The following is a 54781-nucleotide window of genomic DNA, read 5'->3' as shown; positions in this document are numbered from 1 at the left end:
GGCGCCACCGACCTCAAGTCGTACAGCGCCTCGGACTTCATGCGCCAGCCGGGTACGCACTGGATCGCGTTCTCGCCCGACCCCGACTGCGGCGGCTCCGAAGTCGCGATCGAGAACGAGGCCACCGCCGCCCTGTACAACTACACGCCGTACCAACCCAACCCCGCGGCTCTCGCCGCAACGTGGGGGACGGGCGACGCGTGCTCGGCGTACGGCAATCGCAACTTCGCGCTCTACTGGTCTCTCTGGTTCGGCTGACGGCCCGCGCCCGGATCATGCACGGGCGAATCACAGTGTTGTGATTTCGTTATGAACGGGCGATAATGACCGAGACAACCGAACATCGCCGTGAACTCCATCACAGGTCGTAGGGGAAGACGTACCTGACGAAGGAGAGACCATGGCGACCACGTCTTCGCGCGGAGTGATCCTGATCCACTCCGCGCCCCGCGCGTTGTGCCCCCACCTCGAGTGGGCGGTGGGACGCGCTCTCGGCCGTGCCGTGAACTTCGACTGGACCGACCAGCCGGTCCTCGCGGGTAGTCGACGAGCCGAGTTCTACTGGGAGGGTCCCGTCGGCTCCGGCGCAGCTCTCGCGAGCGCAATCCGCGGGTGGGAGCACCTTCGCTTCGAGGTCAGCGAAGATCCGACCCCGCGCAGCGACGGTGGTCGCTGGATGCACACGCCGGGTCTCGGCATCCACTACGCGCAGACCGACGCCGCCGGGAACGTCGTCATCGGCGAGGACCGCGTGCGCTACGCCATGGAGGTCGCGGCGGGCGACGCGTTTGAATTGAAGCGTGAGCTCGACGTCGCGCTGGGTTCCGCGTGGGACGAAGAACTCGAGCCGTTCCGTCATGCCGGAGACGATCAGCAGATCGTCTGGCTGCACAAGGTCGGCTGAAACCGTCGGGCGGGGAGGCGCCATTACCGGACGTCGGTGATCATTCCCGGCACCGAGACCGCGTATCCCCTCCCGATCGAAAGACGAACGCCCCCGCCATCCCCGAAGCAGTCGGGGGATGCCGGGGGCGTTCGGCTGTGATCAGACCGACGCGATCGCGACGACGGCGTTGTGACCGCCGAAGCCGAACGAGTTGCTGATCGCGAGCTGGTCGCCCGCCCCCAGCTCGACCGGCGAACCGGAGAGGGCGAAGGGGACCTCGGGGTCCTGCTCGGTGAGGTTGATCGTGGGAGGAGCCACGCGGTTCTGCAGGGCGAGGACGGTGAAGATCGCCTCGAGGGCGCCCGTTCCTCCGAGCAGGTGGCCCGTGGAGGCTTTGGTGGCCGAGACGGGAATCTCGTCGACGCGCTCTCCGAACACCGCGCGCAGCGCCTGGTACTCGTTGGGGTCGCCGACGGGCGTCGAGGTGGCGTGGGCATTGATGTGGGTGACGTCGTCGACAGACGCGCCCGCCATGTCGAGGGCCATGCGCACGGCACGAGCGGCACCGCGTCCCTCGGGGTCGTTCGCGGTGATGTGGTACGAGTCAGCGGTCACGCCGCCGCCCACGATCGAGGCGTAGATCTTCGCCCCGCGGGCTTTCGCGTGCTCCTCGGTCTCGAGGATCAGCACGCCGGCGCCCTCGCCCATGACGAAGCCGTCGCGGTCGATGCTCGCCGGGCGGGACGCGGTCTCGGGGGAGTCGTTGCGCTTCGACAGCGCCTGCATCGACGCGAACGACGCGATCGTGATCGGGTGGATCGCCGATTCGGTGCCGCCGGCGATCACGACGTCGGCGAGGCCGTCGCGGATGTGCTGCACAGCGTTGACGATCGACTCGGTGCTCGACGCGCAAGCAGACGCCACCGTCCGGGCGAAGGCGCGTGCGTTGAAGTGGAGCGACAGGTTTCCGGCTGCCGCGTTGGGCATGAGCATCGGCACCGTCATCGGCATGACGCGGCGCGGGCCCTTCTCGCGCAGGACGTCCCACGCGTCGAGGAGCGTCCAGACACCACCGATGCCGGTGGCGAAGTCGACGCCGAGACGGTCGGGGTCGATGTCGGGTGCGCCCGCGTCTTCCCACGCTTCCTTCGCCGCGACCATCGCGAGCTGCGACGACGGGTCGAGTCGCTTGGCGATGGGGCGCTCGAGAACGGTCTCGGGGCGGACGAGCGCCTCGGCGGCGAAGGTGACGGGAAGCTGATACTTCTCGACCCACTCGTGCTCGAGTGTGCGCGCGCCGGAAGTGCCGGCCAGCAGGGCGGACCAGCTCTCGGGGGCCGTCGCGCCGATGGGCGAGGTGGCTCCGATGCCGGTGACGACGATGCGGGGTGTGCTCATGGGGTGCGAATCCTTGCTCGGGACCGATGGGACCTGACCGGTGGGGGCCGAAGCCCCCACCGGGAGAATCAGGCCTGGTTCGAGGTGATGAAGGTGACGGCGTCGCCGACGGTCTTGAGGTTCTTGACCTCGTCGTCGGGGATCGTGACGCCGAACTTCTCCTCGGCGTTGACGACGATCGTCATCATCGAGATGGAGTCGATGTCGAGGTCGTCGGTGAACGACTTCTCGAGGGCGACCTCGTCGGCCGAGATGCCCGTCTCGTCGGTGATGAGCTCGGCAAGGCCGGCGAGAACCTCGTCGTTGGTGAATGCCATGATGTCTCCTGTTTTCTTGGGGGTTGGGCCCGACGGGCCCCGATCAGTCTAGGGTTCGGTGCCGTCGCGTCAGGGGAGCACGACGACCTGCGCGCCGAAGACCAGACCGGCGCCGAAGCCGATCTGGAGTGCCAGTCCGCCGCTCAGCTCCGGGTGCTCCTCGAGCAGCCGGTGAGTGGCGAGAGGGATGGATGCCGCGGACGTGTTGCCCGTGGTCTCGATATCACGACCGATGACCACCGTTTCGGGCAGCCCGAGCTGCTTGGCGAACTCGTCGATGATGCGCATGTTCGCCTGGTGCGGAACGAAGGCCGCGAGATCGCCCGGCTCGATGCCGGCGGCCTCGATGGCCTGACGAGCGACCTTCACCATCTCCCAGACGGCCCAACGGAACACCGTCGGTCCCTCTTGGCGCAGGGTCGGCCACGGCGCCGCCCCGTCGCGGAACTCGGTCAGCGTGGCGTTCATTCCCACGGCATCCGCCTTCGAACCGTCGGATCCCCAGATGGTGGGGCCGATGCCGGGGGTCTCGCTCGGTCCGACGACGACCGCCCCTGCTCCGTCACCGAGCAGGAACGAGATGCTCCGGTCGGTCGGGTCGACGATGTCGCTCAGCTTCTCGGCGCCGACGACGACCACGTGCTTCGCGAGGCCGCCGCGGATCAGCGCGTCCGCCTGGCCCACGCCGTAGGCGAACCCGGCGCATGCCGCGTTGACGTCGTACGCGGCCGCGGGGTTCGCGCCGATCCGGTCGGCGACGATCGCGGAGGCGGACGGGGTCTGCTTCGGATTGCTGATGGTCGCGACGATCACGGCGTCGATGTCGGAGGGGTTCACTCCCGACTTCTCGACGGCCTCGCGCGCGGCCTCGGAGGCCAGGTCGATGGCATCCGTCTCTTTGTTCGCGCGGACGCGCGTGACGATGCCCGTGCGCTGACGGATCCACTCGTCGCTCGAGTCGATCGGCCCGACGAGGTCGTCGTTGGGCACGAAGTTCTCGCCGCGGGCGGCGCCGTACGCGTAGATCCGCGTGTGCGCCGGCCCCTGCAGCTGACGGAGGGTGGGGGTGCTCATGCCTGGATGTCTTCTTTCAGGAGTGAGACGGCCGCGTCGAGGTCGTCGGGGGTCTTGACCGCCACGGTGGGCGTGCCGCGCAGAGCGCGCTTGGCGAGTCCCGTCAGCGCTCCGGCGGGGGAGAGTTCGATGATGCCGGTCACGCCCTGCTCGGCGAACGACGCCATGCAGCGGTCCCAGCGCACGGGCGACGCCACCTGCGCGACGACGAGGTCGAGAGCGCGGCGCCCCTCGGCGACGACGGAACCGTCGGAGTTGGTCCAGAGGGTGAGACCCGGGTCGGACACCGCGACATCGGCAGCTGCCGCACGCAGCGTCTCGACGGCGGGCTCCATGAAACGCGTGTGGAAGGCACCGGCGACCTGCAGCGGGATGACCCGCGCGCCGCGCGGCGCCTCGGCCGCCAGCTCGGCGAGAGCGGGCAGCTCGCCCGCCGCGACGATCTGGCCACCGCCGTTGTAGTTGGCCGGGGTGAGGCCCAGGGCCTCGAGGCGCTCGAGGACGACCGCCTCGTCGCCCCCGACGACCGCGCTCATGCCCGTCTCGGTGACGGCCGCGGCTTCGGCCATGGCGCGTCCGCGCAGACCGACGAGGCGCAGTGCATCGTTCTCGGTCAGGACACCGGATGCCGCCAGCGCGGCGATCTCGCCGACCGAATGCCCCGCGACCCCGGCGACGGCGCTTCCGGAGCGCTGCGTCAGAGCGGACCACGACAGCAGGCTCGCCGCGACGATGAGCGGCTGGGCGACACTCGTGTCGCGGATGCGGTCGGCATCCCACTCGGTGCCGGCGGCGACGAGGTCGACACCCGCCTGCTCGGAGTACGCGGCGAGACGCTCGCGCGCCCCGTCGAGTTCGAGCCACGGCGTGAGGAACCCAGGGGTCTGCGACCCCTGCCCGGGGAAGACGGCGATGATCACGGTCCCATCCTGCCAAGGATCGAGCGCCGTCTTATGGAGGTATCGACACAGATATGCGGCGTGCCTTTGTGCGAGCCGTGCATCACCGGGGTGCGACGGGGCGGCGCCCCGCGGCTCCACGTCGCCGTGTGGCGTCGGTTCCGATCGACCCGAGAATGAGCGCGGTCTGCAGGATGAGCGCCTCGCGAGGGCCGGTGGCATCCCATCCGATCACCTCGGAGACGCGCTTGAGGCGGTACCGGACCGTGTTCGGGTGCACGTACAGCTCACGAGCGGTCGCCTCGAGGGAGCGGCCGTTGTCGAGGTAGCTCCAGAGCGTCGCGACCAGATCGGTGCTGTGCGCTTGGAGGGGCCGGTAGACGCGATCCACCAGCGTCTGCTTCGCCACCGCGTCTCCGGCGAGAGCGCGCTCGGGCAGCAGGTCGTCGGCCTCCACCGGACGCGGCGCGTTGCGCCACGCGCGCGCGACGGCGAAGCCCGCGAGCGCCGCGCGGGCGCTCTGACCGGCGTCGACGAGAGCCGCGACCGGGGGGCCGAGCACCAGGTGGCCCGACCCGAACCCGGGTTCGAGCCGCTTGGCGATCTCGGTGAACGGGAGCTCGGTCGTGTCGTCGCCACCCCGCGCGGGCAGTTCGGCTCGGCCGAGCACGAGGACGAGACGAGACCCCTGGACGCCGATGAGCACGTCGACTCCGAGCTTGCGCGCCGTGCGGCGCACCTGATCGACGTCGAACTGCGGGGGAGTCGTCCCGACGAGGACGGCGACCTCTCCGTGCCCGTGCCATCCGAGGGCGGCGATGCGGCTGGGCAGTTCTTCATCGGCCTCGCCCGTGAGGATCGAGTCGACCACGAGCGCCTCGAGACGCGCGTCCCAGAGGCCGCGTGCCTCCGCGGCACGCGCATAGACGTCGGCGGCGGCGAACGCGACCTCGCGCGAGTACAGGAGCATCGCCTCGCGCACACTCTTGCTCCGCCCGGCGACGCGCTCCTCCATCACCTCGACGGTGACGCGGACGAGTTGCAGCGTCTGCGTCAGGCTCACGCTGCGCAAGAGCTCGCGCGGAGCCGCCGCGAAGATGTCCGACGCGATCGCCGGGGTCTGCGCGGGATCCTCGACCCACTGCGTGAACGACGTGATGCCCGCCTGGGCCACGAGGCCGACGGCCGAGCGCCGGGCCGGCGGCATCCCGGCGTACCAGGGGAGGGTCTCTTCGAGGCGCTGGATCGTGGCCGTCGCGAGGTCGCCGGAGATCCGGCGCAACCACACGAGGGTCTCTTCCTTGTCGCGTGCGACGCGGTCGAGGCCGTCGCGCGAAATGCGGTCGGGACCGGTCCCGCCCGAGAGGGGGGAGTCGGTCCCGACCGTGGGTTCACTCACGTGATCAGGCCTCGCCGCCCGCGTTGCCGCTGGTGCCGGCGTTGACGTCGTGCAGACGGTACTTCTCGATCGCCTGTCCGACGACCGCGCGGTCGACCTTGCCCTCTTCCGCCAGCGCCTGCAGGGCGCGCACGGCGAGCGAGGGGCCGTCGATCTTGAAGAAGCGACGAGCCGCGGCGCGGGTGTCGGAGAAGCCGAAGCCGTCAGCACCGAGCGTCCAGTAGTTCTGCGGGACCCACTGACGGATCTGATCCTGGACGGCGTGCATCCAGTCGCTGACCGCGACGACGGGGCCCTCGGCCTCCTTGAGCTTGTCGGTGAGGTAGGCCGTGCGGGGCTCGGCGTCCGGGTGGAGGAAGTTGTGCTCGTCGGCAGCGAGACCGTCGCGACGCAGCTCCGACCACGAGGTGACCGACCACACGTCGGCCACGACACCCCAGTCGTCCTTCAGCAGACGCTGGGCCTCGAACGCCCACGGCACACCGACGCCCGAGGCGAGCAGCTGCGTGCGGGGACCGTCGCCCTCGCCCGACGAGATGTGGTGGATGCCACGGACGATGCCGTCGACGTCCACGTTCTCGGGCTCGGCCGGCTGCACGTACGGCTCGTTGTAGACGGTCATGTAGTACATGACGTTGGGGTCGGGGTGGTTCCCGCCGTACATGCGCTCGATACCGGAGCGGACGATGTGCGAGATCTCGTACCCGTAGGCCGGGTCGTACGACACGGTGGCGGGGTTGGTGGACGCCAGGAGCTGCGAGTGCCCGTCGGCGTGCTGCAAACCCTCACCGGTCAGCGTCGTGCGACCGGCGGTCGCGCCGATGATGAAGCCGCGCGCCATCTGGTCACCCGCCGCCCACTGCGCGTCACCCGTGCGCTGGAACCCGAACATCGAGTAGAAGACGTAGACCGGGATCAGCGGTTCGCCGTGCGTCGCGTACGACGTGCCGGCCGCGGTGAACGCCGCGAGGGCGCCCGCCTCGTTGATGCCGACGTGGATGATCTGGCCCTGCGGGCTCTCCTTGTACGCGAGCAGGAGCTCGCGGTCGACCGAGGTGTAGTGCTGGCCCTTGGGGTTGTAGATCTTCGCCGTGGGGAAGTACGCGTCCATACCGAACGTGCGCGCCTCGTCGGGGATGATCGGGACGATACGGTGACCGAAGTCCTTGACCCGCAGCAGGTCCTTGAGCAGGCGGACGAACGCCATGGTCGTGGCGATCTCCTGCGTGCCCGAGCCCTTCTTGGGCAGCGCGTACGCCGCGTCTCCCGGGAGTTCCAGGCCCACGTGCGTGCTGCGACGCTCGGGCAGGAAGCCACCGAGCGAACGACGACGCTCGAGCATGTATTTGATGGTCTCGTCGTTCTCGCCGGGGTTGTAGTACGGCGGCTGGTACGGGTTCTCGTCGAGCTGCGCGTCGGTGACCGGGATGTCCATCGCGTCGCGGAAGGCCTTGAGGTCGTCCAGCGTCAGCTTCTTCATCTGGTGGGTCGCGTTCCGGCCCTCGAAGTGCGGGCCGAGGCCGTAGCCCTTGATCGTCTTCGCGAGGATGACGGTCGGCTGGCCCTTGTGCTCCTTGGCCGCCTTGAACGCCGCGAACACCTTGCGGTAGTCGTGGCCACCGCGCTTCAGGCCCCAGATCTGCTCGTCGGTGTAGTCCTTGACGAGCTCGAGGGCCCGGGGGTCGCGACCGAAGAAGTTCTCGCGCACGTAGGCGCCGTTCTCGGCCTTGTAGGTCTGGTAGTCGCCGTCGGGCGTCGTGTTCATGAGGTTGAGCAGCGCGCCCTCGGTGTCGCGGGCGAGCAGGTCGTCCCACTCGCGGCCCCAGACGACCTTGATGACGTTCCAGCCGGCACCGCGGAAGAAGCTCTCGAGCTCCTGGATGATCTTGCCGTTACCGCGGACGGGGCCGTCGAGACGCTGCAGGTTGCAGTTGACGATGAATGTGAGGTTGTCGAGACCTTCGTTCGCCGCGACCTGCAGCTGTCCGCGGCTCTCGACCTCGTCCATCTCGCCGTCGCCCAGGTAGGCCCAGACGTGCGAGTCCGAGACATCCTTGATGCCGCGGTTCGAGAGGTACTTGTTCGACATCGCCTGGTAGATGGCGTTGATCGGACCGAGACCCATCGACACGGTCGGGAACTGCCAGAACTCCGGCATGAGACGCGGGTGCGGGTACGAGGGGATGCCGTTCGGTGCCTGCGACTTCTCCTGGCGGAAGCCGTCGAGCTGCGCCTCGGTGAGACGACCCTCGAGGTAGGCGCGGGCGTAGGCGCCGGGCGAGGCGTGGCCCTGGATGAAGATCTGGTCGCCGCCCGACGGGTCGTCGAGCCCGCGGAAGAAGTGGTTGAAGCCGACCTCGTAAAGAGCCGCCGACGACGCGTAGGTCGAGATGTGACCGCCGACGCCGATACCGGGACGCTGCGCACGGTGCACGGTGACGGCGGCGTTCCAGCGGATCCACTTGCGGTAGCGGCGCTCGAGCTCCTCGTCGCCGGGGAACTCCGGCTCGTTCTGCTGCGAGATGGTGTTGATGTAGTCGGTGGTGGGAACCATCGGCACGTTGAGGTGCAGTTCCTTGGAGCCCTTCAACAGGCTCAGCATGATCTCGCGAGCGCGAGCCGGTCCCTTCGCCTGAACGAGCTGTCGCAGGGATTCCTGCCACTCCCCGGTCTCTTCGGGGTCGCTGTCCTGCGGCCCTTGCGAATACGGATCCTGGTCGTGAACAGTCACGGAAGACCTTTCGTCGTCTGGCAGGTCATGCCAGAGAATCGCCATACAAGTGCGGCAACCCTTGTTCGCTCCGCACAATCAACCATCGTCCAGCCTAGCGAGAAAGACCGACGCCGGAGGCGCGTGCGGCCGACACGTCGTTCGCAGCCACATGACGCTTCGACGTCGAACGATTCAGGGCCGCCCGGAGAGGGTCCCACCGGATGCCAGACCTCACCGTTCCACCGCTCGCACATCGGCGGCGGGTCTAGCCTGAGCGCGTGACCTCCAGCGCATCCGCGGGCTTCCGCACCCGCCCCGAGCATCGCTGGCCGGTGCTCATCGCTCTCGCCGTCGGAACCGGCCTGTACGCGGTCCTCCCGAGCGATGCTTCGGGCGCGCTGCGCTATGTCGTCGTGATCGCCGGTGTCCTCTGCGCGATCCCGATGGTCGTGACCAATCCGGCGCGCCTGACGCGCGAGACCCGCGTCGGCCGCGGCTTCGCCCTGGGCTTCACCGTGCTGCTGCTGAGCGCCAACCAGGTCGCCTTCTTCCTCCTCGTCCACCAGCTGCTCCAGGGCGAGGGGAGCGGCGCGACGACTCTCCTGGGGGCGGCGCAGGTCTGGGCGATCAACGTCATCGGCTACGCGGTCGTCTACTGGGAGATGGACCGGGGCGGTCCGATCGCTCGCCGACGAGATGCCCGCGACGAGCTACCGCCCGCCGACTTCCAGTTCCCGCAGGACTCCGACCGCGACGCCGTCCGCGAGGTGGCGCGGCGCTCGTCCGACGTCGAGGACTGGGCACCGGGGTACGTCGACTACCTCTACTTCTCGGCATCCAACGCGATGGCCTTCAGCCCGACCGACGTCATGCCGCTGAGCACGCGCGCCAAGATGTTCATGATGGTGCAGGCGATCTCGGGGTTCGTGCTTCTCGCACTCGTGATCGCGCGGAGCGTGAACATCCTGAGTTGACGGTGGTTCTTATGACCCTTTAGACAATTCTCGGCAACCCGGTTGGGTGATCGCAGACAGAGCGAAAGAGGCTCATCGCGTCGAGTGGAAGATGCCGCCTCGAAAAAGACCAAATCATCAACTCGAATGTCGTCCGGTCGAGATCGTACATAAGCTTGAGGTTCTTTTCTGCTTCCGCCACATCAAAGACTGCGTTAGATCGATTGCGCGTGTTGTATGACGACCACGGAAGTTCTTCGGCGATCCCCTGAAGTGTGGCCTCATCACTCACCCCTTAGCTCGCTCGAGGAAAACGTCGGCTATCGGAGAGCCAACGGAATGTGCCGCACAATTACGAGCGTCGCCAGCCGATTTCAGAATTTGAAGGAAGGGCCGAGGATCTGTCCAATTGTCGGGCCATAGCAGTTCTAATAGTTCGAGCTTCACCGCCCAGGCTTTTCGCGTGAGCTTCTGACTCCGCTCCCACACGGAGGCTCCCCTCACGCCGTGGTTTCCACCATCAGCGGACGGGTGTTCCGAACTCGCAAGTGCGGCGACGACTCGCGTCATATTGTCGTCGAGGCTCGCGCCTGCGCCGGTAATTCGACCGACATAGAGATGTAGCTGAAGGCCAGGGGGGAACGAGGATAGGTCGTCCCTGAACGATGGGCGCATAGCTGTACGGTATCGACCCTAATGGTCGTTCTCGTGGTGGGCCCTGCCGGGATCGAACCGACGACATCCACGGTGTAAACGTGGCGCTCTACCAGCTGAGCTAAAGGCCCGGGATGCCACGAGTCTAGCGGGCGGGCGAGACCGGGACTTCCTCGAGCGAACGGGCGCAGAGATCGACGAGGAACGTGTACACCGCGCGACTGGGATCGGCGACGAGTTCGTGCACGCCGTCGACCGGCGGGGTCACGCGCTTCCATCCGTGACCCGGAATGACGGCGTCGAAGCGCTCGCGGCCCGCTCCCTGGATGAGCACGTCGGCCCATCCGTCCGTCGGCGAGTCGACAGCCGCCTCGAGTTGCCGCGTCGACACCGTCATCGGTTCGGCGTCGTCGATCGGCCAGAAGGGCTCGAGTCCGATCCACGCGGCGACGAACGAGGGCACGTGCTCCGGGACGACCAGAGCGATGTGGCGACGTTCCGGATCGGCGATCGCGGCACCCGCGTTCAGCTCGCCGATCGAGGGGTCGTGCGCGATCACAACGCCGCGCGGCCCGGCGAAGGCCACGAGAACGGCGGCTCGACCTCCGCGCCGAACCCGGGCGACGAGGAGAGGCTGACGCGCGCCGAGAGCCGAGGCGACCGCCGTGCCCGTCGGGGTGAGCGCCGCGCCCTCGTCGATGAAACCGGCCGCGAGCAGCTCGGCCGCGGCATCCGTCGCTCTGACACGGCGGGGAAGAATCGCGGATGCCGAGCCCCGGCGTGAGCGTGACGCACCCGCGCGCAGCGCGCTCAGAGCCGCCGCCGAGACCACCGGCGCGGTCGTGGCGAAAGGCGTGGGAGCGAACGCGCTGAGAGCCTCGAGCGGGAAGCCGACACGCGTTGAGGCGTCGGCGTCGGCGGGAGCGGCACCCACCGATCGCGCCGCCGCCTCGACCTCGCCGGCATCGGCGGTGAGACGCAGCTGCGCGGCGATCCACGAGAAGACCGGGCCCACTGCTCCGAGCTGAGCGGGGGTGGCGCTGGCGGACAGGTGCACGTGGTGCGTCCCCGTCGCCCACACCGTCTTCGTCACGACGACGTCGGTCGCGCCCGCCGGGTAGACGAAGGTGATGCATCGCGCGCGGGCGAGGGTGGCATCCGGATTCTCGTCCCACAGGTCGACACCCACCACCCGGGCTCCGGGATGCTGCTGGCTCGCGGCGAGGATCGCGGCCGCAGACGCGTCGGTGAGCGGCGCGGTGCTGTCCACCACCGTGAGGACGAGGTTGGGCTGGAAGACGTCCTGCCGCTCGCGGAGGGCGAGCACGAGTTCGGCGCCGCGGTACTCCGAAGCGACGAAGCTGTCGGGATAGGTCACGATCGCGTGCGGGGTCCGTACCTCAAGGACGTCGGGAACGCGTCGGTCGGCGGTCGAGAACTTCACGCGCGGCCGCCTTTCATCGTCGGGTCGCCGCGCAGGGTGAGGTACCACACGGGGAGAAGGAAGCGGGGGAGCCAGAACGCCCCGACGATCGCCACGACGAGCAGGACCGCCGCGACCCCGAGCAGGACGAAGAAAACCTCTCGCGAGTACGACTCCACGAGCAGGGCCACGGATGCCATGGCGAACGCCGCACCCAACCACAGCCAGGCGAAACCGATCGTGCTGCCGAATCCGCGTCGCGCGCGGATCCACCCCTTCCATCGACCGGTGTAGGCGACGACGCCGAGCACGAGGAAGACGGCCCCGAGGAGAAGCCCGACGGTCATAGGACGTTCCCCGGCTGCGCCCCGATCGGCCCGGGTGCCATGATCTCGACGTTCTCCTGACGGACGTCGTCCATCACGTCCTGCGCGACCGCTTGACCGCCCATGCCGCCCAGGACGCCGCCGATCACACCGCCGATGATCCCGCCGATGATGGTTCCCGGGCCGGGGAAGATCGATCCGATGCTCGCACCGAGGAGAGCGCCGCCCCAGCCGCCGCCGGCTCCACCCGCGACGGACGCGCTGCCGATCACGACGGTGTCGACGACGGCCTCTTCCTGCCGCTCGTCTTCGGACCAGTCCGGGTGCCGCGTGAGGGTGTCGTTGTAGCTCTCGCCGTAGACACCCCAGTACGTGAGTCCGGCGCCGAGCAGGCCGAGCGCCTTACCGGCACGGCCGGCCCACTCCGGCGGCGTGCCCACTTTGTCGGGAGCGAACTGCGGCTGGCCCTGCCAGCCCGGCAGACCCGAGACGCGGGGAGGGGTGTCGGGCAGCAGATTGCTTTCGAGCATCAGGATGCCGGAGGGGCTGCGCACCCACACCTGTCCATCGATCATGGTGCGCGGCCACGTCGGGTTGATCTGGCCCGCGGTGAGCGTGATCTCGTCCGGCAGGAGGGCTCCGGGACCGGGGACCATGAGCGTGCCGCGGTACCGCTGCAGGAGCTCAGCGGCGAGACCCTGCGTGCCCGAGCCGATGTTGCCGTTGACGATCTCGAGGCCGTCGTTCATCGACCACGAGGCTGACGTCCGAAGAGCGCGCAGCGCTCGCGCGCACTCCTGGTCGGCCGCGACCACGTCGCCCTCGAACACCGATCGCCTCTGCGCGACGTCCCACACCGTGGGGGCGCTCGGGTCACGGTCGTCCATCGGCAGGTCGAGCTGCTCGTCGACGGTGGCGAGGTCGGCCACCAGGGCGGCGCGCCGCGCCTCGAGCGACGTCAGGGTGTCGGCGTAGGTCCGCAGGGCCGAGACGGCAGCCGCGAGAGCGGTCTTGAGGTCGTCGACGGTCGCCGGCACAGGCGCCATCGCGCCGTACGCCGTCTGCGCTTCGGGAGCGTGATAGACCGCGCTCAGACCACCCCAGGTGGTCGTGATGTCGGTCGAGGCGTCGTCGAGTCCGTCCAATGCCGCGGCGAGGGTGTCGGCGGCCGCCGATACCGCTTCCGAGCTGGGCACCGCGACGAGCGGTCCGGTTCCGGTGAAGGGCGTGCTCACGGCTGCACACCGCTCATCGTCGACTGCGTCTGCGCCGCCATGTCGTCGTCGCCCTGCTCGTAGAACGAAATCACGCTCTCGGTCGTCTCGGTGACCGTGCTGACGTGCCGTCGGAGAGCGGCGAGGCGGATCAGGAACGGGTCGGCGGCAACCTCGCTGAGCGCGGTCGAGGTCTCACCGTCGCCGACGGCCGTCTGGGCCGCGTCGAAGGCGTTCGCGGTCGCGGTCACGACATCGTCGATGGCCTGGGCGTGTTCGTCGGTTGCACGGCAGACGGCGCGCGCCTGTGCGGGATCGATGCTCCATGTCACGGTGATGGCATCCCTTCATCCGGGGGTCCGTACGTTCCAGGCTACCCAGGGCGCTCGCGTGTCCGACCCTCGCGGTAGCGTGGACACCGTGAACGCCGACCCCGCCGACCAGCGCAAACTGCTCGATCTCGCCGACCTCGATGCCCGTATCCGGCACGATGAGCGTGTCGCGGGCAACCCGCCGCAAGCGGCGGAGGTGCACGACCTGCTCGCCCAGCGCGCCACGCTGACCCAGGAACTGTCGAGTCGAGCCAACGCCCGCGACGACCTGACGGCTGAGATCGCGCGTCTCGAGTCCGACGTCAAGGTGGTCGACGCCCGCATCGCACGCGACACCGAGCGACTGGCCGCCTCGTCGAACCCGAAGCAGGCGCAGGGGTTCGAGAGCGAGCTCGCCGCTCTCGCGCGTCGCAAGAGCGATCTCGAGGACCTCGAGATCGAACTCATGGAGCGGCTCGAGAACGCGGATGCCGCCGTTGCCGAGCAAGAGGCTCTGATCGCCGAGACCAACGCCCGCGGTGCAGAGCTGAGCGCCGAAGCCAAGCGCGTGGTCGCCGAGGCCACCGAGCGGCTCGAGGGAGCCCGTCGCGACCGCGAGGCCGTGGCCGGCTCCGTGCCGGCGGATCTGGTCGCGCTCTACGAGCGCCTGGCCGCGCGCGGAAACGGTGCCGGTCTCCTCCGAGCGGGTGCGTGCGAAGCGTGTCGCATGGTTCTGCCCCCGAGCGATCTGGCGTCGGTCCGCCGCGCGCAGACCGACGAGGTCGTCTTCTGCCCCGAGTGCGGGGCGATCCTCGTGCGCACCGAAGAATCGCGGTGAAGCGCCCTGGCGTCCGCGGCCTCTGACGCGGTCGTCGTCGGACGGACGGCATCCGGTGATGTCACCCTGATCGATCTGGATGCCACGGGCGCCGCGACCTCCGCCGTCACCGTCCGGGCGTCCGACGTCACCCGTGCGATCCACGACCGCGAGACGACCGGGCCGGTCCGCTGGATCTGGAGCGACACGCGTACGTGGTATCCCGGTCTGCTCGCCGCGGGCGTTCGCGTGGGGCGAGCATGGGACCTCCGCCTCGTGCACGCGCTCCTCCGCGATGCCGCAGCCGTCACCGACGACCACGGTCTGCGTGCCGCTCGCGCCTGGGACGCGGTGGCAGCCGACACCGTCGCGGCCGACACACTGTTCGACCTCGCGGACACGGCATCCGGCCCTCCCGACACCGCAGACGCGGCGCTCGAGGAGTATCGCCGTCAGCGCGCCGCCATCGACGGCGCCTCCACGCCGGCTGCGCTGCGCCTTCTGTGCGCGGCCGAGTCGGCGGGCGCACTTCTCGCGGTCGAGCTGCATGAGACCGGCTTGCCATGGAGCGTCGAGGCGCACGGCATCCTACTGGCGCGGGAGCTGGGGGAGCGGCGCGGCCAGGCTCTCCCCACCCGCATCGAGGAGTCCGCGGCACGCGTGCGCGCGGCTCTCGGCGACCCGTCGGCGTCGCTCGACTCGCAGCCACGTCTGCTGCGGTCGCTCCATCGCGCCGGTCTCTTCGTCGAATCGACGAGCAAGTGGGAGCTGTCCGAGCACGACCATCCGGTGGTGGAACCCCTCCTGGCGTACAAGAAGCTGATGCGCCTGTACACCGCGAACGGGTGGGCGTGGATGTCGGAGTGGGTTCACGACGGCCGGTTCCGGCCCGTGTACGTGCCGGCGGGCGTCGTCACCGGCCGCTGGGCGTCATCCGGCGGGGGAGCGCTTCAGATTCCCCGGGCGCTCCGCGTCGCGGTTCGTGCCGACCCGGGGTGGACGCTCGTCACGGCCGACGTCGCGCAGCTGGAACCCCGCGTCCTGGCGGCGATGGCGCGCGACACCGCTCTCGCCGACGCCGCGCGCGGCCGCGATCTCTACGCGGGTGTCGTCGAGGCCGGTGCGGTCGCCACGCGCGCCGAGGCGAAGATCGCGATGCTCGGGGCGATGTACGGCGCGACGACCGGGGAGAGCGGCCGTCTCCTTCCCCGTCTGCGGCGCACCTTTCCCCGGGCCATGGCGCTCGTCGACCACGCGGCGCGCGTCGGCGAAGAGGGCGGTGTCGTGTCGACGTGGCTCGGCCGTACCTCGCCCGGCCCCGGCGAGGCGTGGCGCGCGGTGCAGTCGCGCGCCGGCGACGCCGAGGCGTCCGGGATCGACGAGACCCGCGCCCGCCGCTCCGCGCGCGACCGGGGGCGCTTCACGCGCAACTTCGTGGTGCAGGGAACGGCCGCCGAATGGGCTCTCGCCTGGCTCGCCGATCTGCGCGGGCGCCTCGCGGCTTTCGAACCCGTGGATGCCGCGGATGCCGCGCCCCGCTCCGGCCCGGTGTTCGAGCGCCGCCCGCACCTGGCGTTCTACCTGCACGACGAGATCATCGTGCACACGCCGGTCGTTCACGCCGAAGCCGTCGCCGCGGCCGTCCGCGAGTCGGCGGCGACCGCTCAACGCCTTCTCTTCGGCTCGTTCCCCCTGGACTTCCCGCTCGACCTCCGAATCGGCGAGACGGCGGAGAAGGCGTGATCGGCCCGCGTAGACTCGAGGGTGCGAATGGGTCGGCTGGACGGTCGCGTCACGGGTTCGCCCGTGCCGAGGAACGTCCGGGCTCCACAGGGCAGGACGGTGGGTAACGCCCACCCGGAGCAATCCGCGAGACAGTGCCACAGAGAGCAGACCGCCCCGTCCCTGAGCGCAGGAACTCCGGTCCCTGAGCTTGTCGAAGGGCCGCGGGGTAAGGGTGAAAGGGTGGTGTAAGAGACCACCGGGGTCGTGGTGACACGACCCGCGAGGTAAACCTCGTCCGGAGCAAGGCCAGACAGGGGATGTTGACGCGGCTCGCCGAGTCCCCGGGTAGGCCGCTGGAGCGGCACGGCAACGTGTCGCCGAGAGAGATGACCGTCCACGGGGCTCACGCCCCCGGACAGAACCCGGCGTACAGGCCGGCCCATTCGCTTCACGTCACTCGACCAGGCGAGTTCGCGCCGCGAGGACGGGCCTGCACGCCGGTTCGGCGAATGCGCCGGTCAGTCGCAGAGCGTCGCCTGAGCAGCCTGGGCGACGATGACGCCGTCACCCGGCTGAGCGGAGAGGCCCGCGGGAACGACGAGGATGACCTGGTCGGCGGGCGTTCCGGCCTCGAGCTGCTCGCACGTGCTCTCGCCGAGCGAGACCAACTCATCGTCCGTCGCCGAAGCGAGGTCGCCGAGCTTGCTGCGCACCTCGGTGAGGTAGGCGGCATCCTCCGACGAGGCCGGACTCGCGGTGTCTTCCGGCTCGACGACGACGGTCGTGTCGCCCGACGAGAAGGTCCCGGTCTGTCCGGGCATGACGGTGATGTTCTCCTCGGTCGTTTCGCTGGTGCATCCGGCGAGGAGCACAGCGGCGGTGGCGAGGACGAGGACAGCGGGGAGACGTTTCATGGCTCCACCATAGGAAAGCCGAAACGCGTCCGTCAGAAAGACGGCCTCACTTGACAGCGGGCAGCGCCTCGGGCACAGGCACGGCCAGCGAGGCTGCGCCGATGATCCCCGCGTTGTTGCGATGCTTCGCGGGGACGATGGGGGCACGCAGCTTGAGCAGGGGCAGGAACTGCTCGGAGTGCTTCGAGACCCCGCCGCCCACGACGATCAGGTCGGGGCTGAAGAGGAACTCCACGTAGTCGTAGTACCACTGCAGGCGCTTCGCCCATTTCTCCCACGAGAGTTCCTCGCGCTCCATCACGGAGTAGGCGGCGTAGCCCTCGGCGTCCCGCTTGTGACCGCTGCGCTGCAGATGGCCGAGCTCGCTGTTGGGGACGAGCACGCCGTCGTAGATCAGCGCCGAACCAATCCCGGTGCCGAGCGTCGTCAGGATGACGAGACCGTCGATACCCTTCGCGGCGCCGTATCGCACCTCCGCGACACCGGCGACATCGGCGTCGTTAGCGAAGTGAATGTCGCGAGACAGACCGTGCTCGAAGAACTTCTCCGCCTCGAAGCCGATCCACGACTTCGACACGTTGGCTGCCGAGAGGGTTCGTCCGCCCTTCACGATGGCCGGGAAGGCCACGCCGAGCGGCAGGTCTGCCGGCGCTTCGAGGGTCTCGAGCACCTCCTTGACGGCGGCGAGCACGTCGGCGGGCTCCGCGCCGGCGGGGGTCGCGACCTTGATGCGATCGCTGACCAACTCCCCGGCATCCAGATCGACGATCCCCGCTTTGATTCCGGTTCCGCCGATGTCCACTCCGACCGCGCGCGACGCATTCGTTGCCATGCCCTCCAGCCTATCCAGCCGAGCGGCCTGGATCAGTAGGATCGACAGAGGCCCGGCGGACAGCCGCCGCAGACGCTTGACCCACGCGAGGAGCGATCGTGAGCGACGAGAACACGAAGTACTGGTACAACCTGGAGACCCACGAGGTGGAGCAGGGATACGCCTCGCCGGCGATCGACCGTGCCGGGCCCTTCGACACCGCCGAAGAGGCGGCTCGCGCGCCCGAGATCCTGCGCGAGCGGTCGCGGCAGTGGGCCGAAGACGACGCCCGCGACGACCGCTGACCCGTCGACGGCGTCAACCGCTGACCGCACCGTACTGAGAACGAGGGATGACGACGATGGACAAGCAGCGCGATTTCGTTCTGCGCACGATCGAAGAACGCGGCGTGAAGTTCGTGCGCCTGTGGTTCACGGATGTCGTGGGCACGCTGAAGTCGGTGGCGATCGCGCCGGCCGAGGTCGAGGGGGCCTTCACCGAGGGCCTCGGATTCGACGGCTCGGCCATCGAGGGTCTCACGCGTTCGTACGAGTCGGACCTGCTCGCCCACCCCGACCCGACGACCTTCCAGATCCTGCCGTGGCGCGGCGAGATCGACCCCACGGCGCGCATGTTCTGCGACATCACGACGCCCGACGGCCAGCCCGCCGTGGCCGACCCGCGCCACGTGCTCAAGCGCACGCTCGCCAAGGCCGCCGACGCCGGGTTCACGTTCTACACGCACCCCGAGATCGAGTTCTACCTCCTCAAGTCGTCCCAGCTGGGCGCCGACGGACGCCCCGAGCCCGTCGACTCGGCCGGCTACTTCGACAACGTCCCCGGCGGCACGGCTCACGACTTCCGCCGTCGCTCGGTGCGCATGCTCGAAGACCTCGGCATCTCCGTCGAGTTCAGCCACCACGAGGGCGGCCCCGGCCAGAACGAGATCGACCTGCGCTACGCAGACGCGCTCACGACCGCCGACAACATCATGACCTTCCGCACGGTCGTGAAGGAGGTCGCGATCGAGCAGGGCGTCTACGCCACGTTCATGCCGAAGCCGATCAGCGGCCAGCCCGGCAGCGGCATGCACACGCACCTGTCGCTCTTCGAGGGCGACATGAACGCGTTCTACGAAGAGGGCGCGCAGTACCAGCTGTCGAAGGTCGGCCGTCACTTCATCGCGGGCCTGCTGCGCCACGCGAACGAGATCTCGGCCGTCACCAACCAGTTCGTCAACTCGTACAAGCGCCTGTGGGGCGGCGACGAGGCTCCCAGCTTCATCTGCTGGGGCCACAACAACCGGTCGGCGCTCGTGCGCGTGCCGCTGTACAAGCCGAACAAGGGTCAGTCGACGCGGGTTGAGTACCGCGCGCTCGACTCCGCCGCGAACCCGTACCTGTCGTACGCGCTCATGCTCGCGGCCGGCCTCAAGGGCATCGAAGAGGAGTACGAGCTCCCCGCCGAGGCCGAAGACAACGTCTGGTCGCTCAGCGACGCCGAGCGCCGTGCGCTCGGATACGCGCCGCTGCCCGCGAGCCTCGACCACGCCCTCGAGTACCTCGAGGAGTCGGAGCTCGTCGCCGAGACGCTCGGCGAGACGGTCTTCAAGTACGTGCTGCTCAACAAGCGTCGCGAATGGCAGCAGTACCGCGCTCAGGTGACGCCGTTCGAGCTCGCGAGCAACCTCGAGGCACTCTGACACCGCCCGACAGGACACCGATGATGTCGGGCGATCGATCGACGGCGCTCACGGCCCTGGCGCGCATCGGCTTCTCGCGACTCGCCGAGGCCGATGCGCTCCTCGGCGAGCTCGACGAGCTGGTCGGCGTCGAGCGGACGGATGCCACGGCCCTGGCGCAGCGCGTCGCGGACCCCGATCGCGCCCTGTCGGCGATCGTGCAGATCGCTCGACGGAACACGGATGCGGTGCGCGCCTGCGCCGCAGACGCCGGAGCGTGGCGCGCGCTCTGGGACATCGTGGGCGCCTCGGACGGGTTCGCGGAGTTCTACCTCCGTCATCCGGAGGAGCTCGCGCACCTCGCCGGCGCCGGTCTGACCATCCCCGACGAGCAGGAGATGCGTGCCGACCTCCTGGCATCCGTCGGCGACGAGAACGGCTTCGCGGCGGATTCCTCGGATGCCGCGTGGGTGGCGTTGCGAGTGCGCTATCGGCGCATCCTGGCCCGGATCGCCGCGTACGACCTGGGGCAGGACGACCCGGCCGCCGCGATCGACATGGTCTCGGCATCCCTCGCCGACCTGGCCGGAGCGGCGCTCGAGGCTTCGCTGAGCGTCGCTCGTGCGCGTGTGGCCGGGCCCGGGCCGGCGGCGTTTCCGCGCGCCCAGGTCGAGGCGACGCAGTTCGCGATCATCGCGATGGGCAAGACCGGTGCCCGCGAGCTGAACTATGTCAGCGACGTCGACGTGATCTTCGTCGGCGGGTCGGCTGACGAAGAGGTCGTGTCCGAGGCGCGCGCGATCGACATCGGGACGCGCCTGGCCGTGCAGACGATGCGCGGCATCTCGGGGCCTGAGATCGAGCCGCCTCTGTGGGAGGTCGACCCGAACCTCCGCCCCGAAGGGAAGCAGGGAGCGCTCGTACGCAGCCTCGGCTCGCACCGGCAGTACTACGACCGGTGGGCGAAGAGCTGGGAGTTTCAGGCGCTCTTGAAGGCGCGCGCGATCGCGGGCGACGCGCAGCTCGGCGCCGACTACGTCTCGGCGATGCAGCCTCTCGTGTGGCACAGCGCCGCGCGCGAGAACTTCGTCGAGGGCGTGCAGCGCATGCGCGAGCGCGTGACCGACCACATCCCGGCGAGCGAGATCAACCGTCAGCTGAAGCTCGGTCCCGGCGGCATCCGCGATGTCGAGTTCACGGTGCAGCTGCTTCAGCTCGTGCACGGGCTCACCGACGAGCGGATCCGCCAGCGCGGCACGCTCGAAGCGTTGGACGCGCTCGTCGCCGAGGGCTACATCGGGCGTTCCGAGGCCGAGGCGTTCGCGCGCGACTACCGCCTGCTGCGTCTGCTTGAGCATCGCCTGCAATTGCGGGGTCTGCGCAGGACGGCGCTCCTCCCCGAGAAGCCCGACGATCTTCGCGTCCTCGCGCGGGCGACGCGATTGGCGGATTCCGCCGAGGGGGTTCAGGCCGCGTGGGAGGCCATCAAACGCGAGGTGCGCGACATCCACGTGCGCCTCTTCTACCGTCCGCTGCTCTCCGCCGTGGCGGCCCTGCCCGAGGGGGAGCGCACCCTCTCGACCGAGCAGGCGCGCGACCGCCTCGCCGCGATCGGCTTCCGCGATCCTGCCGGCGCCCTGAGGCACATCGCCGCGCTGACCACCGGGTTGAGCCGCAAGGCCACCATTCAGCGGCACCTCATGCCGGTGATGATCCGCTGGTTCGCCGATGGCGTCGACCCCGACTACGGGCTCCTGGTTTTCCGGCGCATCAGCGAGCGACTGGGGAACACACCCTGGTTCCTCCGTGTGCTTAGAGACTCCGCCGGTGCGGCCGAGAGCCTGACGCGTGTGCTGTCGGGATCGCGCTACATCGGCGAGCTGATGGAGTGGATACCCGAAGCGGTGGCATGGCTCGACGACGATGCTCTGCTCCGCCCACGCTCGGGCAAGGCGCTCGAAGATGAGGCGCGAGCCATCCAGACGCGATGGCAGAACATCGACGACGCCATGCGGTCGGTACGCGCGCTCCGTCGTCGCGAGATGCTCCGTGTCGCGATGGCGGCTGTGCTCGAGGTGGTGTCGCTGGAGGAGCTCTCCGACGCTCTGACCACCATCACCGAGACGACGATCCAGGCGACGCTCCGCGCCGTCCGCCGCGCCGTCGTCCCGCCGGAGGACGATGACCTCGACTTCTCGGTCATCGCGATGGGACGCTTCGGCGGTCGAGAGCTCGGTTTCGGGTCGGATGCCGACGTGATGTACGTCTATCGCGCGAACGGCCTCGATCCTCAGCGCGCGAACAACCTGGCGCTGAAGATCGTCGCCGGCCTGCGCGAGCATTCCGAGGACCACCGCCTCCCGCTCGATCTCGACGCCGAGTTGCGCCCCGAGGGTCGCAGTGGCCCTCTGGCCCGCTCCCTCGACGCGTACGCCGAGTACTACCGCCGCTGGTCGTTGTCGTGGGAGGCGCAGGCCCTCCTGCGCGCCCGCGGCGTCGCCGGCAGCGTCAAGCTCATCAACGACTTCATGGCTCTCGCCGACGAGGTGCGCTACCCCGAGAAGGCCGACCCGAACGGTTTGCGCGAGATCCGTCGCATCAAGGCACGCGTCGAGAACGAGCGGCTTCCGCAGGGTGCCGACCCCGCACGTCACCTCAAGCTCGGTCCGGGGTCGCTCAGCGACGTCGAGTGGCTCGTCCAGATCCTCCAGCTGCAGCACGCCCGCGCCGTGCCGGGTCTTCGGACAACGTCGACCCTCGGAGCGCTCCGCGCGGCCGTCGATGCCGGCCTCGTCCCGGCCGACGCGGCCGAGAAGCTCGCGGCATCCTGGCACCTGGCGAGCCGCCTCCGTTCGGCCAACACCCTGCTCTCGGGCCAGACGAGCGACGTGCTCCCCGCCGACCGCGCCCGTCTCGACGGCATCGGACGCATCCTCGAGTATCCGCCGCGCTCAGCGACCCGTGTCGAGGAGGACTACCTCGCCGCGACCCGCCGTGCCCGACGCGTCTTCGAGAAGCTCTTCTACGGGTGATCTCCGTTCGGTGGCGGGCCCGCGGTCCGAGATCGCGCGCCGGTCACGACATCAGGCGCTCGCGCACCTCTCGACGCAGGACCTTGCCCACGAGCGAGCGCGGGAGGTCGTCGACGATGATCACGCGCCGCGGGACCTTGTAGGCAGCCAGGCGGGTCTTGCAGAAGTCGCGCACCGCGTCCGGCTCGAGGTCGACCCCGTCGCGGACGACGATCGCGGCAGCGACGTCTTCGCCGCCCCGCGGCTTGGGCAGCGCGACGACGGCGGCAGCCTCGATATCGGGATGAGCGACGAGCGCGTCCTCGACCTCGCTGGGCGAGACGTTGAACCCGCCCGTGATGATGATCTCTTTCAACCGGTCGACGATCGTGACGAAACCGTCGGGGGAGACGGAGGCGATGTCGCCCGTGCGCAACCACCCTCCGTCGAGCAGCGTCTCGGCGGTGTCGGTCGGGCGGTTCCAGTAGCCCTGGAACACCTGTGGACCGCGCAGGAGCAGTTCGCCCGTATCGCCGAGGGGTACATCGCTCTCGGGGTCGGCGGGATCGACCACGCGGATCTCGGTGCTGGGGAACGGCACGCCCACCGTGCCCGGCCTGCGAGACGGACCGATCGGGTTGCCGAGCGCGACGGGCGAGGACTCGGTCATGCCGTACCCCTCGACGAGCAGACCGCCGGTGGCGGCCTCCCAGCGATCCACGGTCGCGACGGGCAGGCTCATCGCCCCCGAGATCGCGAAACGCACGGTCGACAGATCGATCGTGCCGCGAGCGGCCGCGCGGGCGAGCTGGTCGTAGATGGGCGGAACCGCGGGCAGGAAGGTCGGTGGGCTCTTCCGGATCGCGGATGCCACGAGCTCGAGATCGTACTTCGGGAACAGCACGAGCTTCGCGCCGATGCTCATCGCGAACGTCAGGCACAGAGTGAGCCCGTACGCGTGGAACAGAGGAAGGACGCCGTAGAACGTCTCTTCCCCGTCATGCAGACCCGGCACCCAGGCGCGGCCCTGCATCGCGTTGGCGCGCAGGTTCGCGTGCGTCAGTACTGCCCCCTTGGGACTGCCCGTCGTGCCGCTCGTGTACTGGAGGAGCGCGATGTCGTCGAGTCGCGGTCCGGCCTGCTTTCGCGACAGCGTGCCGTGGCCGAGCAGCGTCTCCCACCGGCGGACCCGCTTCGACGTAGGGGCGGCGGTGAGCTGCGCGCGGGCCTCCCGGGCTTTGCGTACGGGCAGGCGCAGCGCGAGGCGCTGGAAGCGCGGCATGGCGGATGTGATGTCGACGCTGACGACGTGCTCGAGCGCCAGGTCGGAGGGGAACTCGGCAACGGTGTCGGCGACCTTGTCCCACACGATCGCGAACCGCGCGCCGTGATCCTCGAACTGGTGTCGCAACTCGCGAGGGGTGTAGATCGGGTTGTGCTCGATGACGATCGCACCGAGCCGGAGGGCCGCGTAGAACGCGACCACGTGCTGCGGACAGTTGGGAAGCACGAGGGCGACCCGATCACCGGCGCGCACACCGAGCCGACGAAGACCCTCGGCGGCCCGGTCGACGAGCTTTCCCAGCTCGCGGTAGGTCGTCGTCGCGCCGAAGAACTCGAGCGCGGGGCTCTTGCCGTACCGCGACACGCTCGCGGCCATCATCTCGGGCAGAGTCTGCGTCGGCTCGTCGATCTCGTGCGGGACTCCTTCTGCGTAGGAGCTCAGCCAGGGACGCGAAGCGTAGGGGAGGGGCATGGCATCCATCCTTCCGCGCCCCTCCGACATCCCGGCAGCACGGCACCTGTGGGGATGCCGGGAGCGTGGAGCCTCTACGCGTGCGACCTGTTGCGCTGCTCCGCTGCTCGCGCTGCGAGATACAGCGGAACGGCGAAGATGAGCAGAACCGCCGCACCGATCCACCCGCTGAGGCCGCGAAGCGCGGGAGCCGCGAACATCGCCGTCGCACCCACGGCCACGAGAACGCCCGCAAGAACGCCGTAAAGCCGCATGCCGTAGAGCGAGATGAACGTGAGGTAGTGAGCGCCGACGATGATCAGCGAAGCGGGAAGGAAGAGCGTCGGCGCCACGCTGCCGAGGGCGATCGCCACGAGCAGTCCGAGCGGAACGGTGAAGGCGCTCTGCATCGCCAAGGCGGCTGACGGGTGCCCCCTCGGAAGGAACGCTGGCCCACCCAGAATCTTCAAGACGAGAGCTGAGAGGGGGAAGATCATCATGCCACCGAGGAACAAGACCGACATCGACAGCCAGATCGACCCCCAGAGAGAGGCGGCCGACGCCGCCGCCCAGATCACGGCCGACACGAGCGGCCCCGAGAATCCGCCCCGATACAGCCGACGCACATCCGCCTGGGCGGTTTCGACATCCATATGGCTCATCCTGGCAGGCCGCGCGCCCCGCGTTGGGGACGCCCTCGCCTCGACGCCGGAATCGTCCTACCCTGGCGCCATGTGCCGGAACATCGTCCCCCTCCACAACTTCACCCCGCCCGCGACGGATGCCGAGTGCCACGACGCCGCTCTCCAGTTCGTCCGCAAGATCGTGGGGACGACGAAACCGTCGAGGGCCAACCAAGAGGTCTTCGATCGCGCGGTGGCCGAGATCGCGGCATCCGTTCGTCATCTTCTCGACGACCTGGTGACGAACGCCCCTCCAAAGGTCCGCGAGGAGGAAGCAGCGAAACGACAGGCGCGCTCCGCCGAACGGTACGAGGCGATCCGCGTGTTCCAGGAGCAGAAGCGGGCGGCGCGGGCGGCGTCCTGACCGGTCTCAGCCTTCGGTGAACCGCTCGAACAGGGGAGTGGCATCCGGTCTTTCGAGGTCCGGGATGCCATCGTCCTCCGGGACCGCGGTGAGCGGTCCACGCAACTGGTCAAGGAGCGCCGTGGGATCGCCGGGCTCGCAGGTGGAGGTCGCGCGAACCTCGAGCACATCGACCACGCCGCCCGATGCACCGGCCGGAATCATGTCGACGTCCAACCGAGACACCTTTGCCTCCGGCTTGCCTGCCACGATCACGGTGTTCTCGATGCCCTCGCCGTAGGTGGGCGACGGAGCGACCTGCCAGCCGTTGTCTGTCATCCACGCTCGGAGATCGGCCATGCGCTGCAGCCCCTGTCCGTCGAAGGAGAAACCCTCCGGCAGGTTCCGGCGCAGGATGAACTCGTATCCGGCTTCGCATCGTGCAGGAATGTCGCCATACTCTCCGACGCGCCACTCTCCGGCGTAGATCTGCTCCTGCACCTCGGCGACGGCGGCCTTGAAGTTGAGGTTCACCGCCTGCGCCCGGGTGAAGCTCTCTTCGCCGGCCGCTGAGCGCGATGGTGCGGCGCCAGAGCCGTCGCACCCGGACAGCAGAATCACGACGGTGATCGCACCGATAGCCAGCGCGAACGGCCTTCGTCGTTCGATCATCGACCCATCCTGCCAAACCCGCGGGCCGCCGTGAGACCGGTCGGACGAACGACGACGCCCGCCCCCACGAAACGGCGGGGACGGGCGTCTTTCAGCGATCAGGCGATCAGACCCCGAAGTACAGTTCGGACGATCGCGGGCTTAATGCTGGGTGTTGGTAGATGCCGCCACCCCCGGGATTCCGCGGATCACGCATCGCCAAGTTATGCCTGTTGTAGCGGACTGTTGGCACTTTCGCGGACTTTTCGCGGACTGGCGGAAGGGCACGCGAGTATCGCGTACCCGGGATGAGATACGGGTGACGTACCCCACCGAGGGGGTCGCGGATCGCTACCCCCTCGGCGAAATGGGTGCAGATTCGGCACCCCCGCACTCCCCGCCCGGTATCGCGGCCACCGGGTGGAGCGATGACGAACGATTGGTTGCGGCTACCGGTGGCCGGAACCATGCGCGTGGTCACCGGTAGCCGGGCGCACCGGGAATAGCTTCCGCTACCGGTAGCGGAAGCTAGGGGTGTCGGTTCAGTCGACACCCCTGAAGGGGCCGAGGTATTTCGTATCCTCTGGGGTGGCGTGATTCACCGTCACGCCATCCCGCATTTCGACTGAGGGATGTCCGATCCTCTTCATCGTCGCTCGCGGCGATGCGCGCCAGCTTCCTCTCGTACAGGATCTGCTCGACGCCGTCCCGCATGATGATCGCGGCCGCCGTGAGTCTCTCGTCAGGAGTCATGTCGCTGACGCGGGGCCAGTCTCGGTAGTGGTTCACGATCGCAACCCTGCAAGATGTGCTGGCTTTGCAGCAATACCCATGTGGAGCACGTGCGCTCTGCTCGGGTCGGACCAGGAACGTCGCCCCTCATCTCGAGCTAGATACCGTGCTGAGAGTGAGCGACGAATCGGCAGATCGGTACAGGTTCAAACGCGGCTTCAGCCGCGAGCAAGCCGCTGACTACTGCGGGGTGAGCATCTACAAAGTGGCCATCGCCGTCCGACAGAACACTCTGCCAGCGCGGCGACACGGCAAAGACACGATCATCTTCCGCGAGGATCTCGACGCGTGGATGGACGGTTGGGAGATCGCCTAGTCGCCGGCACTCTCACGGTCGTTCCTCACTCGCGATAGCTCGGCTTCGTAGTCGTGCTTTTCGATCGAGTCGCGCAGGATGATCGCCGCCGCCGTGAGGCGTTGGTCGAGGGTTAGGCGTTCGCTTCCCATGACCTTCAGAGTTCCACGCCCGGCACCTACTGTGGGGCTTTGCGTCGAGCGTTGCCGGTGAGCTCGCCCCAGTCGGCCACGGCGCCACCCGATGGCGCGAGGGACGCGAGCATGTCGCTGTGAACCTTCCAGCAGGCCAGACGCAGCGACGTCGCCCACCCGAGCACGACACCCGTCCGCTCCGCGCGGTAGGCGATTGCGCGGCCGGCGTCGACACGGCGGATCTCGATGCGACCGTACTCGCGGCCCTGCGGGTCGATCATCCGCCACACTCCGGGCGGGCCCTCGACGGCGGCCATGATCGGGTGCCACTCGGCCACGGAGTCACTCCTGTTCTCCGGCCGAGAAGATGACGCTACAGCCCACCCCGGACACCAGGACACCCGGGAGCCGCAGACACACACCCACGAGGCGCACAGCGCCGCTCGAAGGTGGGCCGAGTTCAACCGAGAACGAAGCGCGCGATTGAGTGGGCGTCCATTCCGGCGATCAGCATTGAGGCGACCTCCCCGCCGTACTTGCGGTGACCGGCCAGCTCCCGCTCCCAGTGGTCGGTCAGGGCTCGGTTCTCCTCGTCCAACAGGTACCTGATCTCCAACCCCTGCAACGGACACCTCCCAGCCACCAGATGCCGGCTGCGTCGACTTGATGCGCATCCCGATACTGGGGACGTCGACGCCCATCACCGAAAGCTGACGGATGTTCGGATCGAGCAGCAGGGCGGGAGACTCGCACGTCAGTAGAAGGTGCCCGTTGTACTTGCCCTCTGGGCGCCAATCAGTCCACTGAGATTGCTTCTCCGCTGGAATGAAGGCTGTGGCTTTGGGTCCCATCACGACCACGCTGCCGGTAGCCCTCGCTCGCGCGACAACTGACACAGCGCGAGGCTGCAGCTCGTACCCGAGATGTTTAGCGGTGACGGCGAGCATGGCTCCCGCCTCGAGGCATGCGGGCTTAGTCCCGTACACGAGCCCGATGGCCGCCATAGCCTCCAGCAGAAGGCCAGCGGGTTGGGGAGCGGCGCGCGGCAACGTCAACCTCTGCGGGCTGTCAATCGACAGCAGGCAACAGAGTGAGAGCGAGAACCCGATCCGTTGGTGTGAGCGGGCCACCGTCCGGATAGGTGCCCTCGATGATGCTCTGACGGACCACTCGCCCGCCCTGGTGGCCGCGGAAAACTCTCACGATGACCTGCACGTCCCCGACGCCGGGGAGTTCGACCGTGGTGGAGTACGTCTCGTCTGCTGGCATGCCCGCACACTACCGCGGCGCTGAGGACGGCGGCAGGGGGCTCACGCGCGCTCACGGGGCGCACAGCACCGGCCCGCGGCCATCTAATCCGCTGTGACGCCGCGGCCGCGTCTCGTATGTTGGGCGTCGTGTCCACACTCGATCCAGACTTCTCGATGGTCTGCTGGTCGTGCGGCGAGACGGTGGGGCGGTGTGCTCAGAAGCTCGGTGGTAGTGACAGGCACTGCTGCCTCGACTGCACGCACGGCGGCAAAGATAGTGCGAGCCGCGGACCTCTTAGGTGTTGGCCCGAACACGGGAGCCCCTGACCCGTCTCCTGGCGAGGTGGCCGGGGGCGCCTTGGTTTCGCGACGCGCGGGGGTGCCCTCGTGTCGCTCGCGTCAAGAATCCTGGTTGGGTGGCCCGACGTACGCAGGAGCCGTCGAGACGTCTTCCAGATCGAAGCCGACCTGACCGCGATCAAGGACAGGAAGCAGGATGGGCTGCCCGAAGACCTTGGCGGTGATCGAGGAGACCGCTTCTCGGTAATACGGGAAGATCGTCCGGCTGATAGTAACCGTTCGTCGCTCTTATCGGGCGCTCGACCACGACGAAACACCCCGGCATCCACTCACCCGTGAAGGTGAGGGACGCCGGGGGTGTTGCAAGCCACGCCGACCGACATGCGCGTTAGCTCGCGAGGTCCTCGCCCAGACTCTTGACGAGCTTCGCGAGAGCGGACGGCTCGTCGGAGACCTCTGGCGTCCACCCGTCGGCCGAGACCTGAATAGGGTCCGCAAGCGCGGGGTAGGTGAGAGAGAGTTCGAGACGACCCGGCCACGTGTGGGGGTGTGCGTCTCCCTTTGTCAGACCTTCGCTCGAACTGAGCGTGAAATTCGTCAGCGAATTACGCGCAACGACCGTCACTACAGGCGGCGTCTTCGCTTCGACGTCATCCGTCGAGTGGATGATGACGCTCTTCTCTGTGAACACGATCAATGTCGCTGTCGTCTCCGGATAGCGGTAGATGGCGTGCGCATACACGACAGTGTCGCCAGCCGCGATGAGAGCGATCGAGGTACCGAGCTTCGCGTACCAACCGCTCCAAGCGTTCACACCCTGCGTTTGAACGTGATCGAAGTCAGCCACGGACTTCACGAACCCGTCTACAGCTCGGATGGTTTCAACATGTGCCGGTTGCTGGGCCATTCTTCCCCCTTGTTCGGGGCGCTTCTTCGGCCCTCTCTGCGCACCCTACCTGCCGGCGCGTGCGGGCTTCCATACCGATTCGAGGATTCGGGACGTCGAACCCTATTACCGGAAGCTGAACCCCGAGCTGCGCGCTTCGTAGACGCCTCGCTCAGCGTCGATTCGCACACTCAGTAGTGATCGACGCTCGTACAGGTCTCTAATGCGGTCTCATGTGCGCCCTCGAGGGGTGCAATCGCGAAATGCTGCATGGAGCGAAATGCTGCATGGAGCGAGCTAAGAGATTAGGTGCCCTGATCTCCCGTGGAGCACCTGACCCCGGTCCCCCGCCCAACCCTGCCAATCGCTGCGCCGTGCGGGGCCAAAGGGGCGCCGAGGATGTCAGCCATGCGCAGGCGTCAGGGTTGCACGTCGGGTACCTCGAACCCCCATCTCGCGGAGCTGGTTGGCAGCTCGCTCAGCGTCGAGCTGTTACCTGCAGGGGCGAGCGAGGCTCGTACAGGTCACGGATCCCGCGCATGAGCGCCGCTAGCGCGTCGTGCGCCATCGGCATATGCCCGGGACGGTCGGGGCTCTCCATCACATCCAGAAGCGCCAACGCGACGCGGCGCACGTCGCAGTCGGGCACCTCGAGTTCGTCGAGTTCGGCGACGATGATGTTGCGGATGGTGTGGTCGGTCATATGTCCTCCGGGTCTAGGGGTTCATCCTCGAGGCCGATGGTCTCTTGGTCTGCGCGGTCCTGCGCGTCGATCGCGGCAATGGATTGGATGATTTCGTCCAGCAGTCGGACGTGGACGGGGTATTCGCGGGCGCTGAGACCCGCATCGATCTTTGTCGCCGTTTTGTCGCGCAGTTGGACGAGCACGTCCCGTCGGGATCCGGTTGCCGCGGTGGTCAGTAACGCTGACGCATCGTTGACCACCTCTGACCCCTCCGACTCGGAGGCGCCTGTGCTCGAGTCGCGGACCCACGCCTTGAGCGTGTTGCGGGCAACGCCGAGTTCGCGCACCACGGCCGCGACGGGTTCTCCCGCGGAAACACGGGCGACCGCAGCTTGTCGGAACTCGTCTGTGTAGGAACGTCGCCCCGCCGCGGCGGGGGCGGTGACGGCCCTGAGGTGCCTGCTGCGGGGTGTCATCGGTGGTCAGTGCTCCTGGTCAGTGGTCAGTGGGTTTCGAGTCGGGGAGGGATAGGCCTAATGCCGAGGGGCGGCCTGGGCGGCGGGGGGGAGGGGTGGGTGCCCACCCTTTCACCGGGTTCGAAGACCATGCGTTCGCCTCGGCTTCGGATCAGACGGTGAATCGGCTGGCGAACTGGTGAGCGTGTGCATCTTGGACAGCGAAGCCGATGTTGGAGAAGACGCAGTTCTCGAAGTAGGAGTTCGAGATGCCGATCACTCCCGAGAGCTGGGTTCGTCCAGGCTCGAGCGGCCAGAAGGCGCCTTCGAAGCCGCCGAGGATCCGGCAGTCGCCTTGGGTTTCGAATGTGCCGTTGAGGATGGCAAGGATGGCCGGGCCCATGAAGACGACGTTGGTCGCGCGGATGCCGTCGATGACTGCTGGGTCGCTGTAGGTGACGAGGTCGGTGATGCGGACGGTGGTGTTGCTGATCTCGAGACCCATGGGGGCCTCCTTTCGTTTGGTGTCGGGACCGTAGCAGTTCGTTCCGACACCGACGGGGGTTCATGGTGTCAGTCCGGCGGCTTCGGGCGAGATCTTCACCACCTCGTTGGTGGTGGTCAGTCCGAGGATCGTGATGCCGTCGAGCGAGTCCACTTCGCGGATGCCGAGCATGCTCACCTCGTCCTGAGACATCTGGACAGCTTTGGAGCCTGCGAGAAGGGTGGCGAGTGCGTCGCCCACTGTGACGGCGCTGCTGCCGTTGCGTAGGCCGATGGCGCTGGGGTTGGAGTAGAGCTTCGAGCCGTTGGAGAAGAGTGCGGCGCCGCCGTCGGTTGATGGGTCGAGCGTCATCGATGTGCCGATGTGTGCGACGCCCGTGGCGCCGTCGATGACGATCTGGTTGGTGCCGACGCCGACGTAGATCTTGTTGCCTTCGAGGCGCACGTTGCCCATGGTGAGGGTTCCGGCTCCGCCGTCGAGGATGATGCCGACGGGGCCTTGGCCGATCATGATGCGGCCGCCGCCGATGGGGCTGATGAGGACGCCCCCGACACGGATGACGCCGCCGCCGAGTACTTCCCAGTCGCCGGCTATCGAACCGGGCCCCGTCCAGTCGAAGGTTCCCTCGCCTTTCAGGAGGGCGCCGCCCTGTAGGAGCAGCACTGCGCGGATAAGCCGGAGTTGTCCGTCAGAGATGGAGGCGTTCTCAAGGAAAGCTCCCGACTTGATACGGGCAAGCTGGCGCTTGATGTCCTCGATCCAGCCGCTGTTGTCGTTCAGATTTGCCATTGCGGTGCTCCTCCGGTCAGGTTCCGTCTGACTGGCGGAGGTATCCGTCAGTCCCGATTAGCAGTGCACCGAGAGGGAGGCCAGTGCCGGCGATCGTCGCCACCGCCCCGGGTGACATGCGGATGCCGTTCCCGTCGATCTGCACGACGTCGCCGCCGTGCTGGATGCGGGCGTAGGCGTCGGACACCTGTACGACACTGTTGCCGAGGAAGACCTGCACGGTGGTCCCGTCCGTGAAGACCTGGGCGCCATTAGGGAAAATCACCGCGCCGCCGTGCTCGGTGGGATCCAGGAGCATGTCGCCGACGAGAACCTTGCCGCCGTCTTGCACGGACATGTTGCCGGTGACGGCGATATCACCTTCAAGGCCAAGGTTGCCGGTGATGCGGGTGTCCCCGTCGATCTGCAACGTTCCGACGATGGTCGTCGGCCCCTCGATGGACCCGGACCCCACGATGCGCCACCCGGAGCCGGTGAGCAGGAACGTCCCATTGATCGTCATGGTCCCGTCGATGCTCGCCGACCCGACGACGACGAACTGGCCACCGGAGTCGATCATCAACGTGCCGCCGATGAACCGCATCCGGCCGTAGGAGATCGACGAGCTCTCGAGGAACGACCCGGACTCGAGCTTGCGGAGCCGGTAGAAGATGTCCTTGATCCACCCGACGACATCGTTGAGGCTGGCTGCCATTGCTTATCCCTTCGGTGTTTGTGCTCACCAGATCGGTGAGGCGGTGACCCGGGCGAGGTCGGCGTAGATGGGTGACTCGGCGCTGTGCAGACGTGCTCGTGCCTCTGCGAGCGTGAGGTTGCCCTTGTACTGGTTGCACTTGCGGTGCATGAGGTGACAGTTCGCTCGGTCGTATGGTGAGCCACCTCGTGAGCGTGGGATGTCCTCGTCCACCTCGCCGCGCATGGGGTGAGGGATGCAACCTGTGCAGTCGCTTGTGGGGCACTTCACGCCGTGCTCACCTGGCGTGCTGGCCAGGGTGCGGTCTACGCCTTTGTCGCACAGTGCGCAGGTTCTCTCCTCTGCGCGCACACGCTTGACCAACGCCCGCCGTCTCGCGCCGTTTGCGTTCGTGGTGGCGTACCGCTGCACTGTCACGCGGCGGGAAGTTTCGATCGTGGGTTCATACTCACGCCCCGGTGTTGGACCTCGAAGTTCAGGTGGCTGAGCTGCGGGTCAGAGGACGACGCCGCCGCCGAACTGGTAGTTCCAGGAACCGGTCAACTGTGCGCCGAGGTTGTTCTTGAAGTTGAGCAGGTCGCGCAGGTCGGTGATGTAGGTCTCGAGAGCGGGGTTCTCTGCTGAGTAGGCAGCGACGACTTCCGCCCAGCCTTGATCGAACGCTCGTCCGAGGAGGGCTCGTGCCATGCCGTCGTCCTTGTTGACCAGTGCTCGCTGCATGGCGGTGAGCGCGGGTCGCTGTTCCTCGATCTTGTCGGCGCGTTCCTGCGCGTCGCGGAACGTGATGACTGCCTCGGGCGAGGTGCCGGCGGTTCCGTAGATTTGCCGCTGCAGGAATCGGACGTGATCGTTGACCATCTGCTGTTCCCGAGCGGCGAGGTCGGCGAGCTGGGGCCTGACTTCGTCTGTGATGTGTGCGGCCTGCTCGCGCTTGGCGAGGTCGGTCAGGCGGGGGTCTTCCTGGACAGCCTTGATGCGTGCACGTCCGGAACTGGAAATGCGCAGCGCGTCGGCACGGTTGGCTTCGATCTTGTCGTCGAGGGCTTTCAAGCTCACGGTGTTTTCCTTCTGCTCGTTATGTACGCGGCGGCGTCTGCCGCGGTGATGATCCACACCCGGGCCGGTTTCGTGGCGGTGAGTTCCCCAGCCGCGATGTCTTTGCGGATGGTGCGCTCCGCCCGCCCCGTTGCCTTCCCGAGTTGTCGGATCGTCCACACCACACGATCCGGGAATGCCGTCGAATGCCGCCGCTCAGGGCCGTTGACGGCATTCGTCTCTTGCGCGAGGCGCACCTGGTGCATGTGCACGAGGAGGCGGTACAGGGTGTCGTCGCCGAGGCGGTGGCGCACACGGAGCTTCTCAAGGCCGGCGGCGCGCCACAGCATGTCGACCTCAGCGGGGGTGAGGGTGATGCTCGGCCCTCGCGAGACAAAGCTCACCGCTCGCTCCGCTCGAGCACCTGCCGCGGGGTCGGGAGACCGAACAGGCCGTGGACGACAGCCCTCGACCGGTATGTGTCGAGAAGACGGGTCAGCCCGTCGCGCAGATCCACGATCGCGTCGGCGCCCATCGCCGCGTTCTTCGCACCGCGGCCGATCCGCGCGGTGAGCTCGCATGTCCGCGATTCTGCGCCGTCGCGGAGCGTCAGCCGCCCGGTCAGCCCCGCTGTGATCGCGTACTCCTCGAAATGGGACGCCTCGTCGGCGGGGTCCGTGTGGTCGTTCTGGCACCACCGGTAGTCGCAGCGCGCCATATCCTCATCCATTCCGTTCCTCCTCTCGGTCTGATCTGGCCTTGGAGGTCGCGTTTCCAGCGCGACCTGACCGGGTCAACAGGGCACCTCCTGTTCGATGAGGTCGCCGTTCTCGTCCACGGGTGTCACCTCCTCGACGTCGCATTCCGGGGTGCGACCGGTATGGCGTTCCCGGAGCGTCCCGGCCCAGAATCCGGCGTGCGGTTTCGCGGTGCGGGCGTAGTCGCCGCACATGTCGAACAAGGGGCACCGGTTGCAGACCATCCGCATGCGCTGCATATCGGTGGGGATGAGTTGAACGCGGTCTGCGATGAACATCTCGTCGCCCTCGCACGCCGGGGGTGTATCTACACCGGCGAGGGTGAGGGCCTCAAGCTTTGCGGCCGCTTCGTCGGATCGGCGGGTCACAGGGCGTGCTCCCTTCGCGCTGCAAGCCACGCCGGCGAGTACTCCGCCACCTGACCGTCGTCACGGGTGCCACAGGGGCACCAGCCCGAGAGCGGGGTAAAGCGGTGACGGTGGCCGACGAGAGGGCTGGACGGTCGCATTTCCGATGCGACCCCTCCGCCGAGATCGGCGTACGTCTCGCTCGCCACGGCGGTCACGCTGCTGTCAATCGACGTCGGAGTACAGCAGCCGGGTTGTTCGCACCCGTGATGGGCGCCTCGGTGGCGTGCTTGATGTTGAGGTACCCGGCCCACGGGTCGCCGTTGCCGAGGCTGTACGCGAAGTCCAGGAGCTCGGTTTCTGAGAGGGGGAGGGAGCGCTCAGCCCGGAGTTTGCCGAGAGCCGATCTCGCGTTCGGCTCGTTCTTGTGGATCGGCCTGCTGCTTCCTACTTGTTCCTTTACTCCTAGGGGGGACGCTGACCGTCCCGCATTCGACCGCTCACCGTCCCCCTTTCTCCCGCTCACCGTCCCCCTTTCTGGGTTATTAACAGGACGGTCAGCGTCCTCCAATTCGGGGTTACTAACAGGACGGTGACCGTCCTCCTTTTCTGGTCTGAGGGGCTTCTCCCCGTCGAGGAGGTAGTGAGATGCTCGACGGCCTCGGGACGCCTTTGTGGAGCGCGTGAGGTTCGCGGCGGTGAGCGGCGCGAGGGCCCGGGTGACGGCCTTGTGACCGGCTTCCCCGTCGTTGCCGAGGGCGCGCGCCATGTCGTCCCGGCCGCCGTAGTAGACGGGGTTCTCGTCGTTGTCCATCGCCACGACGGCCATGTATACGAAGAGGCGGGTTGGCGCATGATCGAGTCCGACGTTCTTGGCGAGCGTGAAGGCTGCTTTGACGAGGCCGGCGCCCATCAGACGGTGCCCCGCGTGGTCGGGCTCGACTTCCCGTATTGCCATGATGTCTCTCTCATCGTTTGGTCCTGTCGAGGGGTTCCCGTGTGGCCCGGCGTGCCCTCCGGGCCACACAGAAGAAGGGCGGGTGAGGTTAAACGTCGCGATCGCGGAGCTGCTCGTCGACGTCGGGGAGGCGGCGCAGGCGAGGGCGCGCCTCGATGCGGTCCCATTCCTCGGCGAGCGTCAGGAGGCGGTGTGCGATGGCTCGCGCGCTTCCGCGGCTCAGGTGGGGATCCTCAAGCGTGTCGACGTAGATGGTGGCGGGTTCGCCGGTTTCGACGTCGCGTGAGAGGTGGATGACTTCCTCGGCGAACTCGGCGTCGAAGCGGTCGGGTTCGGGGATGGTGATGGTGGTCATGCGTTCTCCTTGGCCTCGTGTGTTCGTTCGGTGACTTCGAAGGGATCGACTCGGTAGATGACGCACAGCGCGAAGTACTCGCTCATCGGCAGGTCTGCCGTCGCACGCTCGATCCGGGAGAGGGTCGAGCGGTGCAGAGTCAATCGCTCTGAGGAGAGGCGACGCACCGTCTCCGTCTGCGTGATCCCGCGGCGTATCCGCGCCTCCTGCAAGGTCTTTGCGATCGAGCGAGCGAACGGTCCCGGGTTGGGGGTGGCACGGTGGATGCGGTGAGCCATCACGCCATCGCCTTCTCGGTTCGGTTGCTCTTCGCGATCAGGGCGCCGAAGCGCCCCTTCTCCTCTTGGGTCCAGCCGTAGCCGGGTAGGACATGAGCGAGGTGTCGGCGGCACCGACCGATGGTCCGCCCAACCTCTTTGTATGACGCGCCGTCCTGCAGCATCGCGAGGGCTCGAGCCTTCTCGTCCTCTGTGATCGGTCGGTTGCGGGGACGAAGAACGATTCCTAACTCCGCCCGCCACCGCCCGACCGTACGAGGGGTCACCCCGAGACGAGTCGCGATTTCGGACGCGCTCATCCCTGCTGCGCTCATCTGCCGCAGGGCCGGCGCGACCTCCGGGAGCATGCTCGCCCGCCCGACGTGCGCGGCCATCAGGAGACCACCTTCTGGCCCGCGTCGATCATCATTTCCAGCTCGAGCTGCACGAGAGGATCGTCGATGGAGTTGCCGAACATGCCGTACGTCAGCCATCGTCGACGATCCCCGGGGAAGCGGCGGCGAAACAGTGCCCCCTCGGCGTCGAGACGCTCGAAGAGGTGATCGAGGTCGCCGTAGTGCGCGGCATTCTCCACGGCCCTCTTGCGGTCCGCGTCGGTCGCGTTCGAGAAGTGAGCGAGGGTGTAGCCCGTCTCTCCCGACAGGCGGGCAATGCGGTAGTGCACCCGGATGAGGTCCGACCCTCCGACGCTTTCGGAGAGGTACACCTTGTTCCGGGTGTCTTCCGCGCTGATCGTCAGCAGCCCGGGCATCAGAGGTTCCCGCCAATCGCGGTGTAAACGTCGCCGGTCGAGAGCCCCGCGTCGACCGCCGCGGTTCGGAGCTCGCTCACCGTCGCGTCGGACCCGAGCGCCACGGCCGCAGCCATCAGTCCGACGGCGACGCGCGCCGCCCGCTCCGGGGTGAAGCTCACATCTTCGGAGTCATTCCCGGTGAGGCAGACGCGGGGCTCATCCAGCACCGTCAGGGCGCCCACGGCGTAGATGAACCACTGTTCGATCGTGACTTCTCCGACCTCGCGGACGAACACGACCGACTCGACCTCGCGGTAGCTGTAGTCGAGGTGGATGCGCTCGGCGTCCGCCCACGACGGGCGCGCCGCGGTCACCAGTGCCTCGTGAGTGGCGATCCACTCGCGCGACGCCTCGCTCTGTGCTTTAATGGGGTTACTCAATTCGGTGCCTCCTATGGCATCTGACCGCCGGTAGCTGCTCGAACAGCTCCGGCGGTTTCTTCGTGCACGAGAGCCGCTCGCGCCTCGGAGCGGGATGCGAACCCGCCGAAAGTGATCCCGCACAGCGTCTCGACGCCCTCGACCACGACCGTGCAGCGAGCTGCATAGCCGTCGCCACGCTCGACCGTGACGACCTTGTGCCCGCGCATCAGCTCGCCGCCTCGAAGCCCGACTCAACAAAGGCGTCGAGATCCTCGGGCTTGACGACCACACGGCCGCCGACCTTCCCGGCCTTGAGTTGGCCGTCGTTGATGAGCCACCGAACAGCGGCGACACTTCGCCGCAACTCGGTAGCGACCTCGTCGAGGAACAGGTACCGGACCTGCAGCTTCTCTGGCGACATCTCATCCTCCTTGGGTCTCACCATGAGCCCGTTCGAGAATTACAGCACGATTCCCCTCAGGTTTCAACACAATTCGTTTGCGGGATTTTGAGTCAGGCTCGTATGGTGAAGTCATGCCCGCGAATGACGACGAGTCCTACATCCGCCTAATGCAAGAGCAGATCGACGAACTCCCGTCCAACCGCGAGATGCTCCTGCACACCGAGTACGTGATGGTCGACAAGTTCCGGATGATGCGCGAGGAGCGCGGTTGGTCCCAGAAAGATCTGGCCGACGAGGTCAACCGCTACGGCCTCGACTTCCATCAGTCGACCATCGCGAAGCTTGAGGGCCATAAGCGCCCCCTCCGCGTCGCCGAGATGTTCGCTCTCTCGTACGTGTTCAGAATGCCGCCGGCCGCCGTCTTCCTGATGGCCTACTCGGAATTCGAGTTCAATGGTCTCGACGAGCTCACCAGAATGATCGAGCGCGAAGAGCGCCATCGCGCGGAGACGCGGGATCTGCTCATGAGCCAGCTTGAGAACTTCATCGACTCATTGACCGAGAGCGAGATCCGCATGAAGAACCTCGCTGACATCATGCGACGCGTCTCTACTCGCGGGTCGGATGGTGGCGAACATGGCGTCGATCAAGCAGAGGCCTGACGGCTCCTGGCGCGCACGCTATCGCGGCCCGGACGGTAAAGAGTACGCGAAGCACGCGAAGCTCAAGCGAGAGGCGCAGGCGTGGCTCGACGAGGCGACAGCGGCGATGCAGGCGGGGACGTGGGTCGATCCCCGGACGTCGAAGATGACGATGGGGGAGTGGCTCGACCGCTGGGAGGCCGGGTACGCCGGCAACAAGTCGGGCACGGTGAAGTCTGCCGCTGTGCACCTGAGGCTCATCCGGGCGAAGTTCGGCACGCGCCAGCTCCGCACAATCCGTCCATCCGACGTGAAGACGTGGATGGCGGAGCTGTCCGAGAAGTACGCCCGATCGTACGTGTACGCGATTCACCGGCGCCTCGGCCAGGTGTTCACGGACGCGATGCATGACGGCGTGATCGCCCGTTCGCCGGTCTCTCGCCGCACGAGCCCACCCACGCCGACTCAGCGACCGTACGTCGCCACCACGGCCCAGGTCTGGGCGCTCTACGACACCCTCCCGCGCGCTTACCGCAACCTCGTGCTCCTCGGAGCCTTCGCCGGCCTCCGCGCGGGCGAGATCGCCGCTCTCACCCGCGACGACGTCGACTGGGATGCTCCGGCCATCACCGTGAGCGTGCAGCACGACGGCGCCGAGCTGAAGTCGGAGACATCGAGCGGCACAGTCCCGATCCCCGCCGAACTCGCGACGATGCTCAAGGCCGACGCGGGGGAGTCGAAGATCGTTCCCGGCGTCTTCGGTCGCGGGGTCACCGCCTGGCACCTGAACGACGTGTGGTCCGAGACGAGGGCAAAGGTCGACGGCCTACCGGACGGCTTCCGAATCCAGGATCTCCGGCACTATTTCGCAAGCCTGCTCATCGCCGCCGGCCTCGACATCAAGGTGGTTCAGACGCGGATGCGGCACGCCTCGCCCGTCATCACGCTACGGACCTACGCTCACCTGTGGCCGGACACGGACGACACGTCGCGCGCGGCCGTGGCGGACGTTTTGAGCGCGCGAAAGAGCCCCCCGGGTGCGGACCCGAAGGGCTCTTCGTCAGATTCTGCGGACTAAACGCGGACCGGAGTCCCGTTCTGCCCCGGAATCTCGGTGCTGGCGGCTACACCCCGAAGTACAGTTCGTACTCGAACGGGTGCGGACGCTGAGCGATCGGCTGGATCTCGTTCTCGATCTTGTACTCGATCCAGGTCTCGATGAGCTCCTCGGTGAAGACGCCACCGGCGAGCAGGAACTCGTGGTCGGCGCGGAGGGCCTCGAGCGAGTCGAGCAGCGAGTTCGGAACCTGCGGGATGTTCTTCGCCTCTTCGGCCGGGAGCTCGTAGAGGTCCTTGTCGACGGGCTCGTGCGGCTCGATGCGGTTCTTGATGCCGTCGATGCCGGCCATCAGCTGAGCGGCGAACGCGAGGTACGGGTTACCCGAGGCGTCGGGGGCGCGGAACTCGATGCGCTTGGCCTTCGGGTTCGTGCCCGTGATCGGGATACGGATCGCCGCCGAGCGGTTACCGGCCGAGTACACCAGGTTGACCGGCGCCTCGAAGCCCTTCACCAGGCGGTGGTAGCTGTTGAGGGTCGGGTTGGTGAAGGCGAGCACGGCGGGGGCGTGAGCCAGGATGCCGCCGATGTACCAGCGGGCGATGTCGGAGAGGCCGCCGTAGCCGGTCTCGTCGTAGAACAGCGGCTTGCCGTCGTTCCACAGCGACTGGTGGGTGTGCATGCCCGAACCGTTGTCGCCGAAGAGCGGCTTCGGCATGAAGGTGGCGACCTTGCCCCACTCTTCAGCGGTGTTCTTGACGATGTACTTGAACTTCAGGATGTCGTCGGCCGCGTGCACCATGGTGTCGAAGCGGTAGTTGATCTCGGCCTGGCCGCCGGTGCCGACCTCGTGGTGGGCGCGCTCGAGGATGAGGCCCGCGTCGATCAGCTTGAGGCTGATGTCGTCGCGCAGGTCAGCCTGCTTGTCGACGGGAGAGACCGGGAAGTAGCCACCCTTGTAGGGCGTCTTGTTGGCGAGGTTTCCGCCCTCTTCGACGCGGCCCGTGTTCCAGGCGCCTTCCTCGGAGTCGACCGAGTAGAAGCTCGCGTTCTGCTTCACTTCGTAGCGGACGTCGTCGAAGATGTAGAACTCGGCCTCGGGAGCGAAGAAGGCGGTGTCGGCGATGCCGGTGGAGGCGAGGTACTTCTCAGCCTTCTTGGCGACCTGACGCGGGTCCTTCGAGTAGATCTCGCCGTTGCGCGGGTTGTAGATGTCGAAGACCATGACGAGCGTCTTCGCCTCGCGGAACGGGTCGAGGTACGCCGTCGTCACGTCGGGGATGAGCTGCATGTCCGACTCGTGGATGTTCGCGAACCCGCGGATCGACGAGCCATCGAACAGCTGTCCGACGGTGAAGAACTCCTCGTCGACGGTCGAGGCGGGGATGTTGAAGTGCTGCTGCACACCAGGAAGGTCCGTGAAACGGATGTCGAGGAACTTGACGTCCTCGTCCTGGATGAACTTCAGCACCTCGGACGAATCTTTGAACATGAAGACTCCAGAGGTAGAACATTCGGGATGGGCGGGCCGCGGCTCGCCTCCTCGACCATACCCAGAACCGGTGTCTCGGTCATATCTCGCATGTTTCGGGGATGTTACGCGGACCCGATTACGCTGGGGTCGTGACCGCTGCGACCGACAACGAATATCCGGGCCAGCGGCTCGGCCTTCCCCGCGAGGGCCGCGGCTCCATCGCCCGGCCCGGACGGCGCATCGCCGCCCTGTTGATCGACGTCGCGAGCGCCGGTCTCATCGGCTTCGCCTTCTTCTCGAGCCCCGATCCTGTGACCGGCGTGCCGTTTGCGAATCCCATCGCGACGAACCTCATCTTCTTCGCCGTGCAGATTCTGTTCATCCCGTTGATCGGCGGAAGCCCGGGGCACCGACTCATGGGGATGCGTCTCGAATTGGCATCCGGGGGATGGGTGGGCGTGTGGCGCCCGATCGTCCGCACGATCCTTCTGGCGCTCGTGATCCCCGCGGTGGTGTGGGACTCAGACCAGAGAGGTCTGCACGACAAGGCCGTCGGAACGGTTCTCGTCCGCAGTTGACAGCAGAAAGGCCCCGCCTCGGCGGGGCCTTCCTCGTGGGTCAACGGGGGCGCGGTGCCCGCATCTTGTTCGGGTCGACGCCCTTCGGGATCGGCAGCGAGGCCAGGCCCTGCGAGACGGAGGAAACGCGCTTGATGACGGCCGCCATGGTGGCACGGTCGACCTTCTTCGGCAGCGCCTTGATCCTCGAGGCGAGGTCCTTGATGGCGACCTCGTCCTCGCCGTGACCGACGTAGATGACCGTGATGGGCACGCCGGTGGCGACGCGCTGCACGCGGGCTCGCTCTTCACCCATGAGCCGGGAAAGTCGCGTGCGCGATCCCTCGCCGATGAGGACGACACCGCCGCGGCCAATTGCACGGTAGACCGCTTCCTGCGTGCGGGGGTTCACGCCGATGGGCGTTTCCGACGCCTGCCAGTTGCGGCCGAGCGACGACGACAGGACGTGGCCGGTGGCCCCCGGCATCCCGTCGATCTTCTTGTACATCGCGTGGGTCGACAGGCGCGTCATCGTGATCATTCCGCCCAGGATGCCGGCCAGCAGGCCCGTGAAGCCCCACAGGATCACGCTCCAGACGGCCACCGGCGGGATGAGGAACCCGATCAGCACGCCGAGCGCGGCGCCCACCAGTACGATGCCGGCCAGCGCGAACGGGAGCCAGCGGTACTCCTTCTGCGTGAAGGTGTAGAGCGTGCGAAGCTGCGAGAAGAATCCCGGACGCTTCTCAGGGGTGGTGGTACGAGCGGCCATAGGAACGATTCTATCTTCGCGCGTGACGCCGCCTCTCCTCCCCAGCCGGTCGATGCTCCGCTCTGTCCACGATTGCCCTCGTGAATGCCGCGCGCGGTCGCGGGAAAGCGCACGATCGACGGATGATCGCGTCTGCCGCCCCTCCCGTCGTCGAACGCCTCGACGACTACCTCCACCGCCGCTCACGGAGCGGTCTTCCGCTGTCGCCCGGCGAGGTCGTGACCCTCGCGGTGGGTGTTCTGCGCGGATGCCATCGCGCGGAAGACCGCTCCCATCGAGGCTTCTGGGCGCTGACGGCCCGGGGCTGTCCGACACTGCTGGATGAGGGAGAGGGCGAGGGCGACGACGTCCTGGCCGAGACGGCTCGCGTTCTCGCGCGCCTTGCGGACATGACCGATCGCGACGGACGGCCCCTCGTCGAGCGTGCACGGGACACCGTGTTGACCGACCCTCCCCGCGCCTGGGAGGAGGCGGAACGACGACTCTTCGCGTGGGCCGATCCTGTTCCCCTGGTCCTCGGCCCCCTCGCGCCGATCGTCGCGGCCGACACCGGACCCGTTAGGGCTCCCGCGGCCTCGGCATCCGGCTTCCTCACCACCGTCGATGCGGACGTGGCGACCATGGTCGCCGAAGCCGTGCGCGACGTGCGTGAGAAGCTGCGCCGTGTCCGCCACCTCCGCTGGATCACGTTCGGCGCCGTGGCGGTCGCCACCGCGCTCGTGCTCGGATTGCTCCTTCCGTCCTCCGCACCTGCGTCGATTCCCGCCGGCGATCCCGGCCCGTCCGCCACCACGTGGGCGGACGAAGAGATTCCGGATGCCACGCCTCCGGCGACGCCGACTCCGTCCGGTCATCCGACGGTTCTCGATCTCGGCGGTACGACCCACCTCCTCGACGTACAGACGCGCACACCGGCGCCGTCGGAGACCTCGGCGGACGGGGAGATCGTCGCCTCCGCGCGCGCACTGCTCGAATTGTATGCGGCATGCGCCGGAGAGCCGGGATGCGAGCAGCGGCTCAGAGAGGGTCGAGCAGCCGGCGACGACGAGACACCGATGAACCCGGCCGTCGCGGACATCACCCTGGTCGATGACTTCGGGGGACTCGCTGTCTTCCGTCTGGACGCTGGCGATCGACGACAATACGTGACGCTCGTGCGCGACAAAGACCGATGGCTGGTCCGCGCCGTCAGATCGGGCACGGACCAGCCATCATGAGCCGGTTGCAGCGGGGATCAGATCCCGAGGTCTCCCTCGAACTGAGCCGCCTCGAGGCGTGCCTTCACCGCGCCGAGGAAGCGAGCGGCGTCCGCACCGTCGATGATGCGGTGATCGTAGGAGAGCGCCAGGTACACGTACGAGCGCACGGCGATCGCATCCTTGCCGTCGACCGAGACGACACCCGGCTTCTTCACCACGGCACCGAGGCCGAGGATCGCCGACTGCGGCAGGAAGACGATGGGCGTGTCGAACAGCGCGCCGCGCGAACCGGTGTTGGTCAGCGTGAACGTGCCGCCGGCGAGCTCGTCGGGCTTCAGCTTGTTGTCACGGGTGCGAGCCGCCAGGTCGGCGATCTCGCGCGCGAGCTGAGCGATGTTCTTCTCACCCGCGTCCTTGACGACCGGCGTCAGCAGACCACGCTCGGTGTCGACGGCGATCGCGACGTTCTCCTGGGCGGGGTAGACGATCTCGTCGCCCTCGACCGTCGAGTTGATGATCGGGAAGGCCTTGAGGGCCTCGATCGCCGCGATGGCGAAGAACGGCAGGAACGAGAGCTTGTCGCCCGTCTTCTGCTGGAACTCGCCCTTCACGCGGTCACGGAGCGCCGCGACCTTCGTCACGTCGACCTCGACGACGGTCGTGAGCTGCGCGGTGGCCTGCATCGATGCGACGGCGCGTTCGGCGATGACCTTGCGCAGACGCGACATCTTCTGCGTCGTGCCGCGAAGCGGCGACACCTCGACAGGCGCAGGAGCAGACGGAGCAGCAGCCGCGGGAGCCGCCGCCGGAGCCGACTTCGCGGCCTCGGCCGCCTTCAGGACGTCTTCCTTGCGGATGCGTCCACCGACTCCGCTCCCCTTGACCGTGGTCAAGTCGACGCCCTGCTGCTGGGCGAGACGCCGGACGAGCGGGGTGACGTAGGTGACGTCATCGTTGGACGAGACTGCGGGCGCCTGCTCGGCGGGCTTCTCCGCGGCCGGAGCCGGGGCCTCGGCGGGCTTCTCGGCGGCGGGCTGCGGAGCGGGCTTCTCTTCCACGGCGGGAGCGGGCTGCTCGGCCGGCTTCTCCTCGGCGGCCGGGGCGGGCGCGGGAGCCTCGGCAGGAGCGGGAGCACCGCTGCCGATGCGCGCGAGCGTGGCGCCAACGGCAACCGTCTCGTCTTCCTGGACGACGATCTCCTGGAGGGTTCCGGCGACCGGCGAGGGGATCTCGGTGTCGACCTTGTCGGTCGAGATCTCGAGCAGCGGCTCGTCCACGGCGACATCGTCGCCGACGGCCTTCAGCCAGCGCGTGACGGTGCCCTCGGTGACGCTCTCACCGAGCTCGGGGAGCTTGACGTCCGTCGCGTCGCCGGACGACGCCGGGGAGGGCTGTGCGGCTGCTGCCGGAGCCTCGGCGGGGGCAGCCTCCTCGGCGGGGGCTTCCTCCTGCGCGGCAGCCTCCTCCTGAGCGGCGGGCGCGGCCTCGGGCGCGGCGTCCGACGAACCGGCGCCGGACCCGTCGCCGATCTTCGCCAGCACGGCGCCGACCTCGACGGTCTCGTCTTCTTGCACGAGGATCTCTTCGATCACGCCCGAAACGGGCGAGGGGATCTCGGTGTCGACCTTGTCGGTCGAGATCTCCAGCAGACCCTCGTCCTCCTGGACGGTGTCACCGACCTGCTTCAGCCAGCGGGTGACCGTTCCCTCGGTCACGCTCTCGCCGAGAGCGGGGAGGACGACGGAAGTGCTCATGGATATGTCTCCTTCGTACCGGATGCGGTATCTAGCTTAGTGACCGGTTCGTGGTCAAAGTGCGTGCAGGGGCTTTCCGGCGAGAGCCAAGAAGGCTTCGCCGAGCGCCTCGCTCTGGGTGGGGTGCGCGTGGACGAACGGCGCGATGTCTTCCGGGTGGGCCTCCCAGCCCACCGCGAGCTGGGCCTCGGTGATCAGTTCGCCCACGCGGTCGCCCACGAGATGCGCACCGACGACCGGCCCGTCGACCCGCCGGACGATCTTGACGATCCCCGACGTTCCGATGATCTCACTCCGGCCGTTCCCGGCGAGGTTGTACTCGTAGGCGCGGACGGCCTCGGATCCGTAACGATCCTGTGCCTGGGCCTCGGTGAGACCGACGGACGCGACCTCCGGGTGCGAGTAGGCGACGCGAGGGACGTCGGAGTCGGAGACGAGCACGGGAGACAGGCCCGCAATCTCCTCCGCGACGAAGATGCCCTGCTGGAAGCCCCGGTGCGCCAGTTGCAGTCCGGGCACGATGTCGCCTACCGCCCAGACGTGGGCGGCTGCGGTGCGCAGACGTTCGTCGGTCTGCACGAAACCGCGGTCGAGGACGACACCGGCCTCCTCGTAGCCGAGGCCGGCGGTGGCCGGACCCCGGCCGACCGCCACCAGGACGTAGTCCGCCGACAGCTCCGCCCCGTCATCGAGGACCACGGTGATGCCGTGCTCGTCCTGTCGCGCCGAGTCGAATCGCCGACCGAGCCGGAACTCGATGCCCCGCTTGCGGAACGCGCGCTCGAGGGCCTTGCTGGATGCGACATCCTCCGCGGGCAGGAGGTGGGGGAGTGCCTCGACGATCGTGACGTCGACGCCGAAAGAGCGCCAGACGCTCGCGAACTCGACGCCGATGACGCCGCCGCCCAGAACGACGACGCGCTGCGGGACCACGTCGAGGTCGAGAGCCTGCTCGCTGGTGAGAACGCGCCCCCCGATCTCGAGCCCGGGAAGGCTGCGGCTGTACGACCCCGTCGCCAGAATCACATCGGCGCCCCGGTAGAGGTCGGCGCCGACGCGCACCGCCGGTCCGGTCTCGAGGGATCCCTCCCCGCGGACGACGCGAATGCCGCGCGCCGAGATGAGCCCCTCGAGCCCTTTGAACTTCTTGGCCACGATGCCCTCGCGGTAAGCGCGCACCCCGGCCGGGTCGATGCCGGTCAAACTCGCGTTCACGCCGATGTTCGCCGCATCGCGTGCCGCATCCGCGACCTCGGCCGCGTGCAGAAGGGCCTTGGTCGGGATGCAGCCCCGATGCAGGCACGTGCCCCCGAGCTTGTCCTTCTCGACGAGGACCACGTCCTTGCCCAGCTCGGCGAGACGAAGGGCAGCGGCGTACCCGCCGCTCCCACCCCCGAGGACGACGACGTCGGCGGAGTACTCGGTCATCGCGAGCTCGCCAGCAGCTCGACCAGCGAACGAACCGTCGCCGCCGTGACGCCCTTGTCGGTGTACCCGAACGGAGCACCCTTGTTCATTCCCACACCCGCGATGTCGAGGTGCACCCACGGGATGCGGGGGGCGTCGGCCTCGTCCGAGACCCGGCCGACGAAGTGGCGGAGGAAGAGCCCCGCGAAGAGCGAGCCTCCCGCCGGGTCGCCGATCTTGGCGTTCTGCAGGTCCGCGATGGGCGAGTCGAGGTCGTCGACCATGTGCGCCGGGAGCGGCAGCTGCCAGGCGAGCTCCGAGGCACGCGACGCGGCGGAGAGGTACTCGGCGACAGCGTCGTCTTCGCCCATCACGCCGGTGTGCCGGTTTCCGAGCGCGATCGTGATCGCGCCGGTGAGCGTGGCGACGTCGACGAGCAGATCGGGCCGCTCACGGCTCGCGGCAGCGAGGCCGTCGGCGAGCACGAGACGACCTTCGGCATCCGTGTTCAACACCTCCACGGTCGTCCCGTCGAGCGTGCGGAGCACGTCACCGGGACGCGTGGCCCGACCCGACGGCATGTTGTCGGCGATGCACAGCCACGCGCTCACCCGAACGGGCAGGGACATCTCGGCGGCGGCCTTGAGCACCGCGAGGACCGTCGCCGCACCGCACATGTCGTACTTCATGCCGACCATCGAGGCGGCGGGCTTCAGCGACAGGCCGCCGGTGTCGAACGTGATGCCCTTGCCGACGAGGGCGACGTGACGCTGCGCCCCGGTGGGGGAGTAGTCGAGGCGGACGAGGCGAGGCGGGCGGTCCGAGCCCTGACCGACACCCAGGATGCCGCCGTACCCGCCGTCGCGAAGCGCTTCCTCGTCGAGCACCTCGACGTCGACGGGCAGACCGGCGACCGCCTCGACCGCCGCGTCGGCGAAATCGGCGGGACCGAGCCACTCGGCGGGCGTGGTGACCAGATCCTTCACGAGAGCGACCGCGCCCGAGATGGCTGCCACGGCGACGACGTCCTCGTCGGCTGGGGCGTCGGACGAGAACACCGTGACGCGCTGCGCGCGGGTCTTCGGCGACTCCTTCTTGTATCCCGCGAAACGGTAGCCACCGAGGGCCGCCCCTTCGGCCAGCGGCCGCCATGCGGACGGCACCAGCGCCTGAACCGCGACGTGCTCGAAGCCCGTGAGCTGGCGCAGCCCTGCACCCGCCGCGTCGCGGAGGGCGGCGGCATCCGGATCGCTCCCCGCACCCACGACAGCGAGCGGCGTGGTGACCCCGGGCACATGCACCCGCTGGAACGAGCCGGGAGCTCCGGTGAATCCGACGGCCGTCAGAGCGGCACCGAGTCCGTTCCACTCCGCGGGGTCTGCACCTTCGCCCACAGGCTTGGCGACCACCAGAAGAATCGCATCGGCATCGGACTCGCGCAGGGGGGCGCTTGTGTGCGCCACGGAAGGAAAGGGCATGTCGTCCATCCTAGGTTCGCGTGTGTTCGCTAGCAGCGGGACGCTCCGGACCCCGACGTCCGACCCGGCTCGTAAGCTGGGGGGCATGCCGTATTCCGCACCGCTGTACGATCGCGCACCCTCCGCGCCGCCGGTGCCCTCGGGGCTTCCCCTGGTGATCGCGCTCACGGGGTTCACCGACGCCGGCGGGGCCGTCACCCGGCTCGTCGAGTACTTCCGCAACGACCTGGAGCCCCACGCCGTCGTCGCGTTCGACAACGACACGCTGCTCGACTACCGCGCTCGGCGCCCCTTGATCACATTCGTCGAAGACCACCTCAGCGACTACCGGCCGCCGCGGCTCGAGCTGTCGCTCGCCCACGACTCCCTGGGCAGCCCCTTCCTCCTCTTGGCGGGATACGAACCGGACTTCCTCTGGGAAGCCTTCGCCGAGAGCGTCCTCGAGCTCAGCGCCGGACTCCAGGTGTCGTCCGTGACGTGGGTGCACGCCATCCCGCTCCCCGTTCCGCACACGCGGCCGATCGGCACCACGGTCAGCGGCACGCGCTCCGATCTCGCCGAAGCGCACTCCGTCTGGCGCCCTCACACGCAGGTGCCCTCGACAGTCGGCCACCTGCTCGAGTACCGCTTCGCGGAGGCCGGCGCCAAGGTCGCCGGGTTCGCGCTACTGGTTCCGCACTATCTCGCCGACACCGAGTACCCCGCTGCCACCCTCGCCGCCCTCGACAGCCTCACGGTGGCCACCGGACTCGTCTTCTCCGGAGAAGTGCTGCGCGAGGAGAACCGCGACTTCCTCACGAAGGTGACCGAGCAGGTCACCGCGAGCGACGAGCTCACGCGCATGCTGCAGGGCCTCGAGGAACGCTACGACTCCTACATGGCCGGTTCGACCCAGGCGACGCCGATCATTCACACGGGTGATCTCCCCAGCGCCGACGAGCTGGCGGCCGAACTCGAGCGCTTCCTGGCGTCCGGTCCGAGCGACGACGACCGGCGCGGACCCCTCGGCTGATCCCGCTCCGCGCGGTCCGCGCATCCGAGAGCGCTTCTCGCGGAATGTGGGGACGCTCCTCCGCGTTACTACGCATAGATCCCCGGTGCGCGTCAAGTCCCGCGTCGAGGATGTGAGACAATGAAGAACCTGACCCGTTGTCATCCGGTCCAGGAGCCCCGCTCCTCGGCTCCGGACTTGACAAGGGTCTTACTAGTGTCCGAGAACGACCGGCGGCCGTGCAACGTACGTTCCCGGTGAAAGGCGAAACGTGGCAGGCACGAACACCAAGACCCGCTCCCGGAGTGCGAAGGACACCGACCTCGACACTTCCGAGGAGGCCGTGACGACGTCGACGAAGACGCCGGCGAAGAAGGCCCCCGCCAAGGCCAAGGCCACACCGGCCAAGGCCAAGACGAAGGCGAAGAAGGACGACGACCTCGAAGACGAAGAAGAGGTCGACGAAGAGGTCGATGTCGAACTCGACACCGACGACGACACCGACGACGACGACGAGGCGAAGCCCGCGGCGAAGAAGTCCGACGACGACAGCGACGACGACGACGAGACCCCGGCTGCGCCCGCCGAGGCCCTGCCGACCGGCGCGATCGTCATCTCGTCGAGCGACGAGGACGACGTTCCCGTCTACTCGGCGCAGATCACCGGCGCCACGGCCGACCCGGTCAAGGACTACCTGAAGCAGATCGGCAAGGTCCCGCTCCTGAACGCGGCCGAAGAGGTCGAGCTCGCGATGCGTATCGAGGCGGGCCTGTTCGCCGAAGAGAAGCTGTCGAACATGTCGGCGGCCGAGAAGACGAGCCAGCTGGGCCTCGACCTGCAGTGGGTCGCCCGCGACGGTCAGCGTGCGAAGAGCCACCTGCTCGGCGCCAACCTCCGTCTGGTCGTCTCGCTCGCCAAGCGCTACACCGGTCGCGGCATGCAGTTCCTCGATCTCATCCAGGAGGGCAACCTCGGCCTCATCCGTGCGGTCGAGAAGTTCGACTACACCAAGGGCTTCAAGTTCTCGACCTACGCCACCTGGTGGATCCGTCAGGCGATCACGCGCGCGATGGCCGACCAGGCCCGCACCATCCGCATCCCCGTGCACATGGTCGAGGTCATCAACAAGCTCGCTCGCGTCCAGCGCCAGATGCTGCAGGACCTCGGTCGCGAACCGACGCCCGAAGAGCTGAGCCGCGAACTCGACATGACCCCCGAGAAGGTCATCGAGGTGCAGAAGTACGGCCGCGAACCCATCTCGCTGCACACGCCCCTCGGCGAAGACGGTGACAGCGAGTTCGGTGACCTCATCGAGGACACCGAGGCGGTCGTCCCCGCCGACGCGGTGGGCTTCACGATGCTGCAGCGTCAGCTCGAGTCGCTCCTCGACTCGCTCAGCGAGCGCGAGGCGGGCGTGATCCGCATGCGCTTCGGCCTCGGCGACGGACAGCCCAAGACCCTCGACCAGATCGGCGACACGTTCGGCGTCACGCGCGAGCGCATCCGTCAGATCGAGTCGAAGACGATGGCGAAGCTTCGTCACCCGTCGCGTTCGCAGTCGCTCCGGGACTACCTCGAATGAGCGGCGAGGCCAACGCCGGCAAGGCGCTCACCCGCACCGTCGACGGCACGTCGTACGCGCGCATCCCGATCCGCACGCGGGTCGTCATGCCGGGCGACGATCTCGACGCGTTCATCCTCGAGTATGCGAAGGACGCCGTGCAGCCGGGCGACCTGCTGTTCGTCACCGAGAAGATCGTCGCGATCACGCAGGGGCGCTCCTTCAAGCTCGACTCGATCAAGCCCCGCAAGCTCGCGCTCTTCCTCTCGAAGTACGTCACGCGCACGCCTTACGGCATCGGTCTCGGCATGCCCGAGACGATGGAGATGGCGCTGCGCGAATGCGGCACGCCTCGCATCCTGTTCGCCGCGGCCGTCTCGGCCGTGACGAAGGCGTTCGGACGCAAGGGCGACTTCTACCGCATCGCCGGCGACAAGGCGCGCGCGATCGACGGCCCCACCAAGGGCACGATCCCGCCCTACAACCAGGCCGTGGTTCTCGGACCGGAGCGCCCCCGTGAGGTCGCCGCGCGTCTGAAGTCGCTGCTCGGCATCGACCTCGATGTCGCCGTCGTCGACATCAACGACCTCGGCGGCAACATCCTGGGGTCGACGCTCGACAAGGCCGGCGAGAAGCGTCTCGTCGCGATCCTGAAGGACAACCCGCTCGGGCAGGGACACGAGTCCACGCCGCTCGGCATCGTCCGTCCCAGCTGACTCAGCCCGTCGAAGGCCCGCCCCGTTCTCGGGGCGGGCCTTTCGCGTTTCCGGATGCCACATCCCCACCGTCCACGCCCATCGCGGGAATGGTTTGCCGCAGTTGTGCGGCAACGACCCCTCCGACCGCCCATCTGCGGCGAACGAGCGGCTCGATGTAGTCACGCGCCCGGTGACTTGCCGCACATATGCGGCAACGGCCACCATGGGCGCCCTTCTGCGGCAAATGAGCGGGGGCTCGAGGTAGTCACGCGCGCGGCGACTTGCCGCAGTTGTGCGGCAACGGCCCCGCGAGGCCCACCCCCGTCGCGGGAGCGGGCCCCGCGGCATCCGGTGTCAGAAACCGATCGCGGCCCGATAACGCGGCTTGTGACCCGTGCGGATACCGGTGACGCTCGGCTTGTTCTCGTACACGCCCGCACCCCAGTTGCCCTCGACGAGCACGGGCCCGTCGGGGCCGACGACGATGTCCCACCCGACGTACTGCACCTGCGGCACGACGCGGGCGACCTGGTCGACGAATGCCCTGACCTCGTCGATCATCGGCAGCTGGAAGTCGGCGATGCGCACGCCCGAGTCGGGGTGCAGCTCGTGCACGTGCCCGTGCGAGTCGTAGCCGGCCCCGAGGGCGTGGCCGTTCTCGTCGAGCATCGTGTAGAAGCCGCCGAAGGTCATCTGGTCGCTGACCGCGCCGCGGCCGAACTTCTGCGCCATCGCCAGGATGTGCGTGGTCGACCCGTCGAAGAACGCCGTGACGCGGGTGGTGTTGACGGTGCCGGGGCAGACGGCCGCGAGGTCGTCGTGCTGGCGGATGACCTCTTCGACCAGGATCTCGCCGCGCTCCAGCAGACCGCGGTGGAACGCGTCCCAGTCCTCGACCTCGGCCGCGTGGTACCGGTGCACGCCGGTGCCGGCCTGACCGACCGGCTCCTTCGTCACGATGGTGCCCAGGCGCTCGGTGAAGGCGCGCAGGTCGTCGGCGTTGTCGGCATCCACGACCATCCACTCACGGCGCAGGAAATCGCTGAACCGGCGGTCGAACTCCACCTTGTCCTGGAAGATCCCGCGGTAGTCCGGGTGGTCGTACTTCTGCGAGATCTGATTCGACACCGGGTGCGTCATGTACGTCGCGCGTTCCGCGGGGGTGAGGATCGCGAAGTCGTAGTCGATGTAGTCCTGGAACCCGACGTTCTTCACTCCCGCCTGGTAGAGCATGTCGGCGACCACCAGCGGCAGGGACTTGCCGTGCTGCTCGGACGCTTCCTTCGCTCGCTCGACCACCGACCCGACGTCGATACGGCGGGCGCGTCCGGCGAGGTAGCGCAGACGGGTGACGGGGGAGAAGCCCTGCTTAGGCATGCACGCTCCGGGGTCGGGGATCACGGACCCCGTTAGTCTAGATGTGTGACCTCCACGCTCCCTGCTCGCGCGTCCGCCGCCGGGGGAGTCGCTCCGATCGCGTGGGTCTCCGAGGCTGCGTTGCGCCACAACGCACCCCTGGCCGTGGGTGGCGACGACGACGTTCTCGCCGCCGACGCGTGGGGTCACGGTGCCGAGTGGGTGGCATCCGTTCTCGCCGGACAAGGGATGGATGCCACGGCCCTCGACGCCCCGACCCTGTTCGGCCTGCCCGGAACGCACGCGCGGCCCGTGATGTCGCTCCGCGGCCGGGCGCTGGGCACGAAGCCCCTCCTCCGCGGCGAGGGCGTGTCGTACGGGTATACGCACCGCGCCCCGCGAGACACGACGGTCGCGTTGGTCACCGGGGGATACGCGCAGGGAGTCGTTCGCTCTCTCGGCAACGCCGTGACCGTGTCGATCGACGGACGGCGGCACCGCATCGTCGGTCGCGTGGCCATGGACGTCTCGGTCATCGACATCGGCGAGACGACGATCGCTCGCGGAGCGGAGGTCGTGTTCTTCGGCGACCCCGCGATCGGCCAGCCTTCCCTCGAGGAATGGACGGATGCCACGGGCTGGACCGCGGCCGAGATCGTCGCCGCCGTGGGTGTCCGCGCCGAACGGCGAGTCGCCGCGTGAGCGCCGAGTACCGCGTCGACCTCGACGCCTTCACCCGAAACCTGCGTCGCGTGCGCGAGGCGGTGGCCCCGGCGCAGCACATGTTCGTCGTGAAGGACGACGCGTACGCGCACGGGCTCGACGTGCTCGTCCGTCGCGCCTGGAACGAGGGCGTGCGCTGGTTCGGAGCCTTCGACGTCATCACCGGCGCGGCGGTCCGGGCGGCGACGGGACCGGATGCGCGCATCTTCGTGTGGCTCATCGGCGGGGCCGATGACCTGGCCGCGGGGATCGCGGCCGACCTCGACCTGGGTATCGGAGACCAGGCGCTCCTCGACGACCTGGCCGCTCTCGACACCCGAGGCGTCGCCCGCGTGCACCTCAAGATCGACACGGGGCTCCACCGCAACGGCATCCGTCCGGAGGCGTGGGGCGCGGCTCTCGTCCAGACGTCCGCCCTCGTGGCCGCGGAGCGAGCCCGGTTCGAGGGCATCTGGTCGCATATCTCCGAAGCCTCGGATGCCGATGACGACGATGCCCGCGCGCTGTTCCTCTCCGCGCGGGAGGCGGCCCGCACCGCCGGCTTGGAGCCTCGCTTCTCGCACCTGGCCGCCAGTGCGGCGGGCTTCGCCCGTGGCGAGTTCCGCGAAGACCTGGTGCGCGTCGGCGCGTTCTCGTACGGCATCCGACCGGCGGGCGGGCCGGGGGAGACCGAGCTCGGGATCGAGCCGATCTCCACGCTCGTCGCGACCGTCACCGCGGTGGATCCGGAGCACGTGCGCCTCGATGTCGGGAGCCTGCACGGTCTGCCGAGCGCCCTGTCGGGCCGCTTCGACGTCGCGACGACCGCCGGTCCTCGCCGGGTCGAGGCGATCGGTCTCACCTCCCTCACCGTCGCGCCGTGGGACGCGGTCGTCGGCGAGACGGTCCCCGTCTTCGGCCGCGACGCACTGGCGAGCGCGACCGACCTCGCGGAGCTGATCGACACGATCGGCGAGGAGATCGCGCTCCGCGTTTCGCCCGTCGTCCCTCGCGTCTACGCGGGGCAGGGGCTTATAGGCAAGAACGTGTGGATGGCTCGGGCGTGTCAGCTCCGTCCTGCCCATCCGGTTCGGATCCAGAGGCCTTCCTCGGCGGTGACGG

62 protein-coding genes, 1 tRNA gene and 1 other RNA gene (1 of these 64 cut by a window edge) are annotated in these 54781 nt (G+C 68.1%); 20 read left to right on the top strand and 44 right to left on the bottom strand.

The features are described 5' to 3' along the window. Both AB0O24_RS10570 and AB0O24_RS10565 read left to right on the top strand, forming a co-directional pair. On the top strand, positions 1 to 258 hold the end of the coding sequence (locus AB0O24_RS10570) for a hypothetical protein (RefSeq protein ID WP_363374722.1). The gene continues 708 nt to the left of window position 1, outside the view; 258 of the gene's 966 nt are visible here — the last part of the coding sequence; the start codon falls outside the window, past its left edge; it ends in the stop codon at positions 256 to 258. 142 nt (positions 259 to 400) lie between these two features. Next, a complete protein-coding gene (locus AB0O24_RS10565) occupies positions 401 to 904 on the top strand; it encodes a DUF3145 domain-containing protein (protein ID WP_363374719.1) in 504 nt (167 codons plus the stop codon). A gap of 141 nt (positions 905 to 1045) precedes the next feature. Here the strand turns inward: AB0O24_RS10565 and AB0O24_RS10560 are convergent, their stop codons facing one another. The 6 genes from AB0O24_RS10560 to aceE all read right to left on the bottom strand — a co-directional run bounded on the left by AB0O24_RS10560 (position 1046) and on the right by aceE (position 8704). Beyond that, positions 1046 to 2284: a beta-ketoacyl-[acyl-carrier-protein] synthase II gene (locus AB0O24_RS10560; protein WP_363374716.1), complete on the bottom strand. Its 1239-nt coding sequence runs from the start codon at positions 2282 to 2284 to the stop codon at positions 1046 to 1048. A 68-nt stretch (positions 2285 to 2352) separates the two neighbouring features. Beyond that, positions 2353 to 2601, bottom strand: a complete 249-nt coding sequence (locus AB0O24_RS10555) for an acyl carrier protein (RefSeq protein ID WP_013586517.1) — start codon at positions 2599 to 2601, stop codon at positions 2353 to 2355. A 69-nt stretch (positions 2602 to 2670) separates the two neighbouring features. Further along, the gene (locus tag AB0O24_RS10550; protein ID WP_363374714.1) at positions 2671 to 3675 is read right to left on the bottom strand and encodes a beta-ketoacyl-ACP synthase III; all 1005 of its coding nucleotides are present in this window, start codon (positions 3673 to 3675) and stop codon (positions 2671 to 2673) included. Then, positions 3672 to 4595 carry an ACP S-malonyltransferase gene (locus AB0O24_RS10545; RefSeq protein WP_363374711.1) on the bottom strand — a complete coding sequence of 308 codons (924 nt, stop codon included), beginning with the start codon at positions 4593 to 4595 and terminating at the stop codon, positions 3672 to 3674. Before AB0O24_RS10545 ends, AB0O24_RS10550 begins: the two co-directional genes overlap by 4 nt. An 82-nt stretch (positions 4596 to 4677) precedes the next feature. Next, positions 4678 to 5913: a PucR family transcriptional regulator gene (locus AB0O24_RS10540; protein ID WP_058595720.1), complete on the bottom strand. Its 1236-nt coding sequence runs from the start codon at positions 5911 to 5913 to the stop codon at positions 4678 to 4680. Between the two features lie 64 nt (positions 5914 to 5977). Continuing rightward, the gene (gene aceE, locus AB0O24_RS10535; RefSeq protein WP_275797320.1) at positions 5978 to 8704 is read right to left on the bottom strand and encodes a pyruvate dehydrogenase (acetyl-transferring), homodimeric type; all 2727 of its coding nucleotides are present in this window, start codon (positions 8702 to 8704) and stop codon (positions 5978 to 5980) included. A 260-nt stretch (positions 8705 to 8964) separates the two neighbouring features. On the opposite strand from aceE, the gene AB0O24_RS10530 reads away from it, so the two are divergent. Then, the gene (locus tag AB0O24_RS10530; RefSeq protein ID WP_363333740.1) at positions 8965 to 9660 is read left to right on the top strand and encodes a hypothetical protein; all 696 of its coding nucleotides are present in this window, start codon (positions 8965 to 8967) and stop codon (positions 9658 to 9660) included. 688 nt (positions 9661 to 10348) lie between these two features. Here AB0O24_RS10530 and AB0O24_RS10525 read toward each other — a convergent pair. The 5 genes from AB0O24_RS10525 to AB0O24_RS10505 all read right to left on the bottom strand — a co-directional run bounded on the left by AB0O24_RS10525 (position 10349) and on the right by AB0O24_RS10505 (position 13588). Then, positions 10349 to 10424, bottom strand: a tRNA-Val gene (locus AB0O24_RS10525). A gap of 14 nt (positions 10425 to 10438) precedes the next feature. Beyond that, positions 10439 to 11737 (bottom strand): hypothetical protein, encoded by a 1299-nt coding sequence (locus tag AB0O24_RS10520; RefSeq protein WP_363374709.1) that lies wholly within the window; start codon positions 11735 to 11737, stop codon positions 10439 to 10441. Continuing rightward, a complete protein-coding gene (locus tag AB0O24_RS10515; protein WP_363374706.1) occupies positions 11734 to 12063 on the bottom strand; it encodes a hypothetical protein in 330 nt (109 codons plus the stop codon). The genes AB0O24_RS10520 and AB0O24_RS10515 overlap by 4 nt, the downstream gene beginning before the upstream one ends. After that, positions 12060 to 13277: a hypothetical protein gene (locus AB0O24_RS10510; protein WP_363374703.1), complete on the bottom strand. Its 1218-nt coding sequence runs from the start codon at positions 13275 to 13277 to the stop codon at positions 12060 to 12062. Before AB0O24_RS10510 ends, AB0O24_RS10515 begins: the two co-directional genes overlap by 4 nt. Then, positions 13274 to 13588 (bottom strand): DUF6507 family protein, encoded by a 315-nt coding sequence (locus AB0O24_RS10505; RefSeq protein WP_363374701.1) that lies wholly within the window; start codon positions 13586 to 13588, stop codon positions 13274 to 13276. The genes AB0O24_RS10510 and AB0O24_RS10505 overlap by 4 nt, the downstream gene beginning before the upstream one ends. 88 nt (positions 13589 to 13676) lie before the next feature. Here AB0O24_RS10505 and AB0O24_RS10500 point away from each other — a divergent pair, with 88 nt between their 5' ends. The 3 genes from AB0O24_RS10500 (at position 13677) to rnpB (ending at position 16555) form a co-directional block, all read left to right on the top strand. Then, positions 13677 to 14405 (top strand): C4-type zinc ribbon domain-containing protein, encoded by a 729-nt coding sequence (locus AB0O24_RS10500; RefSeq protein WP_363374699.1) that lies wholly within the window; start codon positions 13677 to 13679, stop codon positions 14403 to 14405. Positions 14406 to 14411: 6 nt separating this feature from the next. Beyond that, positions 14412 to 16127: a bifunctional 3'-5' exonuclease/DNA polymerase gene (locus AB0O24_RS10495; protein WP_363374869.1), complete on the top strand. Its 1716-nt coding sequence runs from the start codon at positions 14412 to 14414 to the stop codon at positions 16125 to 16127. A gap of 28 nt (positions 16128 to 16155) precedes the next feature. Further along, positions 16156 to 16555: RNase P RNA component class A (gene rnpB, locus AB0O24_RS10490), an RNA gene on the top strand. A gap of 72 nt (positions 16556 to 16627) precedes the next feature. On the opposite strand, the gene AB0O24_RS10485 is transcribed toward rnpB, so the two are convergent. Then, on the bottom strand, positions 16628 to 17023 hold the full coding sequence (locus tag AB0O24_RS10485) for a DUF732 domain-containing protein (RefSeq protein WP_275797334.1): 396 nt from the start codon (positions 17021 to 17023) through the stop codon (positions 16628 to 16630). Positions 17024 to 17069: 46 nt separating this feature from the next. Next, positions 17070 to 17855, bottom strand: coding sequence for a polyphosphate--glucose phosphotransferase (gene ppgK / locus AB0O24_RS10480; protein WP_275797336.1), 786 nt, complete (start codon positions 17853 to 17855; stop codon positions 17070 to 17072). 98 nt (positions 17856 to 17953) lie between these two features. Between ppgK and AB0O24_RS10475 the strand changes: the two genes are divergently transcribed. Genes AB0O24_RS10475 through AB0O24_RS10465 form a run of 3 tightly spaced genes read left to right on the top strand, consistent with a single transcriptional unit; the run spans position 17954 to position 22547 of the window. After that, entirely contained in the window at positions 17954 to 18139 is a 186-nt protein-coding gene (locus AB0O24_RS10475) for an SPOR domain-containing protein (protein ID WP_275797338.1), read from the top strand. A gap of 56 nt (positions 18140 to 18195) precedes the next feature. After that, the gene (glnA, locus tag AB0O24_RS10470; protein ID WP_058595722.1) at positions 18196 to 19536 is read left to right on the top strand and encodes a type I glutamate--ammonia ligase; all 1341 of its coding nucleotides are present in this window, start codon (positions 18196 to 18198) and stop codon (positions 19534 to 19536) included. 20 nt (positions 19537 to 19556) lie between these two features. Next, positions 19557 to 22547 carry a bifunctional [glutamine synthetase] adenylyltransferase/[glutamine synthetase]-adenylyl-L-tyrosine phosphorylase gene (locus AB0O24_RS10465; RefSeq protein ID WP_275797340.1) on the top strand — a complete coding sequence of 997 codons (2991 nt, stop codon included), beginning with the start codon at positions 19557 to 19559 and terminating at the stop codon, positions 22545 to 22547. Positions 22548 to 22590: 43 nt separating this feature from the next. Here the strand turns inward: AB0O24_RS10465 and AB0O24_RS10460 are convergent, their stop codons facing one another. Continuing rightward, on the bottom strand, positions 22591 to 24282 hold the full coding sequence (locus AB0O24_RS10460) for a long-chain-fatty-acid--CoA ligase (protein WP_275797342.1): 1692 nt from the start codon (positions 24280 to 24282) through the stop codon (positions 22591 to 22593). 74 nt (positions 24283 to 24356) lie between these two features. Continuing rightward, positions 24357 to 24914 carry a hypothetical protein gene (locus AB0O24_RS10455; RefSeq protein ID WP_275797343.1) on the bottom strand — a complete coding sequence of 186 codons (558 nt, stop codon included), beginning with the start codon at positions 24912 to 24914 and terminating at the stop codon, positions 24357 to 24359. A 79-nt stretch (positions 24915 to 24993) separates the two neighbouring features. Here AB0O24_RS10455 and AB0O24_RS10450 point away from each other — a divergent pair, with 79 nt between their 5' ends. Beyond that, the gene (locus AB0O24_RS10450; RefSeq protein WP_275797345.1) at positions 24994 to 25308 is read left to right on the top strand and encodes a DUF2277 domain-containing protein; all 315 of its coding nucleotides are present in this window, start codon (positions 24994 to 24996) and stop codon (positions 25306 to 25308) included. Positions 25309 to 25314: 6 nt separating this feature from the next. On the opposite strand, the gene AB0O24_RS10445 is transcribed toward AB0O24_RS10450, so the two are convergent. Then, a complete protein-coding gene (locus AB0O24_RS10445; protein WP_363374694.1) occupies positions 25315 to 25959 on the bottom strand; it encodes a hypothetical protein in 645 nt (214 codons plus the stop codon). 886 nt (positions 25960 to 26845) lie between these two features. On the opposite strand from AB0O24_RS10445, the gene AB0O24_RS10440 reads away from it, so the two are divergent. Further along, positions 26846 to 27046 (top strand): helix-turn-helix domain-containing protein, encoded by a 201-nt coding sequence (locus AB0O24_RS10440; protein ID WP_363374691.1) that lies wholly within the window; start codon positions 26846 to 26848, stop codon positions 27044 to 27046. 157 nt (positions 27047 to 27203) lie between these two features. Here AB0O24_RS10440 and AB0O24_RS10435 read toward each other — a convergent pair whose 3' ends face one another. From AB0O24_RS10435 to AB0O24_RS10330, 22 genes are all read right to left on the bottom strand, one after another. After that, the gene (locus AB0O24_RS10435; protein WP_363374689.1) at positions 27204 to 27497 is read right to left on the bottom strand and encodes a hypothetical protein; all 294 of its coding nucleotides are present in this window, start codon (positions 27495 to 27497) and stop codon (positions 27204 to 27206) included. A 122-nt stretch (positions 27498 to 27619) separates the two neighbouring features. Next, on the bottom strand, positions 27620 to 27757 hold the full coding sequence (locus tag AB0O24_RS10430; RefSeq protein ID WP_363374686.1) for a hypothetical protein: 138 nt from the start codon (positions 27755 to 27757) through the stop codon (positions 27620 to 27622). 470 nt (positions 27758 to 28227) lie between these two features. After that, a complete protein-coding gene (locus tag AB0O24_RS10425; protein ID WP_363374683.1) occupies positions 28228 to 28428 on the bottom strand; it encodes a hypothetical protein in 201 nt (66 codons plus the stop codon). Between the two features lie 669 nt (positions 28429 to 29097). Next, positions 29098 to 29616, bottom strand: a complete 519-nt coding sequence (locus AB0O24_RS10420; protein WP_363374680.1) for a hypothetical protein — start codon at positions 29614 to 29616, stop codon at positions 29098 to 29100. A 457-nt stretch (positions 29617 to 30073) separates the two neighbouring features. Beyond that, positions 30074 to 30298: a hypothetical protein gene (locus tag AB0O24_RS10415; protein ID WP_363374677.1), complete on the bottom strand. Its 225-nt coding sequence runs from the start codon at positions 30296 to 30298 to the stop codon at positions 30074 to 30076. Further along, positions 30295 to 30756, bottom strand: a complete 462-nt coding sequence (locus AB0O24_RS10410; RefSeq protein ID WP_363374674.1) for a transposase — start codon at positions 30754 to 30756, stop codon at positions 30295 to 30297. The genes AB0O24_RS10415 and AB0O24_RS10410 overlap by 4 nt, the downstream gene beginning before the upstream one ends. A gap of 151 nt (positions 30757 to 30907) precedes the next feature. After that, on the bottom strand, positions 30908 to 31240 hold the full coding sequence (locus tag AB0O24_RS10405; RefSeq protein ID WP_363374672.1) for a hypothetical protein: 333 nt from the start codon (positions 31238 to 31240) through the stop codon (positions 30908 to 30910). A 60-nt stretch (positions 31241 to 31300) separates the two neighbouring features. After that, positions 31301 to 32029, bottom strand: a complete 729-nt coding sequence (locus tag AB0O24_RS10400) for a hypothetical protein (protein WP_363374670.1) — start codon at positions 32027 to 32029, stop codon at positions 31301 to 31303. 16 nt (positions 32030 to 32045) lie between these two features. Beyond that, complete coding sequence (locus tag AB0O24_RS10395; RefSeq protein ID WP_363374668.1) at positions 32046 to 32723, bottom strand: hypothetical protein; 678 nt, start codon at positions 32721 to 32723, stop codon at positions 32046 to 32048. A gap of 24 nt (positions 32724 to 32747) precedes the next feature. Further along, positions 32748 to 32873: a hypothetical protein gene (locus tag AB0O24_RS10390; RefSeq protein WP_363374665.1), complete on the bottom strand. Its 126-nt coding sequence runs from the start codon at positions 32871 to 32873 to the stop codon at positions 32748 to 32750. A 345-nt stretch (positions 32874 to 33218) separates the two neighbouring features. Continuing rightward, a complete protein-coding gene (locus AB0O24_RS10385) occupies positions 33219 to 33773 on the bottom strand; it encodes a hypothetical protein (protein ID WP_363374662.1) in 555 nt (184 codons plus the stop codon). 2 nt (positions 33774 to 33775) lie between these two features. Then, positions 33776 to 34162: a hypothetical protein gene (locus AB0O24_RS10380; protein ID WP_363374660.1), complete on the bottom strand. Its 387-nt coding sequence runs from the start codon at positions 34160 to 34162 to the stop codon at positions 33776 to 33778. Next, complete coding sequence (locus tag AB0O24_RS10375) at positions 34159 to 34488, bottom strand: hypothetical protein (RefSeq protein WP_363374658.1); 330 nt, start codon at positions 34486 to 34488, stop codon at positions 34159 to 34161. The genes AB0O24_RS10380 and AB0O24_RS10375 overlap by 4 nt, the downstream gene beginning before the upstream one ends. Before the next feature lie 63 nt (positions 34489 to 34551). Continuing rightward, on the bottom strand, positions 34552 to 34884 hold the full coding sequence (locus AB0O24_RS10370; RefSeq protein ID WP_363374656.1) for a WhiB family transcriptional regulator: 333 nt from the start codon (positions 34882 to 34884) through the stop codon (positions 34552 to 34554). A gap of 193 nt (positions 34885 to 35077) precedes the next feature. Further along, complete coding sequence (locus tag AB0O24_RS10365; protein ID WP_363374653.1) at positions 35078 to 35776, bottom strand: hypothetical protein; 699 nt, start codon at positions 35774 to 35776, stop codon at positions 35078 to 35080. A gap of 133 nt (positions 35777 to 35909) precedes the next feature. Beyond that, positions 35910 to 36176, bottom strand: coding sequence for a hypothetical protein (locus tag AB0O24_RS10360; protein WP_363374651.1), 267 nt, complete (start codon positions 36174 to 36176; stop codon positions 35910 to 35912). Next, complete coding sequence (locus tag AB0O24_RS10355; protein ID WP_363374648.1) at positions 36173 to 36454, bottom strand: helix-turn-helix transcriptional regulator; 282 nt, start codon at positions 36452 to 36454, stop codon at positions 36173 to 36175. The genes AB0O24_RS10360 and AB0O24_RS10355 overlap by 4 nt, the downstream gene beginning before the upstream one ends. Beyond that, positions 36454 to 36768 carry a helix-turn-helix domain-containing protein gene (locus AB0O24_RS10350; protein WP_363374867.1) on the bottom strand — a complete coding sequence of 105 codons (315 nt, stop codon included), beginning with the start codon at positions 36766 to 36768 and terminating at the stop codon, positions 36454 to 36456. The genes AB0O24_RS10355 and AB0O24_RS10350 overlap by 1 nt, the downstream gene beginning before the upstream one ends. 59 nt (positions 36769 to 36827) lie before the next feature. Next, positions 36828 to 37205 (bottom strand): hypothetical protein, encoded by a 378-nt coding sequence (locus tag AB0O24_RS10345; protein ID WP_363374645.1) that lies wholly within the window; start codon positions 37203 to 37205, stop codon positions 36828 to 36830. Beyond that, positions 37205 to 37627 carry a hypothetical protein gene (locus AB0O24_RS10340; protein ID WP_363374644.1) on the bottom strand — a complete coding sequence of 141 codons (423 nt, stop codon included), beginning with the start codon at positions 37625 to 37627 and terminating at the stop codon, positions 37205 to 37207. Before AB0O24_RS10340 ends, AB0O24_RS10345 begins: the two co-directional genes overlap by 1 nt. 11 nt (positions 37628 to 37638) lie before the next feature. Continuing rightward, positions 37639 to 37836 (bottom strand): hypothetical protein, encoded by a 198-nt coding sequence (locus AB0O24_RS10335; RefSeq protein ID WP_363374641.1) that lies wholly within the window; start codon positions 37834 to 37836, stop codon positions 37639 to 37641. Continuing rightward, positions 37836 to 38030: a helix-turn-helix domain-containing protein gene (locus AB0O24_RS10330; RefSeq protein WP_363374638.1), complete on the bottom strand. Its 195-nt coding sequence runs from the start codon at positions 38028 to 38030 to the stop codon at positions 37836 to 37838. Before AB0O24_RS10330 ends, AB0O24_RS10335 begins: the two co-directional genes overlap by 1 nt. A 113-nt stretch (positions 38031 to 38143) precedes the next feature. On the opposite strand from AB0O24_RS10330, the gene AB0O24_RS10325 reads away from it, so the two are divergent. Together AB0O24_RS10325 and AB0O24_RS10320 are read left to right on the top strand one after the other, a co-directional pair. Continuing rightward, on the top strand, positions 38144 to 38674 hold the full coding sequence (locus AB0O24_RS10325; protein WP_363374635.1) for a helix-turn-helix transcriptional regulator: 531 nt from the start codon (positions 38144 to 38146) through the stop codon (positions 38672 to 38674). Continuing rightward, positions 38649 to 39731: a site-specific integrase gene (locus tag AB0O24_RS10320; protein WP_363374633.1), complete on the top strand. Its 1083-nt coding sequence runs from the start codon at positions 38649 to 38651 to the stop codon at positions 39729 to 39731. The genes AB0O24_RS10325 and AB0O24_RS10320 overlap by 26 nt, the downstream gene beginning before the upstream one ends. Before the next feature lie 46 nt (positions 39732 to 39777). Here the strand turns inward: AB0O24_RS10320 and glnA (AB0O24_RS10315) are convergent, their stop codons facing one another. Further along, positions 39778 to 41202: a type I glutamate--ammonia ligase gene (gene glnA / locus AB0O24_RS10315; protein WP_058595647.1), complete on the bottom strand. Its 1425-nt coding sequence runs from the start codon at positions 41200 to 41202 to the stop codon at positions 39778 to 39780. A gap of 131 nt (positions 41203 to 41333) precedes the next feature. On the opposite strand from glnA (AB0O24_RS10315), the gene AB0O24_RS10310 reads away from it, so the two are divergent. Beyond that, on the top strand, positions 41334 to 41762 hold the full coding sequence (locus AB0O24_RS10310) for an RDD family protein (protein ID WP_241493728.1): 429 nt from the start codon (positions 41334 to 41336) through the stop codon (positions 41760 to 41762). A gap of 40 nt (positions 41763 to 41802) precedes the next feature. Here AB0O24_RS10310 and AB0O24_RS10305 read toward each other — a convergent pair whose 3' ends face one another. Next, on the bottom strand, positions 41803 to 42513 hold the full coding sequence (locus tag AB0O24_RS10305; RefSeq protein ID WP_275797350.1) for a DUF4191 domain-containing protein: 711 nt from the start codon (positions 42511 to 42513) through the stop codon (positions 41803 to 41805). Between the two features lie 122 nt (positions 42514 to 42635). Between AB0O24_RS10305 and AB0O24_RS10300 the strand changes: the two genes are divergently transcribed. After that, complete coding sequence (locus AB0O24_RS10300) at positions 42636 to 43730, top strand: hypothetical protein (protein WP_363374629.1); 1095 nt, start codon at positions 42636 to 42638, stop codon at positions 43728 to 43730. A 17-nt stretch (positions 43731 to 43747) separates the two neighbouring features. Here the strand turns inward: AB0O24_RS10300 and sucB are convergent, their stop codons facing one another. The 3 genes from sucB to AB0O24_RS10285 are packed head-to-tail and all read right to left on the bottom strand — an operon-like array spanning position 43748 to position 48351. Continuing rightward, entirely contained in the window at positions 43748 to 45466 is a 1719-nt protein-coding gene (gene sucB, locus AB0O24_RS10295) for a 2-oxoglutarate dehydrogenase, E2 component, dihydrolipoamide succinyltransferase (protein ID WP_363374626.1), read from the bottom strand. A gap of 54 nt (positions 45467 to 45520) precedes the next feature. Continuing rightward, on the bottom strand, positions 45521 to 46894 hold the full coding sequence (lpdA, locus tag AB0O24_RS10290) for a dihydrolipoyl dehydrogenase (RefSeq protein ID WP_363374623.1): 1374 nt from the start codon (positions 46892 to 46894) through the stop codon (positions 45521 to 45523). After that, complete coding sequence (locus tag AB0O24_RS10285; protein WP_363374621.1) at positions 46891 to 48351, bottom strand: leucyl aminopeptidase; 1461 nt, start codon at positions 48349 to 48351, stop codon at positions 46891 to 46893. The genes lpdA and AB0O24_RS10285 overlap by 4 nt, the downstream gene beginning before the upstream one ends. An 85-nt stretch (positions 48352 to 48436) precedes the next feature. Here AB0O24_RS10285 and AB0O24_RS10280 point away from each other — a divergent pair, with 85 nt between their 5' ends. The 3 genes from AB0O24_RS10280 to AB0O24_RS10270 all read left to right on the top strand — a co-directional run bounded on the left by AB0O24_RS10280 (position 48437) and on the right by AB0O24_RS10270 (position 51619). Further along, positions 48437 to 49363, top strand: coding sequence for a PAC2 family protein (locus AB0O24_RS10280; RefSeq protein ID WP_058595653.1), 927 nt, complete (start codon positions 48437 to 48439; stop codon positions 49361 to 49363). Positions 49364 to 49613: 250 nt separating this feature from the next. Continuing rightward, positions 49614 to 50924: an RNA polymerase sigma factor gene (locus AB0O24_RS10275; protein ID WP_275797360.1), complete on the top strand. Its 1311-nt coding sequence runs from the start codon at positions 49614 to 49616 to the stop codon at positions 50922 to 50924. Further along, entirely contained in the window at positions 50921 to 51619 is a 699-nt protein-coding gene (locus tag AB0O24_RS10270) for a coenzyme F420-0:L-glutamate ligase (RefSeq protein ID WP_058614644.1), read from the top strand. The genes AB0O24_RS10275 and AB0O24_RS10270 overlap by 4 nt, the downstream gene beginning before the upstream one ends. A gap of 336 nt (positions 51620 to 51955) precedes the next feature. On the opposite strand, the gene AB0O24_RS10265 is transcribed toward AB0O24_RS10270, so the two are convergent. After that, positions 51956 to 52978, bottom strand: coding sequence for a sugar-transfer associated ATP-grasp domain-containing protein (locus AB0O24_RS10265; protein WP_275801178.1), 1023 nt, complete (start codon positions 52976 to 52978; stop codon positions 51956 to 51958). 45 nt (positions 52979 to 53023) lie between these two features. Here AB0O24_RS10265 and AB0O24_RS10260 point away from each other — a divergent pair, with 45 nt between their 5' ends. Continuing rightward, on the top strand, positions 53024 to 53659 hold the full coding sequence (locus AB0O24_RS10260; RefSeq protein ID WP_363374617.1) for an alanine racemase C-terminal domain-containing protein: 636 nt from the start codon (positions 53024 to 53026) through the stop codon (positions 53657 to 53659). Next, a partial coding sequence (locus AB0O24_RS10255) for an alanine racemase (protein WP_363374614.1) occupies positions 53656 to 54781 on the top strand: 1126 nt, incomplete at its 3' end. The genes AB0O24_RS10260 and AB0O24_RS10255, both read left to right, overlap by 4 nt.

It is taken from the genome of Microbacterium sp. NPDC086615 (genome assembly GCF_040686055.1).
GTDB lineage: Bacteria > Actinomycetota > Actinomycetes > Actinomycetales > Microbacteriaceae > Microbacterium.
This window is presented reverse-complemented; position numbering and strand designations above follow the sequence as displayed.

Excerpts from the sequence above, each read along its gene's own strand:
- AB0O24_RS10565 (WP_363374719.1), top strand. The coding sequence starts at position 401 with ATGGCGACCACGTCTTCGCGCGGAGTGATCCTGATCCACTCCGCGCCC.
- AB0O24_RS10560 (WP_363374716.1), bottom strand. The coding sequence starts at position 2,284 with ATGAGCACACCCCGCATCGTCGTCACCGGCATCGGAGCCACCTCGCCC.
- AB0O24_RS10555 (WP_013586517.1), bottom strand. The coding sequence starts at position 2,601 with ATGGCATTCACCAACGACGAGGTTCTCGCCGGCCTTGCCGAGCTCATC.
- AB0O24_RS10550 (WP_363374714.1), bottom strand. The coding sequence starts at position 3,675 with ATGAGCACCCCCACCCTCCGTCAGCTGCAGGGGCCGGCGCACACGCGG.
- AB0O24_RS10515 (WP_363374706.1), bottom strand. The coding sequence starts at position 12,063 with ATGACCGTCGGGCTTCTCCTCGGGGCCGTCTTCCTCGTGCTCGGCGTC.
- AB0O24_RS10485 (WP_275797334.1), bottom strand. The coding sequence starts at position 17,023 with ATGAAACGTCTCCCCGCTGTCCTCGTCCTCGCCACCGCCGCTGTGCTC.
- ppgK (WP_275797336.1), bottom strand. The coding sequence starts at position 17,855 with ATGGCAACGAATGCGTCGCGCGCGGTCGGAGTGGACATCGGCGGAACC.
- glnA (WP_058595722.1), top strand. The coding sequence starts at position 18,196 with ATGGACAAGCAGCGCGATTTCGTTCTGCGCACGATCGAAGAACGCGGC.
- AB0O24_RS10465 (WP_275797340.1), top strand. The coding sequence starts at position 19,557 with ATGATGTCGGGCGATCGATCGACGGCGCTCACGGCCCTGGCGCGCATC.
- AB0O24_RS10460 (WP_275797342.1), bottom strand. The coding sequence starts at position 24,282 with ATGCCCCTCCCCTACGCTTCGCGTCCCTGGCTGAGCTCCTACGCAGAA.
- AB0O24_RS10455 (WP_275797343.1), bottom strand. The coding sequence starts at position 24,914 with ATGGATGTCGAAACCGCCCAGGCGGATGTGCGTCGGCTGTATCGGGGC.
- AB0O24_RS10450 (WP_275797345.1), top strand. The coding sequence starts at position 24,994 with ATGTGCCGGAACATCGTCCCCCTCCACAACTTCACCCCGCCCGCGACG.
- AB0O24_RS10445 (WP_363374694.1), bottom strand. The coding sequence starts at position 25,959 with ATGATCGAACGACGAAGGCCGTTCGCGCTGGCTATCGGTGCGATCACC.
- AB0O24_RS10425 (WP_363374683.1), bottom strand. The coding sequence starts at position 28,428 with ATGCCAGCAGACGAGACGTACTCCACCACGGTCGAACTCCCCGGCGTC.
- AB0O24_RS10420 (WP_363374680.1), bottom strand. The coding sequence starts at position 29,616 with ATGGCCCAGCAACCGGCACATGTTGAAACCATCCGAGCTGTAGACGGG.
- AB0O24_RS10415 (WP_363374677.1), bottom strand. The coding sequence starts at position 30,298 with ATGACCGACCACACCATCCGCAACATCATCGTCGCCGAACTCGACGAA.
- AB0O24_RS10410 (WP_363374674.1), bottom strand. The coding sequence starts at position 30,756 with ATGACACCCCGCAGCAGGCACCTCAGGGCCGTCACCGCCCCCGCCGCG.
- AB0O24_RS10405 (WP_363374672.1), bottom strand. The coding sequence starts at position 31,240 with ATGGGTCTCGAGATCAGCAACACCACCGTCCGCATCACCGACCTCGTC.
- AB0O24_RS10400 (WP_363374670.1), bottom strand. The coding sequence starts at position 32,029 with ATGGCAAATCTGAACGACAACAGCGGCTGGATCGAGGACATCAAGCGC.
- AB0O24_RS10395 (WP_363374668.1), bottom strand. The coding sequence starts at position 32,723 with ATGGCAGCCAGCCTCAACGATGTCGTCGGGTGGATCAAGGACATCTTC.
- AB0O24_RS10390 (WP_363374665.1), bottom strand. The coding sequence starts at position 32,873 with ATGCACCGCAAGTGCAACCAGTACAAGGGCAACCTCACGCTCGCAGAG.
- AB0O24_RS10375 (WP_363374658.1), bottom strand. The coding sequence starts at position 34,488 with ATGGATGAGGATATGGCGCGCTGCGACTACCGGTGGTGCCAGAACGAC.
- AB0O24_RS10365 (WP_363374653.1), bottom strand. The coding sequence starts at position 35,776 with ATGGGCGCCGGCCTCGTCAAAGCAGCCTTCACGCTCGCCAAGAACGTC.
- AB0O24_RS10360 (WP_363374651.1), bottom strand. The coding sequence starts at position 36,176 with ATGACCACCATCACCATCCCCGAACCCGACCGCTTCGACGCCGAGTTC.
- AB0O24_RS10355 (WP_363374648.1), bottom strand. The coding sequence starts at position 36,454 with ATGGCTCACCGCATCCACCGTGCCACCCCCAACCCGGGACCGTTCGCT.
- AB0O24_RS10350 (WP_363374867.1), bottom strand. The coding sequence starts at position 36,768 with ATGAGCGCAGCAGGGATGAGCGCGTCCGAAATCGCGACTCGTCTCGGG.
- AB0O24_RS10345 (WP_363374645.1), bottom strand. The coding sequence starts at position 37,205 with ATGCCCGGGCTGCTGACGATCAGCGCGGAAGACACCCGGAACAAGGTG.
- AB0O24_RS10335 (WP_363374641.1), bottom strand. The coding sequence starts at position 37,836 with ATGCGCGGGCACAAGGTCGTCACGGTCGAGCGTGGCGACGGCTATGCA.
- AB0O24_RS10330 (WP_363374638.1), bottom strand. The coding sequence starts at position 38,030 with ATGTCGCCAGAGAAGCTGCAGGTCCGGTACCTGTTCCTCGACGAGGTC.
- AB0O24_RS10325 (WP_363374635.1), top strand. The coding sequence starts at position 38,144 with ATGCCCGCGAATGACGACGAGTCCTACATCCGCCTAATGCAAGAGCAG.
- AB0O24_RS10320 (WP_363374633.1), top strand. The coding sequence starts at position 38,649 with ATGGCGTCGATCAAGCAGAGGCCTGACGGCTCCTGGCGCGCACGCTAT.
- glnA (WP_058595647.1), bottom strand. The coding sequence starts at position 41,202 with ATGTTCAAAGATTCGTCCGAGGTGCTGAAGTTCATCCAGGACGAGGAC.
- AB0O24_RS10305 (WP_275797350.1), bottom strand. The coding sequence starts at position 42,513 with ATGGCCGCTCGTACCACCACCCCTGAGAAGCGTCCGGGATTCTTCTCG.
- AB0O24_RS10300 (WP_363374629.1), top strand. The coding sequence starts at position 42,636 with ATGATCGCGTCTGCCGCCCCTCCCGTCGTCGAACGCCTCGACGACTAC.
- sucB (WP_363374626.1), bottom strand. The coding sequence starts at position 45,466 with ATGAGCACTTCCGTCGTCCTCCCCGCTCTCGGCGAGAGCGTGACCGAG.
- lpdA (WP_363374623.1), bottom strand. The coding sequence starts at position 46,894 with ATGACCGAGTACTCCGCCGACGTCGTCGTCCTCGGGGGTGGGAGCGGC.
- AB0O24_RS10285 (WP_363374621.1), bottom strand. The coding sequence starts at position 48,351 with ATGCCCTTTCCTTCCGTGGCGCACACAAGCGCCCCCCTGCGCGAGTCC.
- AB0O24_RS10280 (WP_058595653.1), top strand. The coding sequence starts at position 48,437 with ATGCCGTATTCCGCACCGCTGTACGATCGCGCACCCTCCGCGCCGCCG.
- AB0O24_RS10270 (WP_058614644.1), top strand. The coding sequence starts at position 50,921 with ATGAGCGGCGAGGCCAACGCCGGCAAGGCGCTCACCCGCACCGTCGAC.
- AB0O24_RS10265 (WP_275801178.1), bottom strand. The coding sequence starts at position 52,978 with ATGCCTAAGCAGGGCTTCTCCCCCGTCACCCGTCTGCGCTACCTCGCC.